54 protein-coding genes, 1 other RNA gene, 1 pseudogene and 1 other annotated feature (1 of these 57 only partly in view) are annotated in these 57,671 nt (G+C 50.3%); of the genes and pseudogenes, 26 read left to right on the forward strand and 30 right to left on the reverse strand.

What is annotated here, in order from left to right:
* Window positions 1–225 precede the first annotated feature (225 nt).
* The 3 genes from pykF to ABVN44_RS00620 all read left to right on the forward strand — a co-directional run bounded on the left by pykF (window position 226) and on the right by ABVN44_RS00620 (window position 2,507).
* Window positions 226–1,638 (forward strand): pyruvate kinase PykF, encoded by a 1,413-nt coding sequence (gene pykF, locus ABVN44_RS00610; protein WP_000751447.1) that lies wholly within the window; start codon window positions 226–228, stop codon window positions 1,636–1,638.
* 310 nt (window positions 1,639–1,948) lie between these two features.
* Window positions 1,949–2,185, forward strand: a complete 237-nt coding sequence (lpp, locus tag ABVN44_RS00615) for a murein lipoprotein Lpp (protein ID WP_001082307.1) — start codon at window positions 1,949–1,951, stop codon at window positions 2,183–2,185.
* An 82-nt stretch (window positions 2,186–2,267) separates the two neighbouring features.
* Window positions 2,268–2,507, forward strand: a complete 240-nt coding sequence (locus ABVN44_RS00620; RefSeq protein ID WP_039590634.1) for a major outer membrane lipoprotein — start codon at window positions 2,268–2,270, stop codon at window positions 2,505–2,507.
* 68 nt (window positions 2,508–2,575) lie between these two features.
* On the opposite strand, the gene ABVN44_RS00625 is transcribed toward ABVN44_RS00620, so the two are convergent.
* From ABVN44_RS00625 to sufA, 7 genes are all read right to left on the reverse strand, one after another.
* Window positions 2,576–3,577 (reverse strand): L,D-transpeptidase family protein, encoded by a 1,002-nt coding sequence (locus tag ABVN44_RS00625; RefSeq protein ID WP_000817060.1) that lies wholly within the window; start codon window positions 3,575–3,577, stop codon window positions 2,576–2,578.
* Window positions 3,578–3,731: 154 nt separating this feature from the next.
* Window positions 3,732–4,148 (reverse strand): cysteine desulfuration protein SufE, encoded by a 417-nt coding sequence (sufE, locus tag ABVN44_RS00630; protein WP_000729470.1) that lies wholly within the window; start codon window positions 4,146–4,148, stop codon window positions 3,732–3,734.
* Between the two features lie 12 nt (window positions 4,149–4,160).
* The gene (sufS, locus tag ABVN44_RS00635; RefSeq protein ID WP_000143859.1) at window positions 4,161–5,381 is read right to left on the reverse strand and encodes a cysteine desulfurase SufS; all 1,221 of its coding nucleotides are present in this window, start codon (window positions 5,379–5,381) and stop codon (window positions 4,161–4,163) included.
* Window positions 5,378–6,649: a Fe-S cluster assembly protein SufD gene (sufD, locus tag ABVN44_RS00640; RefSeq protein ID WP_023232086.1), complete on the reverse strand. Its 1,272-nt coding sequence runs from the start codon at window positions 6,647–6,649 to the stop codon at window positions 5,378–5,380. Before sufD ends, sufS begins: the two co-directional genes overlap by 4 nt.
* Window positions 6,624–7,370 (reverse strand): Fe-S cluster assembly ATPase SufC, encoded by a 747-nt coding sequence (gene sufC, locus ABVN44_RS00645; RefSeq protein WP_000948902.1) that lies wholly within the window; start codon window positions 7,368–7,370, stop codon window positions 6,624–6,626. The genes sufD and sufC overlap by 26 nt, the downstream gene beginning before the upstream one ends.
* A gap of 16 nt (window positions 7,371–7,386) precedes the next feature.
* Window positions 7,387–8,874 (reverse strand): Fe-S cluster assembly protein SufB, encoded by a 1,488-nt coding sequence (gene sufB / locus ABVN44_RS00650; RefSeq protein ID WP_000089383.1) that lies wholly within the window; start codon window positions 8,872–8,874, stop codon window positions 7,387–7,389.
* Window positions 8,875–8,882: 8 nt separating this feature from the next.
* Entirely contained in the window at window positions 8,883–9,251 is a 369-nt protein-coding gene (gene sufA, locus ABVN44_RS00655; protein ID WP_000418970.1) for a Fe-S cluster assembly scaffold SufA, read from the reverse strand.
* 426 nt (window positions 9,252–9,677) lie between these two features.
* Between sufA and ABVN44_RS00660 the strand changes: the two genes are divergently transcribed.
* Window positions 9,678–11,024, forward strand: coding sequence for an L-cystine transporter (locus ABVN44_RS00660; protein ID WP_048348856.1), 1,347 nt, complete (start codon window positions 9,678–9,680; stop codon window positions 11,022–11,024).
* 287 nt (window positions 11,025–11,311) lie between these two features.
* Here ABVN44_RS00660 and ABVN44_RS00665 read toward each other — a convergent pair whose 3' ends face one another.
* The 3 genes from ABVN44_RS00665 to ABVN44_RS00675 all read right to left on the reverse strand — a co-directional run bounded on the left by ABVN44_RS00665 (window position 11,312) and on the right by ABVN44_RS00675 (window position 15,062).
* Window positions 11,312–11,500, reverse strand: a complete 189-nt coding sequence (locus ABVN44_RS00665; RefSeq protein ID WP_001537749.1) for a YdiH family protein — start codon at window positions 11,498–11,500, stop codon at window positions 11,312–11,314.
* 98 nt (window positions 11,501–11,598) lie between these two features.
* Window positions 11,599–12,009 carry a 1,4-dihydroxy-2-naphthoyl-CoA hydrolase gene (gene menI, locus ABVN44_RS00670; protein WP_000637930.1) on the reverse strand — a complete coding sequence of 137 codons (411 nt, stop codon included), beginning with the start codon at window positions 12,007–12,009 and terminating at the stop codon, window positions 11,599–11,601.
* Window positions 12,006–15,062 (reverse strand): FAD-binding and (Fe-S)-binding domain-containing protein, encoded by a 3,057-nt coding sequence (locus ABVN44_RS00675; RefSeq protein ID WP_015405972.1) that lies wholly within the window; start codon window positions 15,060–15,062, stop codon window positions 12,006–12,008. Before ABVN44_RS00675 ends, menI begins: the two co-directional genes overlap by 4 nt.
* Before the next feature lie 264 nt (window positions 15,063–15,326).
* Here ABVN44_RS00675 and ydiK point away from each other — a divergent pair, with 264 nt between their 5' ends.
* From ydiK to ABVN44_RS00720, 9 genes are all read left to right on the forward strand, one after another.
* Entirely contained in the window at window positions 15,327–16,445 is a 1,119-nt protein-coding gene (ydiK, locus tag ABVN44_RS00680; RefSeq protein WP_000248615.1) for an AI-2E family transporter YdiK, read from the forward strand.
* A gap of 182 nt (window positions 16,446–16,627) precedes the next feature.
* Window positions 16,628–16,735, forward strand: an RNA gene (gene rprA, locus ABVN44_RS00685) — antisense sRNA RprA.
* Window positions 16,736–16,902: 167 nt separating this feature from the next.
* Window positions 16,903–17,262 carry a YdiL family protein gene (locus ABVN44_RS00690; protein WP_000980455.1) on the forward strand — a complete coding sequence of 120 codons (360 nt, stop codon included), beginning with the start codon at window positions 16,903–16,905 and terminating at the stop codon, window positions 17,260–17,262.
* A gap of 140 nt (window positions 17,263–17,402) precedes the next feature.
* Window positions 17,403–18,614 carry an MFS transporter gene (locus ABVN44_RS00695; RefSeq protein ID WP_000797666.1) on the forward strand — a complete coding sequence of 404 codons (1,212 nt, stop codon included), beginning with the start codon at window positions 17,403–17,405 and terminating at the stop codon, window positions 18,612–18,614.
* Window positions 18,615–18,977: 363 nt separating this feature from the next.
* On the forward strand, window positions 18,978–20,213 hold the full coding sequence (locus ABVN44_RS00700) for an MFS transporter (RefSeq protein ID WP_023232201.1): 1,236 nt from the start codon (window positions 18,978–18,980) through the stop codon (window positions 20,211–20,213).
* A 66-nt stretch (window positions 20,214–20,279) separates the two neighbouring features.
* Entirely contained in the window at window positions 20,280–21,146 is an 867-nt protein-coding gene (gene ydiB / locus ABVN44_RS00705; protein ID WP_000383488.1) for a quinate/shikimate dehydrogenase, read from the forward strand.
* A 44-nt stretch (window positions 21,147–21,190) separates the two neighbouring features.
* Window positions 21,191–21,949, forward strand: coding sequence for a type I 3-dehydroquinate dehydratase (aroD, locus tag ABVN44_RS00710; protein WP_048348857.1), 759 nt, complete (start codon window positions 21,191–21,193; stop codon window positions 21,947–21,949).
* Between the two features lie 153 nt (window positions 21,950–22,102).
* Window positions 22,103–23,698, forward strand: a complete 1,596-nt coding sequence (locus tag ABVN44_RS00715) for an acyl CoA:acetate/3-ketoacid CoA transferase (protein ID WP_000700599.1) — start codon at window positions 22,103–22,105, stop codon at window positions 23,696–23,698.
* A 13-nt stretch (window positions 23,699–23,711) separates the two neighbouring features.
* Complete coding sequence (locus ABVN44_RS00720) at window positions 23,712–24,863, forward strand: acyl-CoA dehydrogenase (protein ID WP_000347819.1); 1,152 nt, start codon at window positions 23,712–23,714, stop codon at window positions 24,861–24,863.
* Between the two features lie 75 nt (window positions 24,864–24,938).
* Here the strand turns inward: ABVN44_RS00720 and ABVN44_RS00725 are convergent, their stop codons facing one another.
* Complete coding sequence (locus ABVN44_RS00725; RefSeq protein WP_000284832.1) at window positions 24,939–25,829, reverse strand: AraC family transcriptional regulator; 891 nt, start codon at window positions 25,827–25,829, stop codon at window positions 24,939–24,941.
* Window positions 25,830–26,291: 462 nt separating this feature from the next.
* Between ABVN44_RS00725 and ABVN44_RS00730 the strand changes: the two genes are divergently transcribed.
* From ABVN44_RS00730 to fadK, 5 genes are all read left to right on the forward strand, one after another.
* Window positions 26,292–27,056: an electron transfer flavoprotein gene (locus tag ABVN44_RS00730; protein WP_023232438.1), complete on the forward strand. Its 765-nt coding sequence runs from the start codon at window positions 26,292–26,294 to the stop codon at window positions 27,054–27,056.
* A gap of 21 nt (window positions 27,057–27,077) precedes the next feature.
* Window positions 27,078–28,013 (forward strand): electron transfer flavoprotein subunit alpha, encoded by a 936-nt coding sequence (locus tag ABVN44_RS00735; RefSeq protein WP_001015880.1) that lies wholly within the window; start codon window positions 27,078–27,080, stop codon window positions 28,011–28,013.
* A gap of 56 nt (window positions 28,014–28,069) precedes the next feature.
* Entirely contained in the window at window positions 28,070–29,356 is a 1,287-nt protein-coding gene (locus ABVN44_RS00740; RefSeq protein ID WP_048348858.1) for an FAD-dependent oxidoreductase, read from the forward strand.
* Complete coding sequence (locus tag ABVN44_RS00745) at window positions 29,353–29,646, forward strand: ferredoxin family protein (RefSeq protein ID WP_000093359.1); 294 nt, start codon at window positions 29,353–29,355, stop codon at window positions 29,644–29,646. Before ABVN44_RS00740 ends, ABVN44_RS00745 begins: the two co-directional genes overlap by 4 nt.
* Before the next feature lie 89 nt (window positions 29,647–29,735).
* Window positions 29,736–31,376: a medium-chain fatty-acid--CoA ligase gene (gene fadK / locus ABVN44_RS00750; RefSeq protein WP_000117492.1), complete on the forward strand. Its 1,641-nt coding sequence runs from the start codon at window positions 29,736–29,738 to the stop codon at window positions 31,374–31,376.
* Between the two features lie 41 nt (window positions 31,377–31,417).
* Here the strand turns inward: fadK and ppsA are convergent, their stop codons facing one another.
* Window positions 31,418–33,796: a phosphoenolpyruvate synthase gene (gene ppsA / locus ABVN44_RS00755; protein WP_000069333.1), complete on the reverse strand. Its 2,379-nt coding sequence runs from the start codon at window positions 33,794–33,796 to the stop codon at window positions 31,418–31,420.
* Window positions 33,797–34,132: 336 nt separating this feature from the next.
* On the opposite strand from ppsA, the gene ppsR reads away from it, so the two are divergent.
* The 3 genes from ppsR to hemP all read left to right on the forward strand — a co-directional run bounded on the left by ppsR (window position 34,133) and on the right by hemP (window position 36,516).
* The gene (gene ppsR, locus ABVN44_RS00760) at window positions 34,133–34,966 is read left to right on the forward strand and encodes a posphoenolpyruvate synthetase regulatory kinase/phosphorylase PpsR (RefSeq protein WP_000370992.1); all 834 of its coding nucleotides are present in this window, start codon (window positions 34,133–34,135) and stop codon (window positions 34,964–34,966) included.
* A gap of 155 nt (window positions 34,967–35,121) precedes the next feature.
* Window positions 35,122–36,168 carry a 3-deoxy-7-phosphoheptulonate synthase AroH gene (aroH, locus tag ABVN44_RS00765; RefSeq protein ID WP_001082196.1) on the forward strand — a complete coding sequence of 349 codons (1,047 nt, stop codon included), beginning with the start codon at window positions 35,122–35,124 and terminating at the stop codon, window positions 36,166–36,168.
* Between the two features lie 156 nt (window positions 36,169–36,324).
* The gene (hemP, locus tag ABVN44_RS00770; RefSeq protein WP_000089118.1) at window positions 36,325–36,516 is read left to right on the forward strand and encodes a hemin uptake protein HemP; all 192 of its coding nucleotides are present in this window, start codon (window positions 36,325–36,327) and stop codon (window positions 36,514–36,516) included.
* A 35-nt stretch (window positions 36,517–36,551) separates the two neighbouring features.
* Here hemP and selO read toward each other — a convergent pair whose 3' ends face one another.
* From selO to thrS, 14 genes are all read right to left on the reverse strand, one after another.
* The gene (selO, locus tag ABVN44_RS00775; RefSeq protein ID WP_023231435.1) at window positions 36,552–37,994 is read right to left on the reverse strand and encodes a protein adenylyltransferase SelO; all 1,443 of its coding nucleotides are present in this window, start codon (window positions 37,992–37,994) and stop codon (window positions 36,552–36,554) included.
* A gap of 61 nt (window positions 37,995–38,055) precedes the next feature.
* A complete protein-coding gene (gene ydiV, locus ABVN44_RS00780) occupies window positions 38,056–38,769 on the reverse strand; it encodes an anti-FlhDC factor YdiV (protein WP_023231434.1) in 714 nt (237 codons plus the stop codon).
* A gap of 313 nt (window positions 38,770–39,082) precedes the next feature.
* The gene (locus ABVN44_RS00785) at window positions 39,083–39,547 is read right to left on the reverse strand and encodes a C40 family peptidase (RefSeq protein ID WP_001213256.1); all 465 of its coding nucleotides are present in this window, start codon (window positions 39,545–39,547) and stop codon (window positions 39,083–39,085) included.
* Between the two features lie 76 nt (window positions 39,548–39,623).
* The gene (btuD, locus tag ABVN44_RS00790) at window positions 39,624–40,373 is read right to left on the reverse strand and encodes a vitamin B12 ABC transporter ATP-binding protein BtuD (RefSeq protein WP_000080607.1); all 750 of its coding nucleotides are present in this window, start codon (window positions 40,371–40,373) and stop codon (window positions 39,624–39,626) included.
* Complete coding sequence (locus ABVN44_RS00795) at window positions 40,373–40,924, reverse strand: glutathione peroxidase (protein WP_001181565.1); 552 nt, start codon at window positions 40,922–40,924, stop codon at window positions 40,373–40,375. Before ABVN44_RS00795 ends, btuD begins: the two co-directional genes overlap by 1 nt.
* A 91-nt stretch (window positions 40,925–41,015) precedes the next feature.
* Window positions 41,016–41,996, reverse strand: coding sequence for a vitamin B12 ABC transporter permease BtuC (gene btuC, locus ABVN44_RS00800; protein ID WP_000954984.1), 981 nt, complete (start codon window positions 41,994–41,996; stop codon window positions 41,016–41,018).
* A gap of 202 nt (window positions 41,997–42,198) precedes the next feature.
* A complete protein-coding gene (ihfA, locus tag ABVN44_RS00805) occupies window positions 42,199–42,498 on the reverse strand; it encodes an integration host factor subunit alpha (protein WP_001229266.1) in 300 nt (99 codons plus the stop codon).
* Window positions 42,499–42,502: 4 nt separating this feature from the next.
* Window positions 42,503–44,890: a phenylalanine--tRNA ligase subunit beta gene (gene pheT / locus ABVN44_RS00810; protein ID WP_000672402.1), complete on the reverse strand. Its 2,388-nt coding sequence runs from the start codon at window positions 44,888–44,890 to the stop codon at window positions 42,503–42,505.
* A gap of 15 nt (window positions 44,891–44,905) precedes the next feature.
* Window positions 44,906–45,889, reverse strand: coding sequence for a phenylalanine--tRNA ligase subunit alpha (pheS, locus tag ABVN44_RS00815; RefSeq protein ID WP_000018570.1), 984 nt, complete (start codon window positions 45,887–45,889; stop codon window positions 44,906–44,908).
* Window positions 45,890–45,951: 62 nt separating this feature from the next.
* Window positions 45,952–46,075: a sequence feature (Phe leader region), on the reverse strand.
* Window positions 46,026–46,070 carry a pheST operon leader peptide PheM gene (gene pheM, locus ABVN44_RS00820; protein ID WP_001386830.1) on the reverse strand — a complete coding sequence of 15 codons (45 nt, stop codon included), beginning with the start codon at window positions 46,068–46,070 and terminating at the stop codon, window positions 46,026–46,028. (Overlaps the previous feature by 45 nt.)
* A gap of 115 nt (window positions 46,076–46,190) precedes the next feature.
* A complete protein-coding gene (gene rplT / locus ABVN44_RS00825; RefSeq protein WP_000124850.1) occupies window positions 46,191–46,547 on the reverse strand; it encodes a 50S ribosomal protein L20 in 357 nt (118 codons plus the stop codon).
* Window positions 46,548–46,597: 50 nt separating this feature from the next.
* Entirely contained in the window at window positions 46,598–46,795 is a 198-nt protein-coding gene (rpmI, locus tag ABVN44_RS00830) for a 50S ribosomal protein L35 (RefSeq protein ID WP_001124225.1), read from the reverse strand.
* A gap of 95 nt (window positions 46,796–46,890) precedes the next feature.
* A complete protein-coding gene (gene infC / locus ABVN44_RS00835) occupies window positions 46,891–47,433 on the reverse strand; it encodes a translation initiation factor IF-3 (RefSeq protein ID WP_001574431.1) in 543 nt (180 codons plus the stop codon).
* Window positions 47,434–47,436: 3 nt separating this feature from the next.
* Window positions 47,437–49,365, reverse strand: coding sequence for a threonine--tRNA ligase (thrS, locus tag ABVN44_RS00840; protein ID WP_001144226.1), 1,929 nt, complete (start codon window positions 49,363–49,365; stop codon window positions 47,437–47,439).
* Between the two features lie 897 nt (window positions 49,366–50,262).
* Here thrS and ABVN44_RS00845 point away from each other — a divergent pair.
* Window positions 50,263–51,486 (forward strand): O-antigen polymerase, encoded by a 1,224-nt coding sequence (locus tag ABVN44_RS00845; protein WP_023182074.1) that lies wholly within the window; start codon window positions 50,263–50,265, stop codon window positions 51,484–51,486.
* A 307-nt stretch (window positions 51,487–51,793) separates the two neighbouring features.
* Here ABVN44_RS00845 and ABVN44_RS00850 read toward each other — a convergent pair.
* The 3 genes and pseudogenes from ABVN44_RS00850 to ABVN44_RS00860 all read right to left on the reverse strand — a co-directional run bounded on the left by ABVN44_RS00850 (window position 51,794) and on the right by ABVN44_RS00860 (window position 53,337).
* Window positions 51,794–51,999: pseudogene (locus ABVN44_RS00850) on the reverse strand (hypothetical protein).
* Between the two features lie 172 nt (window positions 52,000–52,171).
* Window positions 52,172–53,026 (reverse strand): DNA/RNA non-specific endonuclease, encoded by an 855-nt coding sequence (locus ABVN44_RS00855; protein ID WP_129339445.1) that lies wholly within the window; start codon window positions 53,024–53,026, stop codon window positions 52,172–52,174.
* A complete protein-coding gene (locus ABVN44_RS00860; protein WP_023231433.1) occupies window positions 53,023–53,337 on the reverse strand; it encodes a hypothetical protein in 315 nt (104 codons plus the stop codon). Before ABVN44_RS00860 ends, ABVN44_RS00855 begins: the two co-directional genes overlap by 4 nt.
* 142 nt (window positions 53,338–53,479) lie before the next feature.
* Between ABVN44_RS00860 and ABVN44_RS00865 the strand changes: the two genes are divergently transcribed.
* The gene (locus tag ABVN44_RS00865) at window positions 53,480–54,439 is read left to right on the forward strand and encodes a lipid A deacylase LpxR family protein (RefSeq protein WP_023231432.1); all 960 of its coding nucleotides are present in this window, start codon (window positions 53,480–53,482) and stop codon (window positions 54,437–54,439) included.
* A 48-nt stretch (window positions 54,440–54,487) separates the two neighbouring features.
* On the opposite strand, the gene ABVN44_RS00870 is transcribed toward ABVN44_RS00865, so the two are convergent.
* On the reverse strand, window positions 54,488–55,246 hold the full coding sequence (locus ABVN44_RS00870) for a YdiY family protein (protein ID WP_000770979.1): 759 nt from the start codon (window positions 55,244–55,246) through the stop codon (window positions 54,488–54,490).
* A 288-nt stretch (window positions 55,247–55,534) separates the two neighbouring features.
* Between ABVN44_RS00870 and pfkB the strand changes: the two genes are divergently transcribed.
* The 3 genes from pfkB to ABVN44_RS00885 form a co-directional block, all read left to right on the forward strand.
* Window positions 55,535–56,467 (forward strand): 6-phosphofructokinase II, encoded by a 933-nt coding sequence (gene pfkB, locus ABVN44_RS00875; protein WP_000251697.1) that lies wholly within the window; start codon window positions 55,535–55,537, stop codon window positions 56,465–56,467.
* A gap of 96 nt (window positions 56,468–56,563) precedes the next feature.
* Complete coding sequence (gene ghoS / locus ABVN44_RS00880) at window positions 56,564–56,854, forward strand: type V toxin-antitoxin system endoribonuclease antitoxin GhoS (RefSeq protein ID WP_000146133.1); 291 nt, start codon at window positions 56,564–56,566, stop codon at window positions 56,852–56,854.
* A 106-nt stretch (window positions 56,855–56,960) separates the two neighbouring features.
* Window positions 56,961–57,671 carry the 5' portion of a fructosamine kinase family protein gene (locus ABVN44_RS00885; protein WP_000267686.1) on the forward strand. Its footprint extends 150 nt past the window's final position, so 711 of the gene's 861 nt are visible here — the first part of the coding sequence; its start codon is at window positions 56,961–56,963; the stop codon falls past the right edge of the window.

Genomic DNA, 57,671 nt, shown 5'->3' on the forward strand with positions numbered 1-57,671 from the left:
GTCTCTTGAATGGTTTCAGCGCATTGGACTGTAAAACTCAACGACTAAAATTATCCCCTTCCCGTTGGGCTGAAACGCGAGCACACATTCCTCTGCACGCTCTTTCGATGTCACCTATCCTTAGAGCGAGGCATCATCACTTTAGCAACACAGGCTTAGCTTCCGGGCCGTGCGCGCCCGAAGCCAGATTTCCATATCCTCCTCAACTTAAAGACTAAGACTGTCATGAAAAAGACGAAAATTGTTTGTACTATCGGTCCGAAAACCGAATCCGAAGAGATGTTAAGCAAAATGCTGGACGCGGGCATGAACGTGATGCGTCTGAACTTCTCTCATGGCGATTATGCAGAACACGGTCAGCGTATCCAGAACTTGCGCAACGTGATGAGCAAAACTGGTAAAAAAGCCGCTATTCTGCTTGATACTAAAGGACCAGAAATCCGCACCATTAAACTGGAAGGCGGTAACGACGTTTCGCTGAAAGCGGGCCAAACCTTCACTTTTACCACCGACAAATCCGTGGTCGGTAATAATGAAATCGTTGCCGTCACCTATGAAGGCTTCACCAGCGACCTGAGCGTTGGCAACACCGTCCTGGTTGACGATGGTCTGATCGGTATGGAAGTGACCGCCATCGAAGGCAATAAAGTCATTTGTAAGGTGCTGAACAACGGCGATCTGGGCGAGAACAAAGGCGTTAACCTGCCGGGCGTTTCTATTGCTCTGCCGGCGCTGGCTGAAAAAGACAAACAGGATCTGATCTTCGGTTGCGAACAGGGCGTTGACTTTGTTGCGGCATCCTTTATCCGTAAACGTTCTGACGTTGTCGAAATTCGCGAGCATCTGAAAGCCCACGGCGGCGAAAACATCCAGATTATCTCTAAGATCGAAAACCAGGAAGGCCTGAACAACTTCGATGAAATTCTCGAAGCTTCCGACGGCATCATGGTTGCGCGTGGCGACCTGGGCGTAGAAATCCCGGTTGAAGAAGTGATTTTTGCGCAGAAAATGATGATCGAAAAATGTATCCGCGCACGTAAAGTCGTGATCACCGCGACTCAGATGCTGGATTCTATGATCAAAAATCCGCGTCCGACCCGTGCAGAAGCAGGCGACGTTGCGAACGCCATCCTCGACGGTACGGATGCGGTTATGCTGTCCGGCGAATCCGCAAAAGGGAAATACCCGCTGGAAGCCGTTTCTATCATGGCGACCATCTGCGAACGTACCGACCGCGTCATGAACAGCCGTCTGGACTACAACAACGACAGCCGTAAACTGCGCATTACGGAAGCAGTATGCCGCGGCGCGGTAGAAACCGCCGAAAAACTGGAAGCGCCGCTGATCGTGGTAGCGACCCAGGGCGGTAAATCCGCTCGCGCCGTGCGCAAATACTTCCCGGACGCCACCATCCTGGCATTGACCACCAATGAAGTGACCGCCCGTCAGTTAGTACTGAGCAAAGGCGTGGTATCGCAGCTGGTGAAAGAAATCAATTCTACTGATGATTTCTACCGTCTGGGCAAAGATGTCGCCCTGCAAAGCGGCCTCGCCCAGAAAGGCGACGTCGTAGTGATGGTCTCCGGCGCGCTGGTTCCAAGCGGCACCACTAACACCGCCTCTGTTCACGTACTGTAATAATTGTTGTGTGAATTAATTTGTTTAAAAAAGCGCCCTTCCGGCGCTTTTTTTATTTAATCGATAGCCACTATTAATAAAAAAATCAAATCGGATTTTACTATCTAATTGCGGATTATCTAAGAAGAATCCGATGGAAGCCCCCTGTTTTCTTTCGGTTTTTTAGGGACTTTCATGCATTTCGATGCTTCTTTGAGCGAACGATCAAAAATAAGTGCATTCCCATCAAAAAAATATTCTCAACATAAAAAAGTTTGTGTAATACTTGTAACGCTACATGGAGATTAACTCAATCTAGAGGGTATTAATAATGAATCGTACTAAACTGGTACTGGGCGCGGTAATCCTGGGTTCTACTCTGCTGGCTGGTTGCTCCAGCAACGCTAAAATCGATCAGCTGTCTTCTGACGTTCAGACTCTGAACGCTAAAGTTGACCAGCTGAGCAACGACGTGAACGCAATGCGTTCCGACGTTCAGGCTGCTAAAGACGACGCAGCTCGCGCTAACCAGCGTCTGGACAACCAGGCTACTAAATACCGTAAGTAATAGTACCTGCGTAATAAAAATGGCGCACATCGTGCGCCATTTTTTTTACCTATATAACCACACAAAATACAAGGTTATTGTTATGAACCGCACTAACAAACTGATCTTAGGTGCAGTAGTTCTGGGTTCCACGTTACTGGCAGGTTGTTCCAGCAACGCTAAAATCGATCAGTTGTCTTCCGATGTACAGACGCTGAGCGCTAAAGTTGAGCAACTGAGTAATGACGTAAATGCAATGCGTTCCGACGTTCAGGCTGCTAAAGACGACGCAGCTCGCGCAAACCAGCGTCTGGACAACAAAGTAGTATCCCACGTCCGTTAGTAATTTGACGCACGATATAAAATGGCGCACATCGTGCGCCATTTTTTTGTCCGTCGTTTGCGCGAAGGCTACTGCGTGACGCGCGTTTGCCCCTCTTCCCCGACAAAACCGTTCTGAGCGGATTCGACTGCGGTCGTATTTACCGCTGGCGTCTGCCCGGCGCTCACGCTGACTGGATACCCGGCTCGCCGGTATAGCGCCTTATCGACCAGGCGACTATCCACCCCTTGTGCGTTTCTGAACGCGGTAAATTCCGCAGGCAACACATAGGGCATTGTCTGCACGTTTTGCTCTTCTTCCGGCGATAGCGGCCTGTGTACCTCTACATAACGAATGCCATTCGGCTCGACAGAGAATTTCACCGGCTGGTTAATCACTTTTACCGGCGTCCCCGTTCTGACCTGCGCAAATAACGCCTTGATGTCCGGCGCGTTCATGCGAATGCAACCGGAACTCACGCGCAGACCCACGCTATCCGGCGCGCTGGTGCCATGAATGAGATATTCCCCATTACCGTGCGCCAGACGCAGCGCATAGCGTCCCAGCGGGTTATTTGGCCCGGCAGGGATCACCGGTGGCAGCGTGATCCCCCGCTCAAGCGAACGTTGGCGTATGCCCGCCGTCGGCGTCCACGTCGGGTTGGGGATCTTTTGCCCTATCCGGGTGTCCATGACGGGAGTTTCCAGTCCCTGCAAACCGATGCCGATGGGATACACCTGAACGCGGTTTTCTCCCGGCGGGTAATAATACAACCGTAGCTCCGCGAGGTTGACGATAACGCCTTCCCTGGGCGCATCCGGCAATAGCATCTGCGAGGGAATGGTAATTAGCGTACCGGGCTTAGGCACCGGCGCAATCGTATTGTTCGCTTCAAGAATGAGCATCGCCGCCGTATCAAAACGCCGGGCGATAGCCTGCAGGTTTTTATCACCTTCCTGTACGGTATAGGTTTGATTCTGACCAATAAGACGGCTGCCTTCGGGCGGTAATGGATAATCAACCGCCCAGGCTGCCTGTAACGCGCTATACGCGCCGATAATAGTTAGCGTAATGAAAGACGCACGTTTCATACCAAACCTCCTGTATTCCTGGTGATGCCCTCTGCGACGACTGGTAGCGCTTCGCTTATCAGAACAACAAAATATACGCTCTGTCCACTCTGGATAAAGCGACGTCGCCGTCCGACAAAGGATTTGACATCAGGTAGAACGCTGTCTGTACAGTTTAGCTAAGAGTGGCGGCCTTAGCGCGAATTGCGCGAATCATTGCTTCCAGCCCCTGAGAACGAGAAGGCGTGAGGTGCTGCGTAAGCGCCATTTTTTCGAACCATGGCCGGACATCAAAATGTACAATATCCTGCGCCGTCATCTGGTGGTACAAAATAAATACCACCGCCATAAGGCCTTTAACGATCGCCGCGTCGCTGTCGCCCTGCAATTCGATAATGCCGTTGGCGTTTCGCCGCATCACGATCCACACCTGGCTCTGACAGCCATGAATCGTATTTTGCGGATTGCGATCCTGCGGATTTAACTCCGCCAGGCGCTGCCCCAACTCAATAATATATAAATATTTCTCTTCCCAATTAGCGCAACGCGTAAAGTTACGCAGCAATTTTTCTTTATCCGGTAACGCAGCCATAAAACCTCACTGTTATCCCAACAAGCGGTGGATACGCGTTAATCCTGCCACCAGTCGGTCCACTTCTTCATGGGTGTTATACATCGCCAGCGAAGCCCGGCACATTGCCGGCACGCCATACCAGGCCATGAGCGGCATTGCGCAGTGATGTCCCGTTCGTACCGCGATACCGTAATTATCAAGAAAGCTGCCGACGTCGTAAGCATGGTGTTTACCCAGATTAAACGCGATGACGCCCAACCGCTGCGCCGGACCATACAGCGTGATATCAGGCACCTGCGCCAGTTGCTCCAGCGCATAGCGCATCAGCATCTGCTCATAATCGCCAATCTTATCCAGTCCCAGCGACGTCACATAGTCAATCGCCGCGCCGAGACCGATGATGCCGCCAGTATTCGGCGTTCCCGCCTCAAAACGCCAGGGCGCTTTCGCCCATGTCGTTCCCTGTGTCAGGCTGACGGTCGAGATCATCGACCCGCCCCCTTCCCACGGCGGCATTTCTTGCAGCAACGCCTCTTTAACATACAGAATGCCGATGCCGGTCGGCCCGTAAAGTTTATGGCCGGAGAAAACGTAAAAATCGCAGTCCAGCGCCTGGACGTCAACAGCATGGTGCATCACGGCCTGGGCGCCATCCACCAGCACTTTCGCCCCATGCTGGCGCGCCAGCGCAATCATGTCCGGCAGTGGGTTTTCCGTCCCCAGCACATTGGAAACATGGGTAATGGCCAGCAGTCGGGTCCGGTCATCGAACAGCGCAGCTAAGGTCTCCAGCCGCAGCGTACCGTCAGGATGCAATGGGATCACGCGCAGTTCGGCGCCTTTGCGCTCGCACAGCATCTGCCAGGGAACGATGTTGGCGTGATGCTCCATCTCGCTGATAATAATGTTATCCCCGGCGCGAATATTTTCCGTTCCCCAACTGTTGGCGACAAGGTTAATGCCCTCCGTCGTACCGCGCACGAACACCAGTTCTTCTGCGGAGCGGGCGTTAATAAACCGCGACGCCTGCTTACGCACATTCTCCATGCTTTCGGTCGCCTGCGCGCTTAACGTATGGATACCCCGATGTACCGCAGCATAGCCGTGACGGTAGAAGGCAGATTCAGCATCAATCACCTGATTAGGTTTTTGAGCGCTGGCTGCGCTGTCCAGGTAAGCCAGCGGCAGGCCGTTAACTTCACGCTGCAGTATGGGAAAATCCGCCCGTACTTTTTCTACAGGAAATGTCATACCAGGCCTCCGGGCAGTCGCTGGCCGATTCGCGCCAGCACCTGCTGTTTAAGGGCGCTATCATGGATAGCTTCCGTTAACTCTGCGGCAAACGCGTAAAGAATCATGTGCCGCGCCTCCTGCTGTCTGATGCCGCGTGATTGCAGATAAAACATCTGCTCATCGTCAATACGCCCGATCGTCGCGCCGTGGCTGCACTTCACGTCATCGGCATAGATCTCTAATTGCGGTTTGGTATCGACTTCAGCCAGTTTCCCCAACAACAGGTTATTATTGGTCATCTGGCCGTCGGTTTTAATGGCGTGTTGCGCCACGTTAATCAGGCCATTAAAGACCGCGCGTCCTTTGTCGCTGACGATGGTCTTGTGCAACTGGCGGCTGTTACAGTAGCCTTTGTTATGTTCCAGCCATGTCCGCGTATCGCAAACTTCATTTTTCACCGGCATCGCCAGACTATTCAGTCGAAGCGTCGCGTTTTCACCATTCAGTTGTGAGCTGCTGTGGTGACGTAGTACTGCGGCGCCCAGCAGAAAACTGTGGCTAAACGCCGAGGCGTCTGTCGCCAGCAGAAGATCGTTATGCGCAAAGTGATAGCTGGACGCATTTTCAAACGCCAGTTTGATATGACGCAGTTGCGCATTGTCTGCAACGTTCATCGTCAGACGCGCGCCGGTAAAATGTTTTGCCGCTGTAAGGCTGACATAATGCTCAATAACCGTCGCTTCCGCGCCTTCCGCCAGCGCCAGATGGTGGCGATAATGCGCGGTGTTCAGCTCGTCGCCATCCACGCCCTGCGTGATATGCATTAACAGTAGCGGCCTGGTCGGACGCTGATTTCGCCGTACCTGTATATACGTGACACATTGTGCCAGGCTTTCCGTCAGATGCAGAAAAACCTCGGGATGTACCGGCGCGGCAAGCGTCTGGCGCTCATCCCTGACTCTTACGTCAAATCCGCTGTTTTGCGTGCTATCACTGAGCTCTGGCATAAACCGACCATCGACAAACACCAGCCGCACGGCATCGATTTGCAGCGCCAACGCATCACGCTGTGCGGCGCTGATAGTCGCACACTGCTGGATAAACTGGCTATGGGTTAAGCCCTCCAGCGGCGTGTATTTCCAGTCTTCATGTTTACGCGTCGGCAATCCCAGACGTAACATCTGTTGTAAATGTTGTCTTGCCTGCTCAGTTCGACTTTCTCCTTTTTCTTCAAAGAGATGTTGCCATTGCTGTAGCGCTTTACTGCTGTTCGGTAAGCCAGCCATAACCCTGCTCCTCCAGTTGTTTGACCAGAGTAAAATCGCCGGAACGGACAATTCGCCCCTGATAGAGGACATGGACGTAATCAGGCTTGATGTAGTCCAGTATGCGCTGATAGTGGGTCACGATAATAAAAGCGCGTTTATCGTCGCGTAACGCGTTGACGCCTTCCGCCACAATTTTCAACGCATCGATATCCAGTCCGGAGTCCGACTCATCAAGGATGCACAGTTCCGGCTCCAGCACCGCCATTTGCAAAATATCATTGCGCTTTTTCTCCCCGCCGGAAAAACCGACGTTTACCGAACGGGTCAGCAAATCTTCCGGCATTTTCAGCAATGCGATCTTCTCTTCCATCAGATCCTGAAAATCAAAGCGATCCAACGACGCCTGCCCGCGGTAGGCGCGCACGGCATTCAGCGCGGTTTGCAGGAAAAACTGGTTACTGACGCCGGGGATTTCTACCGGGTACTGGAAGGCCATAAAAATCCCTTCGCCCGCCCGTTCCTCCGGCGACAGTTCAAGCAGATCTTTACCTTTGAACGTAACCGAGCCGCCGGTGACCTCATAATCTTCACGTCCCGCCAGAGTGGCGGAGAGCGTGCTTTTCCCGGAACCGTTCGGCCCCATAATGGCATGAACTTCGCCGGGGCGAATCTCCAGATTCAGGCCACGCAAAATCGCTTTTTCTTCCACACTGACCTGTAAATCTTTAATGCTTAACATGGTTTTTCCTTCATCATTAACCGACGCTGTGCTCAAGGCTAATCGCCAGCAGTTTTTGCGCTTCAACGGCGAACTCCAGCGGTAGTTCCGAGAAAACGTCTTTGCAGAAACCGTTGACGATCATCGAAATAGCGTCTTCTTCGCTGATACCGCGTTGCAGACAATAGAAAAGCTGATCTTCACCGATGCGTGATGTTGTCGCCTCGTGCTCCAGCTGCGCGCTGTTATTGCGGCATTCAACATACGGGAACGTATGCGCGCCGCAGTCCGCGCCAATCAACATGGAGTCGCATTGGGTGAAATTTCGGGCGTTGGTTGCCGTCGGCATAATTTTTACCAGCCCACGGTAGCTGTTCTGGCTGTGGCCGGCAGAAATGCCTTTTGAGATAATGGTTGAGCGCGTGTTTTTACCGATATGGATCATTTTGGTGCCGGTGTCAGCCTGCTGATGTCCACTGGTCAGCGCAACGGAATAGAACTCGCCGATAGAATTATCACCGCGCAGGATACAGCTCGGGTATTTCCAGGTAATCGCCGAACCGGTTTCCGACTGGGTCCACGACATCTTGCTGTTTTCCCCTTCGCACAACGCCCGCTTGGTCACAAAGTTCAGAATGCCGCCCGTGTTGTTGTCGCCCGGGAACCAGTTTTGTACGGTGGAATATTTTACTTCAGCATCTTTATGGATGATGACTTCCACTACCGCGGCGTGGAGCTGATAACTGTCGCGTACGGGCGCGGAGCAGCCTTCGATATAACTCACATAGCTGCCTTCATCCGCCACCAGAATCGTGCGCTCAAACTGACCGGTTTTCTCGGCGTTAATGCGAAAATAGGTGGATAACTCCATCGGGCAACGCACGCCTTTGGGAACATAGATAAATGTCCCATCGGAAGCGACTGCCGCATTCAGCGCGGCAAAAAAGTTATCGTTCCCCGGCACGACGGTGCCAAGATATTTCCTGACCAGGTCAGGGTGATCGTGTATCGCTTCGCCAAAAGAACAGAAAATAATGCCCTGTTCCGCCAGTTTTTCACGGTATGTGGTCGCTACGGAGACCGAGTCAAAAATCGCATCGACGGCGACCTCTTTCCCTTCGCGAACCGGAACGCCAAGCTGCTCGAAGGCGTCTTCAACCTCTTTACTCAAAAAGGTATTCGCGCCCGTTTGCTGTACGGCTCCCGGCTGGGAAACGCAGCTATCGTCGCAGTTTCCGCATGATGGCGCAGAGTAATAGCTGTAGTCCTGATAGTTCAGTTTATCGTAGTGCGCCTTCAGCCAGTGCGGTTCATCCATGTCCAGCCAGGCTCTATAGGCATTGAGACGAAATTCCAGCATCCACTCAGGTTCGTTACGCTTTGCGGAAATCGCGCGCACCACCTCTTCGCTGATGCCTTTTGCCAGTTCATCAGTGGGTAGTTGCGTGAAAAATCCTTCTTTGTAATTAAGGCGTCCGCCTGTCCAGATGCCGACCTCTTCCGTTGCTTCAGTGTTACGAGACATAGTACCGCCTATACCCCAAAACTTTCGCCGCAGCCGCATTCATTCTGGGCTTTGGGGTTATGAAATTTAAATAACTGGTTCAGCCCTTCCTGTACGTAATCCACTTCTGTTCCGTCAATAAAAGGCATCGCCTGTAACGGTGCGAAAAGCTTTGCGCCTTCGGCTTCAAAAACCAGATCGTCTTTATCCGGCTCCCGAACGGTATCCAGAACATAGCCAAATCCGGCACATCCCGTCTGTTTTACGCTTAACCGCACGCCCAACATGCCCGGCTGCTTTTCTGCCAGCTCACGTATGTGCGCTGCCGCCGCTGGCGTTAGCGTCAGCCCTTGCCAGGGGAAGTCCTCCGGGTTAAACGTGTCTGAATGCAATTCCATAGAGTTACCTCGCGTTCTAAATCACCAGGATATAACAGCATGTTAGTGATAATGATTATCACTTCAACCCCTTAACCGCAGGGGCTTTCCAACAAATGGTCATATTGAGCGCCTTTTATTAAGCATAGACCCTGTCCGCCAGGTCATACGACAGACAAAAAACAACTTAACTTTTTGATAAGTAATGATTTATAAGATATTAACCGTTCTGACAGGTCAAAAACGAAAAGATGTATAGAAAATGACTATTTAATTAATAGGCTGTCGACATTGCCGGGCGGCGAGGTCAGAACCCCATTTTTTGTATGGATACCTGGCGTTGCGCTCTTTATAATCCGCTGCGGTTCTATAACTCAGTTTGAGCTATAGGTTTATGTAAACTCTTTCCGGCATTTCAGGTGCTGAATGAGGCAAGAGGCTTAAAATATGGTTGTTACGCTCGCGTATATCGCACTTTTTTTGGTTTTCTCGTGGGTCATCTTGAGAATTAATCAAAAAAGCGATTCCCTGTCGAAAAGCGTTTTTATCGCTATCTTTTTAGGGGCTGTTATTGGTTTATCCCTGCATTTTATTTCAGCAAATCACACTAAAACTATTATCGAATGGTACAGCATCGTCGGCAATGGTTACGTCCATCTGTTGAAACTGGTCGCTATACCGCTAATTTTTATTTCTATTCTTTCCGCCATCAATAAACTGGAAAATAGCGCCGGCATCGGAAAAATGTCGCTGACGATCGTCGGATGCATGTTATGCCTGGTGATGGTTGCCGGTTTTATCGGATTACTGACCGCTCATGTGCTGGGGCTTGACGCCAGCGCTTTTGTGCACATGCCGTCAATGTTAACTACAGAAGAAGTCAATAAGACTGCCGCGGTGTCGATTCCCCAGTTAGTGACATCGCTGATTCCGACTAATATTTTTCTTGATCTTACGGGGGCCAGAAGTGTTTCCGTTATCGGCATCGTTATCTTCACGCTAATAGCGGGGATCGCCCTGTTAAAGGTCAAAAAAGAGGCGCCGGAAGAAGGTCAGAAATTAAGCGCGGGCATTAACGCTATTCAGATCTGGGTCATGAAGATGGTACGTATCGTTATTGCATTAACGCCCTATGGCGTCATGGCATTAATGACTACCGTATTTTCATCATACCGCCTTGAACAATTCGCCAGCTTACTTGGTTTTATCTGCGCCTGTTATATCGCGATTTTCATGATGTTTATCGTGCATGCCATCTTGCTGATCCTCAGCGGTAATAATCCAGCGCGTTATTTCAGAATGGTGTGGCCCGTCTTAACCTTTGCGTTTGTTTCCCGCAGCAGCGCAGCCTCTATCCCGCTGGCCATTTCCGCCCAGGAAAAATTTGGCGTACAAAGCACCATTGCCAATATTTCCGCCTCGTTTGGCTCCAGTATGGGGCAAAATGGCTGCGCCGGGATTTATCCGGCTATTATGGTAGCGATGATTGCGCCCACCATCGGCATTGATCCGCTCTCGCTGCATTTTCTGGCCGCGATGTTGCCTGCCATTGCGCTAGGGTCTATTGGCGTAGCCGGCGTCGGCGGCGGTGGTACGTTCGCGGCGCTGATTGTCCTGTCGACGTTGAATTTTCCCGTTGCGCTGGTCGGTATTTTTATTGCCATCGAACCTATCGTTGATATGGCCCGCACGGCACTGAACGTTAACGGATCGATGATGTCAGGTGTGCTGGCTAACCGTATTTTGAATAATCATACGGCTGACGACATGCCAGCGGTTATTGACAGACCTTAGTTTTTTACGCGCCCGGAAAAGAAAAACCCTTAAGTCTGTTCAATACAGGCTTAAGGGTTCCGGCCCCATCCGGCGCTTATCTCCGGCACTCTTAATGGCTTAGCTCTTGAAGGGGCATAAGAATAATCTCATAAAGAGCGCGCGCCTTTTTAGCACAAATGGCGATCTGTATTTTTTTTAAACAAAATCAAGGGGGTTATCTATTACCTGGGGACAGGGTCTGGTGAGATTGCCTGGTAACATAGCCGGATGGCGGCTAACGCCTTATCCGGCCTACACAGACTTTATTAATGCACGCCCAACCGCCAGGCGAAATAGATCTCTTCTTTCAGTTCGGTTGCAGAGAGGGTGAGGAGATCGGCAAACTCTAACTCCAGCTGTTTTAAACGCTTCAAATACTGCGCGGGAGAAAGTTCGGTTTTATCACGGCGTAAAAATTCAATCGCCAGTTGGGTTGGGTCTAAATCAGTAGACATATCATCCTCGCTTATGTGTAAACGTGCACAGTATATCACCTTTTTCTGCGCACATTTTGACCAAAAGCAATATGCATCACACTTTTATGGTGACAACGTCACACAATCGCCGTAGTAAGGCGCGAAGAACAGCACAGACGTCCCTGTTCATCAAAGATCTCTATCTGCCAGACCTGATGGCGAGCCCCGGTATGCAACGCTTTACAGACGCCTCGTACGCGCCCCTGACGCGCCGACCGTACATGGTTGGCATTCACCTCCAGCCCCACCACCTTTTGCTCCCCCTGCGTACACAGATAGCCTGCGACCGAGCCGATACTTTCCGCCAGCACCACAGACGCTCCGCCATGCAGCAAGCCGAACGGCTGTTTGGTGCGATGATCGACGGGCATTGTCGCTTCCAGCGTATCGTCCCCAATACGCTCAAAGCGGATATCAAGCAGGCCAACCATATTCCCTTCCCCCATCGCATTAAGCGCATCGAGGGTCACTTCACGTTTCCAGATCAACCTATAATCTCCAGTAATGCCTGCAACGGGTGACGCACGCCCGTACCTTCAATGCGTTTAACCTGGCTTCGGCAGGAATAGCCGGTTGCCAGGCAGCGGTTTCGCGGTAGACGTTGCATCGCCTGATGCCAGGATAGCTCATAAATTCCCAGCGAATTTTTATGATTGGTGAGTTCATGTCCATAAGTGCCCGCCATACCGCAGCAGCCTACGCTGACATTTTCCAGCTTCGCGCCAAAATGGGCAAAGATGGCGGCCCACTGCGCAGGCGCGCCGGGTAAAGCCGTGACTTCCGTACAATGACCAAAAAAGTACCACGGTTCGCCGCTCACCTCGACGGACAGTCTTGCATTTATTTCCTGCGCCAGCCATTCATTCACCAGCAACACATGAAAATCGCCGCGCTGTTCGCCCAGAGCCAGTTTGTATTCGTCGCGATAACACAGGACCAGCGCCGGATCGACGCCCACCATTGGCATCCCCAACGCGGCGATCCGATTAAGGAATTCAGAGGTTTTTTTCGCCGTTTTCGCAAAGCGATTAAGAAAACCTTTAATATGCTGCGCCTTACCATTCGGCGAGAACGGTAACAATACCGGCCTCCTGCCCAGTTTTTCCGCCAGGCGGATAAAGTCCGCCACGACCCGGGCGTCGTAGTAGCTGGTAAACGGATCCTGAACCACCAGTACCGTTTTCGCTTTTTGCTCGGCGCTCATGCGCTCCAGTTGCTCAAGCGTCATATTAGCGGACGGATGGCCCACCAGTTGCTGTTGCAATGAAGGGGCAGAAAGCAGAGGTAAATCCACCATACCGATATGTTTTTTCGCCAGATTACGAACTACCGGTTGGTTAATAAAAAAGTTAAAGGTCTTTGGCGCACGCGCCATCAGCGGCGCGTAGGTCTCGACCGTCGCCACCAGATGATCGCGTACCGGACGCAGATAACGCGTATGGTAAAGCTGTAAGAAACGTGAACGAAACTCCGGAACATCGATTTTAATCGGACACTGGGTCGTACAGGCTTTACACGCCAGACAGCCGGACATGGCCTCTTTAACTTCATGGGAAAAGTCATACTCGCCTTTGCGTTTGTGCCAACTATTCCGGGTGCGGGCAATCAGCGTGCGTAAGCTGGCGCGTTTTTCTGGCAACTCCTTTTCCAGCTTCAACGGATCGACGCCGCGATCGGCCAATAGACGGAGCCATTCCCGCACCAGCGTCGCCCGCCCTTTCGGCGAGTGGATCCGGTTAAGGCTAATTTTCATCGACGGGCACATCGGGCTTTTCGCATCGAAATTAAAGCACAGGCCGTTACCATTACACTCCATAGCGCCGCGCCAGGTCTGCCGTACCGCCAGCGGGATTTGCCGATCCCAGGTGCCGCGTTTTACCGCATCCACCTTCATCATCGGCGCCTCTATCCCCTGCGGCGGACAGATTTTACCCGGGTTAAGTCGATTATGCGGATCAAAAGCCGCTTTTATTTTGCGCAGCTCGCCATACAGGACTTCGCCGAAAAAGGCCGGGCTGTATTCCGCACGGAAACCTTTTCCATGCTCGCCCCACAACAGCCCACCGTATCTGGCGGTCAGCGCGACGACCTCATCGGAGATCTGTTTCATCAACAGTTCCTGCTGCGGATCGCACATATCCAGCGCCGGACGCACATGCAGCACCCCGGCATCCACGTGGCCGAACATGCCGTAACTTAAGCCATGACCATCCAGCAGGGCGCGAAATTCGGCGATGTAATCGGCCAGATGTTCAGGCGGCACGCAGGTATCTTCCGCAAAAGGAATCGGTTTGGCAGCGCCTTTCGCATTACCCAGCAGCCCTACCGCTTTTTTACGCATCGCGTAAATACGCTCAATACCCGTCAAATCGGTACAAAGTTGCCAGCCGATCACGCCCGCTTCCGCTCGCGCCATCAGGCCATCCAGCCGGTGGCACAGCGCCTCGACCTGTCCGTCAATAAGCGCTTCATCGTCACCCGCGAATTCCACGATATTCAGGCCAAGCATCTCTTTATCCGGCACATCGGTAATCAATTCGCTAACGGAGTGCCAGACAATATCTTCCCGCGCGAGGTTAAGGACTTTGGAATCGACCGTCTCGACGGATAAGGCGCGCGCATCAACCATAAAAGGGGCGTTACGCAGCGCGGAATCAAAGGAGTCGTATTTTACATTTACCAGACGGCGGACTTTGGGTATCGGGGTAATATCCAGCCGGGCTTCAGTAATAAACGCCAGCGTCCCTTCCGACCCCGTTAAGATGCGGGTAAGATCGAAGCGGGTCATGTCATCGTTAAAGACGTGGCGTAAATCGTAGCCTGTCAGGAAGCGATTGAGCTTTGGAAAGCTATCGAGGATAAGTTGACGGTTTTCCAGGCAGGACTGATAGACGGTCTGATAGATGCGGCCTGGCATCGTCGTGTTTTCACCCAGCGTCCGGGCAAGCTCTACGGGCATCGATTGCGTGTCAAGGATATCGCCCCCCAACAATACGGCCCGTATGCCTAAGACGTGATCTGACGTTTTCCCATAGACCAGCGAACCCTGACCAGAGGCATCGGTATTAATCATACCGCCAAGCGTGGCGCGATTACTGGTGGAAAGTTCCGGCGCAAAAAAATAGCCATACGGCTTTAACGCCTGATTAAGCTGATCTTTTATCACCCCCGCCTCTACCCGCACCCATCCCTCTTCAGGATTAATTTCAATAATGCGGTTCATATAGCGGGACATATCAACAATAATGCCCTGGTTTAGCGCCTGGCCATTCGTGCCAGTACCGCCGCCTCGCGGGGTAAATATCAGCGACGTAAAGCGCGGCTCCGCCGCCAGACGGGCAAGAAGCGCGACATCCGCCGTAGAACGGGGAAACACAACAGCATCGGGAAGAAGCTGGTAGATACTGTTATCGGTCGACATTGTCAGACGGTCGGCATAGCTGGTTGCCGTATCGCCCGTAAACCCTTGCTGCTCCAGCGCCTGCAAAAAATTGAGCACCAGCTGAACGACGCCGGGTGCCTGAGAAATTTGTGGAATCATTATATTGACCTTTTCCTGCGGTCTATGTTGTGAACGGTGGCGCCCAACCCGGCGAGCGCGAGCGGTCTACGCACAGGAAGGGATGCTTAATCGTTTGCGTGTTGCGTTATTTGTTGTATCACATTTTTTTCCTGTGCGCCCAACAGAATTACATGCAGAATCGGCCTGTTAAAAACCGCTGAAATTGCTCATCATTATAGGGTGTGGTTTGCATGTTCACGTCGCGCCAACGTTCTGGCGCAAAGACAAAGGTGAAAAGTATTTATGGTAAATGTTCGTCAGCCCAGGGATATTGCGCAAGTGCTGCTATCGGTGCTGTTTTTAGCCATCATGATTGTGGCCTGTTTGTGGATAGTACAGCCTTTTATTTTGGGGTTTGCATGGGCAGGTACGATTGTTATCGCGACCTGGCCCGTTTTGCTGAAATTACAAAAAATATTGTGGGGCCGCCGCTCGCTTGCCGTACTGGTCATGACGCTGCTGTTAGTGCTGCTCTTCGTTATTCCCGTCGCCTTGCTGGTGAACAGCATTGTCGACGGTAGCGGCCCGCTCATCCATGCAGTGACCGGCGGCGATATGACGCTACCCGATCTGGCATGGTTAAATAATATTCCGTTGGTTGGCGCCAAACTGTATGCCGGATGGCATAGCCTGCTGGATATGGGCGGTAGCGCTATTATGGCAAAAGTGCGGCCTTATATCGGCACAACCACGACCTGGTTTGTCGGTCAGGCGGCGCATATCGGACGCTTTATGATGCACTGCGCCCTGATGCTGTTGTTTAGCGCCCTGCTTTACTGGCGCGGCGAACAAGTGGCGATGGGAATACGCCATTTTGCCTGTCGTCTCGCGGCTAAACGCGGCGATGCGGCGGTTCTGCTGGCTGCCCAGGCGATCCGCGCCGTGGCGCTTGGCGTGGTGGTCACCGCGCTGGTACAGGCGGTACTTGGCGGCGTCGGGCTGGCGATTTCCGGCGTGCCTTACGCTACCCTGTTGACGGTAGTGATGATCCTTTCGTGTCTGGTTCAGTTGGGGCCGTTGCCGGTATTGATTCCAGCCATTATCTGGCTTTACTGGACAGGCGACACCACCTGGGGCACCGTGCTGCTGGTTTGGAGCGCCGTCGTCGGCACTCTGGATAACGTGATTCGCCCGGTACTCATCCGCATGGGCGCCGATTTACCGCTGCTTCTGATCCTTTCCGGGGTAATCGGCGGCCTGATTGCATTCGGTATGATTGGTCTGTTTATTGGACCGGTGCTTCTGGCCGTGACCTGGCGTTTGTTCTCCGCATGGGTACATGAAGTTCCGGCGCCGACGAATGAACCAGAGGAGATCCTTGAAGAGCTGGATGACATCGAGGAAGCCAACAAGCAGTCATAATCCCGTCGGGCGGCATTGCCGCCCGATGCTTTAGCGACGTTTATAAATTCAACGCACACCCCATTTTGATTCGCCCGTCTGTTCCCCGCCGCATCTCATTTCTGTCGCAAATCCGTTACAGTTTTTAAACTATTGAGACGAATCTGATCGACGCAAAAAGTGCTCATGCCTACTATTAGCACACGGTTATAAATCAACACATTGATTTATAAGCATGGAAATCCCCTGAGTGAAACAACGAATTGCTGTGTGTAGTCTTTGCCCGTCTCCTACGATGGGCTTTTTTTTTAACTTTTTTCGCCGCATTGTTACATAAGCCAGCTCCCGTTTTCCTTCAACACCGCGATATCTGCAACGAACAAATAATATTGCACAAAATAGTGTGATTCTGTTCAAGTCGAAACGGTGTCGGTGGTGCTATTTATAGCATCACTTTTTTTATATAAAAGCCTAAAAAATGATGAACGCGTTAGAACTACAAGCACTACGGCGTATTTTTGATATGACGATTGAAGAATGCACAATCTATATCACCCAGGATAATAATTCGGCAACCTGGCAACGATGGGAAGCTGGCGACACTCCCATCTCTCCAGAAATCATTGCCAGGTTAAAGGAAATGAAAGCCAGGAGACAGCGACGAATTAACGCCATTGTTGACAAAATAAATAACCGCATCGGCAATAATACAATGCGTTACTTCCCTGATTTATCTTCTTTTCAGTCCATTTATACAGAGGGGGATTTTATCGAGTGGAAAATTTATCAATCTGTTGCTGCCGAACTTTTCGCACATGATCTGGAGCGGCTGTGTTAGACGTAAACTTTATCGCCGCATCGTATTGATACCGGATAGAAAACCACACAATCACGACATTGACTTGTCACCCTATCCAATATGCTTCCTGCCTGTGTATACCACTGTAACGTTCAGGCGGCATCTCTGAGTCAGATAATATGAAAAATCGTTATTTCCCTACCGCTGTAGGGTTGTATTTTAATTACTTTGTACATGGCATGGGGGTTATCCTGATGAGCCTGAACATGTCATCGCTTGAACAGCAATGGCATACCAGTGCCGCAGGCGTATCTATTGTGATCTCTTCGCTTGGTATTGGCCGGCTAAGCGTTTTGTTAATCGCCGGTATGCTTTCCGATCGCTTTGGTCGCCGTCCTTTTATCATTCTGGGGACCGCCTGTTACCTGATTTTTTTCATTGGCATTCTTTATGCTCAGACGATTTTTGTCGCTTATGCCTGTGGCTTTTTAGCGGGTATGGCCAACAGTTTTTTAGATGCAGGTACCTATCCCAGTTTGATGGAAGCCTTCCCTCGCTCCCCCAGTACGGCAAATATTCTGATCAAAGCATTTGTCTCTGGCGGGCAATTCTTGTTGCCCATTATTATCAGTTTATTAGTCTGGGCTAATATGTGGTTTGGCTGGTCCTTCCTGCTTGCCGGGGCGATCATGCTTATTAATGCTCTGTTTTTATTACGCTGCCCTTTTCCACCCTATCCTGGTCGGATATTGAAACCCAAAATCTCGCAAGCGCCTGTTGCAGGCGTACATCATTGCTCCCTCATCGATCTGATCAGCTACACCCTTTATGGCTATATCTCGATGGCAACCTTTTACCTTATCAGCCAGTGGCTGGCGCAGTATGGACAGTTCGTCGCAGGAATGTCGTATACCCAATCCATCAAACTGTTAAGTATTTATACCTGCGGCTCGCTACTGTGCGTTTTTATAACCGCCCCGCTGGTCAGAAAAACAATTCGCTCTACCACATTATTGATGTTTTATACCTTTATCTCTTTTATTGCGCTTCTGACGGTCTGCCTGCATCCTCAGGCCTATGTTGTTATGATCTTCGCATTCGTCATTGGATTCTCTTCCGCCGGTGGCGTAGTACAAATCGGCCTGACGCTGATGGCGGCCCGTTTTCCACAGGAGAAAGGTAAAGCGACCGGCATTTATTACAGCGCCGGCAGTATCGCGACGTTCACTATTCCGTTGATCACAGCGCGGATTTCAGAAATGAGCATTGCACATATTATGTGGTTTGATACCGGTATCGCCGCAGCGGGATTTCTCCTCGCACTGTTCATCGGTTACCGAAGTCGGGCTGAATCACAACATCACGCTGAAGCAGCGTCAACCGCGCAATAAATGTTAGCGTGCCAGTTGCAATATTATTGCCTTGCTATGCAAAATAAAACGTTAGCCATTATCACCGGGAAACAAAAAATGTAATTTTCGTGTTAATTATTATTCATTATCTTCACACTTATCAGAAAAATTGCGATGAGCATCACGAGTTATATGTGTTAAACAACAAATTCGCAGCAATTTTTATATTTCCTGGCTAACAAATGAAATGCTATCAATGCAATAAACCTGGCATTTTAAACGCCATGTTATGTACATATAACGACAGTACCGACTTATAGTGTTACTGAACAATCGCTGCATGTAGTAAAGCAGTAATAAGCAGGACATTGAATCAAACCATCAGCAAGGAGCTGTGAACAAATGTCTCAGAACAAGGCTCGCAACATGCCATATTTGCTGGCTGTTATCTGCATTTATTTTAGTTATTTTCTCCACGGCATGAGTGTTATTACACTAGCCCAGAACATGACCTCCCTTGCACAGAAATTCTCCACGGATAGTGCCGGTATCGCCTATTTAATCTCTGGCATTGGTCTTGGTCGTCTGGTCAGTATTTTATTCTTTGGCGTACTGTCCGATAAATTTGGCCGTCGGGCAATAATACTGCTTGGCGCCGTACTATATATGCTATTTTTCTTCGGTATTCCCGCCAGTCCTAGCCTGATGATCGCTTTCATATTAGCGGTGTGTGTCGGCGTGGCGAACTCCGCGCTGGATACTGGCGGATACCCTGCATTAATGGAGTGTTTTCCCAAAGCATCGGGCTCGGCAGTTATTCTGGTTAAAGCGATGGTCTCTTTTGGGCAAATGATTTATCCCCTTATCGTCAGCGCCTTGCTAGTCAACCATATCTGGTACGGCTACGCGGTGGTAATCCCCGGTATCCTTTTCGTCCTCATCACGTTGATGCTGTTGAAAAGCCGCTTTCCCAGCCAACTTGTCGATGCCAGTATTGCGAAGGAATTACCCCAGATGAACAGTACTCCCCTCGTCTGGCTGGAAGGCGTAGCTTCCGTTTTATTTGGCGTCGCCGCGTTCTCAACCTTCTATGTGATTGTGGTCTGGATGCCTAAATATGCGATGGCCTTCGCCGGAATGGCGGAATCCGACGCGCTGAAAACCATCTCTTATTACAGTATGGGATCGTTGGTTTGCGTGTTTATTTTTGCCGCATTGCTGAAAAAAATGGTTCGCCCCATCTGGGCCAATGTTTTCAATGCCGGGCTGGCGACACTCACCGCTGCGGCAATTTATCTGTATCCCTCTCCACTGATCTGTAATGCTGGCGCCTTCGTGATTGGTTTTTCCGCTGCTGGAGGTATTTTACAATTAGGTGTATCGGTAATGTCGGAATTTTTCCCTAAGAGTAAAGCTAAAGTCACCAGTATATATATGATGATGGGGGGCGTTGCTAACTTTCTTATCCCACTGATTACCGGTTATCTCTCTACTATTGGCCTGCAATATATCATTTTGTTAGATTTTGCCTTTGCACTACTGACATTTATCACCGCCATTATTGTATTTATTCGCTATTATCGCGTATTTAAGATCCCGCAAAACGATGTCCGATTTGGCGAGCATTATTTCCAGTAAAAATGTTAACGATGCGCAACAGGCATGCGCCCTGCTCTGCACTGTCCACTTATTAAGGAGTATAAAATGGATGTTACCGCAAAATATGAATTAATTGGTCTTATGGCGTATCCTATCCGTCATAGCTTATCGCCCGAAATGCAAAACAAAGCGTTAGAAAAAGCGGGGCTACCGTATACCTATATGGCTTTCGAAGTGGATAACACGACGTTTGCCAGCGCCATTGAAGGACTGAAAGCATTAAAAATGCGCGGTACGGGCGTCTCCATGCCAAACAAACAGCTCGCGTGTGAGTATGTCGATGAATTAACGCCAGCAGCAAAACTGGTTGGCGCTATCAACACCATTGTTAACGATGACGGCTATCTACGCGGCTACAACACGGATGGTACGGGCCATATTCGGGCAATTAAAGAAAGCGGTTTCGATATTCGGGGAAAAACCATGGTGCTGCTCGGCGCGGGAGGCGCGGCTACCGCCATTGGCGCCCAGGCAGCCATTGAAGGCATTAAGGAAATTAAACTGTTTAACCGTAAAGATGACTTTTTCGAAAAAGCGGTTGCCTTTGCGAAGCGGGTGAATGAAAACACCGATTGCGTCGTTACCGTCACCGATCTTGCCGATCAGCACGCTTTTACTGAAGCGCTTGCCAGCGCAGATATTCTGACGAACGGCACCAAAGTTGGCATGAAACCATTGGAGAACGAATCCCTGATCGGCGATGTTTCCCTGCTCCGCCCTGAATTGCTGGTCACCGAATGTGTTTATAATCCGCATATGACAAAGTTATTGCAGCAGGCGCAACAAGCTGGTTGCAAAACAATTGATGGTTACGGCATGTTGTTATGGCAAGGAGCCGAACAGTTTGAACTGTGGACAGGAAAAGCATTTCCATTGGACTATGTGAAGCAGGTGATGGGATTCACAGCCTGACCGGTAAAATTATAATTGCGACGAATGACAATGAAGGGTACCAAATGAAAACCGTAACTGTAAGAGATCTCGTGGTTGGCGAAGGCGCGCCAAAGATCATTGTGTCGCTAATGGGAAAAACCATTACCGATGTGAAATCGGAAGCACTCGCCTACCGTGAAGCGGATTTCGATATTCTGGAGTGGCGCGTTGACCATTTTGCCAACGTGACGACGGCAGAAAGCGTACTTGAGGCCGCCGGCGCCATCCGGGAGATTATTACCGATAAACCCTTGCTATTTACCTTCCGCAGCGCGAAAGAAGGCGGCGAACAGGCGCTAACCTCCGGACAGTATATCGCTCTGAATCGTGCAGCGGTTGACAGCGGTCTGGTCGATATGATCGATCTTGAGCTTTTTACCGGCGACGATGAGGTGAAAGCCACCGTCGGCTATGCTCATCAACACAATGTTGCGGTGATCATGTCTAACCATGATTTTCATAAAACGCCCGCAGCGGAAGAGATTGTTCAGCGTCTGCGTAAAATGCAGGAACTGGGCGCCGATATTCCGAAGATCGCCGTCATGCCGCAGACTAAAGCCGATGTCCTGACCTTACTTACCGCCACTGTAGAAATGCAGGAGCGCTATGCGGATCGTCCGATTATTACCATGTCGATGTCGAAAACCGGGGTAATATCTCGTCTTGCCGGCGAAGTGTTCGGTTCTGCAGCAACGTTTGGCGCGGTGAAAAAAGCATCTGCGCCGGGACAAATATCGGTAGCCGATCTGCGTACCGTATTAACTATATTGCACCAGGCGTAATACTTTATCGTGTGGCGGAATATTCTCTTTCTGCCACAATAAAATAAATAGTTATCTGATATGAATATGTTCCATATTCATTGAAAGCCGCTGTCTTTATTACCTTAACACGGTTATATCGATATTGCTTTCAGGGATAATAGTGGAGTAAATATGAAAATCAATAAGCCATCACGCATTAATGGCCGCGTTCCCGTGCTCTCTGCACAAGAAGCAGTAAATTATATTCCAGATGAGGCCACTTTATGTATTCTGGGCGCAGGCGGCGGTATTCTCGAAGCGACAACATTAATTACCGCACTGGCAGATAAATATCAAACAACCCAGTCACCACGAGATTTATCTATTATTAGCCCTACCGGATTAGGTGACCGCGCCGATCGCGGCATCAGCCCGCTGGCGCAGGAGGGATTGGTAAAATGGGCGCTATGCGGACATTGGGGGCAATCTCCCCGTATTTCTGAACTGGCTGAACAAAATAAAATCGCCGCCTATAACTACCCACAAGGCGTATTAACCCAGACGCTGCGCGCCAGCGCCGCACACCAGCCGGGTATTCTGAGCGATATCGGTATTGGTACCTTTGTCGACCCTCGCCAACAGGGCGGAAAATTAAACGACGTGACTAAAGAAGATCTCATTAAGCTGGTAGAGATCGATAATAAAGAATATCTCTATTATAAAGCGATAGCGCCTAATGTGGCTTTTATCCGCGCCACCACCTGCGACAGCGAAGGCTATGCATCATTTGAAGATGAGGTGATGTATCTTGATGCGCTGGTGATCGCCCAGGCCGTTCACAATAATGGCGGTATTGTAATGATGCAGGTGCAGAAAATGGTAAAAAAAGCCACGCTGCATCCAAAATCCGTGCGTATTCCCGGCTATCTGGTGGATATTGTGGTTGTCGACGCCGACCAGACGCAACTCTATGGCGGCGCGCCGGTGAACCGATTTATCTCCGGAGATTTTACTCTTGATGATAGTACCCAGCTTACCCTGCCTCTTAATCAGCGCAAGCTGGTAGCCCGACGCGCGCTGTTTGAAATGCGTAAAGGCGCGGTAGGCAATGTGGGCGTAGGCATTGCCGACGGTATTGGTCTGGTCGCTCGCGAGGAAGGCTGCGCCGATGACTTCGTGCTGACCGTAGAAACTGGCCCGGTGGGCGGTATTACCTCTCAGGGCGTGGCCTTCGGCGCTAATGTCAACACCCGCGCGATCCTTGATATGACCTCACAATTTGATTTTTATCACGGCGGTGGGCTCGATGTCTGCTATTTAAGTTTTGCCGAAGTGGATCAACACGGTAATGTCGGTGTACATAAATTCAACGGCAAAATTATGGGCACCGGCGGGTTTATCGATATTAGCGCAACGTCGCAAAAAATTATTTTCTGCGGAACTCTGACGGCCGGAAGTTTAAAAACTGAAATTACCGATGGCAAATTAAATATTCTGCAGGAAGGTCGCGTGAAAAAATTCGTCAGCGAACTGCCGGAAATTACGTTCAGTGGAAAAATTGCGCTTGAGCGCGGGTTAGACGTGCGTTACATCACTGAACGTGCGGTTTTCACTCTCAAACAAGATGGCCTGCATTTAATTGAAATTGCGCCTGGCGTCGATCTGCAACGGGATATTCTTGACAAGATGGATTTTTCACCGGTTATCTCACCAGATTTAAAACTGATGGACACAAGATTATTTACCGATAGCACTATGGGATTCACGCTTCCTGACGCAACACATTAAAAGGAGTACAAATATGGATTTTTCATTAACTGAAGAACAAGAACTATTACTGGCCAGTATTCGCGAGTTAATCACCAGCAATTTTCCGGAAGAGTATTTCCGTACCTGCGATCAAACGGGCACCTATCCCAAAGAATTTATGCAGGCGCTGGCGGAAAACGGTATTTCGATGCTGGGCGTCCCGGAAGAATTCGGCGGCATTCCGGCTGACTATGTAACGCAAATGCTGGCGCTGATGGAAATCTCAAAATGCGGCGCTCCGGCCTTTTTGATTACCAACGGCCAATGCATTCACAGTATGCGCCGTTTTGGTTCCGCAGAACAACTGCGTAAAACAGCAGAAAGTACTCTGGCCACCGGCGATCCAGCATATGCGCTAGCCTTAACAGAACCTGGCGCGGGCTCTGATAATAATAGCGCCACAACAACCTGGACGCGTAAAAACGGCAAGGTTTATCTTAACGGCCAAAAAACATTTATCACCGGTGCAAAAGAATATCCTTACATGCTGGTTCTGGCGCGCGATACGGAGCCAAAAGATCCTAAAAAAGCGTTCACGCTTTGGTGGGTGGACTCAAATAAACCGGGCATAAAGATTAATCCGCTGCACAAAATTGGCTGGCACATGTTGAGTACATGCGAAGTTTATCTCGATAATGTCGAGGTGGACGAAAGCGACCGGGTCGGTGAAGAAGGCATGGGTTTCCTCAATGTCATGTACAATTTTGAGATGGAGCGTTTGATTAATGCGGCGCGCAGTACAGGTTTCGCCGAATGCGCATTTGAAGATGCCGCCCGTTACGCCAACCAGCGTATCGCCTTTGGTAAACCCATCGGCCATAACCAGATGATCCAGGAAAAGCTGGCGTTAATGGCCATCAAAATCGAAAACATGCGCAATATGGTGTTGAAAGTCGCCTGGCAGGCCGATCGGGAAGAGTCACTGCGTACCAGCGCCGCGCTGGCTAAGCTGTACTGCGCACGCACAGCGATGGAAGTGATTGACGATGCGATTCAGATTATGGGTGGGCTTGGTTATACTGACGAAGCCCGTGTCTCCCGCTTCTGGCGCGATGTTCGCTGCGAACGTATCGGTGGCGGCACGGATGAAATTATGATCTATGTGGCAGGACGCCAAATTCTGAAAGACTATCAGAACAAGTAAGGATCGTACCGGAACGTCTTATTCGGCCTGACTGCTTTACGGCATCAGGCCGAATAAATCAGATAAATTTCGCCGTCAGGTATTTGGCAGCAAATACGCCTGCTCAACCAGACTATTTTTAAATTGCTTACGATAATCGTTGGGAGAACATCCTACATGCCGCATAAACAATTTGGCAAAATGGTCCACATTTTCATATCCTACCCGCCATGAAATTTCTGCCAGTGGCGACTCAGTGTTTGTCAGCGCAAACTTGGCCTCGGTCATACGTCGTTGAATAACATAGTTGATAGGGGATATATGATATTCTTTGGCAAATTCATGGCATATATAACTGACGCTGGCGCGAAATTTTTTCGATAGCTGGTCAAGCGTGATTTTTTCACGATAATTATTATTGAGATAAACAAGCACATCCTTAATTAATACATCTTTTTTAATGTAGCCTTGTTCAGAACGATAGGCATTTTTAAAATTTTCATAGTAAAGTGCGGTCAGAGTGTAAGCAAATGCATCGTATACAGAGGAAGCCAATACGTTTTTCCCCTGCGGAAGTAACACGCTTAATTCATTAAAGATACTTTTAATGACCTCTTTCCCCTGAACCACGGAAACCACCGGACAGGAATGACTCTGCAATAGTTGGTTTTCTTCCCAACCTGGAAAACAAAACCCATACAGCGCACAGGTATAGGTGGTAGCCGGCGAATTGCTGTCGGATGCTACAGCGTGTAGCCGCCCCCGCTCAACGACGACAATATCGTCCGCATGCGCGACGTAGAGTGAAGAGTCAATAATTAACCTGGCTATCCCTTTTTTGACGTAAATAAGCTCTGTTTCATTATCATGCATATGATGGCCAGACTCCCAGTTTGGATCATCGCTAATGACAAAACGTGAAAATCGAGGGGTCTTGTCCTGTTCAAAAATCGTCTCCGCGGCGGAGTCAAAACAGCGCTGATACATAATAACCTCTGTCAGGTTTAAAAAGATAACCAAGATAAAATAAAGCGAGCGTCAGTGTTGTACAACCGTGGAGATTACCAGCAAAACAAGATTATTCGTTCCGAATGCAAGATATTATGTTCTTTTGCAGACAGCTCAGATTACCTGTCGATAGCGTATTATCAGACAAAAATACATAGCCGACATATCTTTGATGTTTTCTTTTAACCTCACAGAAACAACATCGCACGTTTCATGTTAAAAAATGATGATATGCTTCGCACTTATTATTCTCACTACCGTATTTATATTTTTATGACGCCTTTTTCAGATGGTTGCTAACGATTCTCTGTTCGCAGATTTTTCGTGCAAGATTGTTGGCAAGGAAAACAGATTGACCCATCGAAAACCTCTTCAGACTGCCGCAGACTATTTTCAGTCAGATTTACGTTACTTATCCGCACGCGACTCACTGGAGATGCAATGAAAATAATAACCTGCTTTAAGTTGGTGCCTGAAGAACAGGACATTACCGTGACCCCGGAGCATTCGCTCAATTTTGATCGTGCCGAGGCCAAAATCAGCCAGTTTGATTTAAATGCAATTGAGGCCGCCGCGCAGTTAGCTGGCGATGGCGACGAGATCGCCGCGCTCACCGTCGGCGGCTCTCTGTTACAAAATTCAAAAGTCCGCAAAGATGTGTTATCCCGCGGGCCAGATGCGCTTTTTATGGTTCAGGATGCGCAACTGGAGCACGCCCTGCCCAAAGAAACCGCGCTGGCGCTAGCATCCGCGGCGGAGAAAATCGGCTTTGACCTGCTGCTCTTTGAAGAGGGCTCCGGCGATATTTATGCCCAACAAGTGGGCCTGCTGACTGGCGAACTCCTGAAACTCCCCGTCATCAACGCAGTAAGCCATATTCAACGCGACGGCGACAAAATCATCGTTGAACGCACACTGGAAGAAGACGTTGAAATTATCGAGCTCACGCTGCCCGCGGTGCTTTGCGTGACCTCAGATATTAACGTTCCACGCATCCCGTCAATGAAAGCCATTCTCGGCGCCGGGAAAAAAGCCGTTACGTCGTGGCTGGCGAGCGATATCCACTGGACCCCAACCACGCCAATGGCGGAACTGGTCGCCATCTCGGTACCGCCGCAGACAGAACGCAAGCATATCATTCTCGATAACGATTCGCCGGAAGCCATTACCGCACTGGCCGACCATTTGAAAAAATCCCTGAACTAAACCCAACGGAGAAAAATTATCATGAATCATTTAGCTAACGTATGGGTATTTAGCGATAACGTAGAGCGTTATGCCGAATTAATGACCGGCGCGCGGCAGTGGGGAGAAAAAGTTTACGCCATCGTGCAAGGAAACACGGAGATCGACTACGTGAAAGCGCTTGGCGCTGATGAGATAGTCATTCTTGAATCGCATACGGATTTGCAGCGCGTGGAAAACTATGCCGAAACGCTGGCCTCGTTATTAGGCGACCAAAATGGGCTGCTGCTCATGGCGGCGACCAAGCGCTGTAAAGCGCTGGGCGCCCGGCTGAGCATCCAGCTTGACGCCGTGATGGTGAACGACGCGACGTCTATTGACCTCCTCGACGGGACGCTACACGCAGAGCATCGCATGTACGGCGGACTTGCTTTCGGCAAAGAGAAATTAAACAGCCCGCAGGCGATTATTACGCTGGCACCCGGCGTGCTGGAACCCGCCGCCCCTCTCCCCGGTCATACTTGCCCGCAGACCACGCTGGCATATATTGCCCCACGCCACGAGGTATTGTGCCAGCAGCGGCGCGCGAAATCGTTAAGCAGCGTCGATTTGAGCAAAGCCAAACGGGTCATCGGCGTAGGACGAGGCCTGGCGGCGCAAAGCGATCTGGATATGGTGCATAAACTGGCGACCGTCCTCGGCGCAGAAGTGGGCTGTTCCCGCCCCATTGCGGAAGGTGAAAACTGGATGGAACGCGAGCGTTATATTGGCGTATCCGGCGTTCTGTTGAAATCCGATCTCTATCTGACGCTGGGCATTTCCGGCCAAATTCAACATATGGTGGGTGGAAACGGCGCAAAAATTATTGTCGCAATTAACAAAGATAAAAACGCGCCCATTTTCAATTATGCCGATTATGGTCTGGTGGGCGATATCTATAAGGTTGTTCCTGCCCTCATCGACCAGTTAAGCCGCTAATTCCTTTTTCAACGCACATCTCCCGTCGTCGATACGGCGGGAAAGGAGCATAAAGCATGTCGGATGATAAATTTGACGCTATTGTGGTGGGCGCAGGCGTAGCAGGAACGGTCGCCGCGTATGTGATGGCAAAAGCGGGACTGGATGTACTGGTTATTGAACGCGGAAACAGCGCGGGCAGCAAAAATATGACCGGTGGGCGGCTCTACGCTCACAGTATCGAAAGTATTATGCCGGGATTCGCAACGTCCGCCCCCATCGAACGTGTCGTTACCCGTGAAAAAATCTCCTTTTTAACCGAAGAAAGCGCCGTCACACTTGATTTTCACCGCGCGCCCCCTACTCCGCCCCTTACGTCATATACCGTACTGCGCAACAAACTGGACCCGTGGCTAATGGCGCAGGCGGAGCAGGCTGGCGCGCAGTTTATCCCAGGTGTACGGGTCGACGCTCTGGTACGTGAAGGCAATCGCGTCACTGGCGTTCAGGCCGGGGATGATATTCTTGATGCGAATATTGTGATTCTCGCGGACGGCGTGAATTCCATGCTGGGCCGTTCACTGGACATGGTGCCTGCCTCTTCTGCGCATCACTATGCCGTCGGCGTAAAAGAGTTGATTGGGCTCTCTCCGGCACTTATTGAAGAGCGCTTTAATCTGGCGTCCCATGAAGGCGCCGCCTGGTTATTCGCTGGCGCGCCCTCCAACGGGCTCATGGGCGGCGGATTTCTTTATACCAACCGCGATTCGGTTTCTCTGGGGCTGGTATGTGGCCTGGGCGACATTGCTCACGCGACCAAAAGCGTACCGCAAATGCTGGAAGATTTTAAACAGCATCCGGCGATACGCCCTTTGATTCAGGGGGGAACGCTGCTCGAATACTCCGCTCATATGGTGCCCGAAGGCGGCATAGCAATGATGCCGGAGCTGGTAAATGACGGCGTGATGATTGTCGGCGACGCCGCCGGTCTTTGTCTGAATCTCGGCTATACCGTCCGCGGCATGGATTTAGCCATCGCGTCCGCGCAAGCGGCCGCTCAAACCGCCATTGACGCTAAAGCGCGGCAAGATTTTTCCGCCGCGAGTCTTGCCGGTTACAAACGCGCGCTGGAGAAAAACGGCGTGTTACGCGATATGCGGCATTTCCGCAAACTCCCCGGATTAATGGAAAACCCACGGCTTTTTACCGAGTACCCGCGAATGGCGGCAAACATTGTGGGCGATCTGTTCACCGTTGATGGCGGTCCAGTCCCACCGTTGCGTAAAACTATCCTGTCACATGCGAAAAAAATTGGACTGGTGAATCTATTAAAAGACGGCATAAAAGGGGCTACGGCATTATGAGTTCGGACAATAAGGTGAATGTTGACGTCAAATTGGGCGTAAATAAATTTTACGTAGATGAAGGACACCCACATATCATTTTGCGCTCCTCGCCTGACATGCTGGAGTTTAATAAATTAATAAAAGCCTGCCCTGCCGGACTCTATAAGCTGGACGATGCGGGAAATATTCATTTTGACTCCGCGGGCTGCCTGGAATGCGGGACCTGCAGGGTTCTCTGCGGCAATACTCTTCTCGAAAAATGGGAATACCCGGCGGGAACGTTCGGCGTTGAGTTTCGCTACGGCTGACGCTCTGAAACACCGGATAACGACGCTACGGCGTCTTATTCGGTTTGCCCCCGGAGATTACGTCATTTGTATTAATAGAGAACAAGTCAATGAGTGTTACATTAACGTTTGACGCCGCAAGGCGGAAAACCTATCGCGAGTCCGGCTACTGGGGCGATGCTTCACTGGGCGACTACTGGCGGCAAACCGCACGCGCCGTACCCGATAAAATCGCCGTGGTCGATAATCATGGCGCGTCCTGGACCTACGCCGCGCTCGACTGCGCGGCAAGCCGCCTGGCAAACTGGTTACTGTCTCAGGGGATTCAACCGGGCGATCGCGTGGCCTTTCAGCTTCCGGGCTGGTGTGAGTTTACCCTCATTTATCTGGCCTGCCTGAAAACGGGCGCGGTATCTGTCCCGCTGCTTCCCGCCTGGCGAGAAGCAGAGCTGGTTTGGGTGCTGAACAAATGTCAGGCTAAAATATTCTTCGCCCCCACCGTATTCAAACAGAATCGTCCGGTCGATCTTATCCTTCCGCTACAAAATCAACTGCGCCATCTGACGCATATTGTCGGCGTGGATAAACTGGCGCCTGCCACCACAGCGCTTGCGCTTAGTCAAATCATCGACCGCAGCGAACCGTTGCAGTCAGACATTAACATTCACGGTGATGAACTGGCGGCAGTGCTGTTTACCTCCGGCACAGAAGGAATGCCGAAAGGGGTGATGTTGACCCACAATAATATTCTTGCCAGCGAACGGGCGTATTGCGCGCGGTTGAATTTAACCTGGCAAGATGTGTTCCTGATGCCTGCGCCACTGGGCCACGCCACCGGATTTTTACACGGCGTCACCGCGCCCTTTTTAATCGGGGCGCGTAGCGTATTGCTGGACATCTTTACCCCAGAAGCCTGCCTTACCTTATTAGCGCAGCAACGCTGTACCTGTATGTCAGGCGCGACGCCGTTTATTTACGATCTGCTTTGTGCCGTTGAGCAACAGCCTGCCGACCTCTCCTCACTGCGATTCTTCTTATGCGGCGGCACGACTATTCCCAAAAAGGTTGCCCGCGACTGCCAGCAGCGCGGTATCAAATTATTGAGTATTTACGGTTCTACAGAAAGTTCTCCACACTCGATGGTTAATCTGGGTGATTCGACTTCACGCATGATGAATACCGATGGTTATGCCGCCACCGGTGTAGAAATTAAAATCGTGGATGAAGATCGCAATACGCTTCCAGCAGGCCACGAAGGCGAAGAAGCCTCGCGCGGGCCGAACGTTTTTATGGGATACCTGGACGAGCCGGAACTTACCGCCCGCGCACTGGATAACGAGGGCTGGTATTACAGCGGCGACCTCTGCCGCATGGATGAAGACGGTTATATCAAAATTACCGGGCGCAAAAAGGATATAATTATACGTGGAGGTGAAAATATCAGCAGTCGCGAGGTGGAGGATATTTTATTGCAACACCCCCGCATACACGATGCTTGCGTCGTTGCTATGCCTGATGAACGCTTAGGCGAACGTTCATGCGCGTATGTAGTCTTAAAACCGCCGCACCTTTCGCTGACGCTGGAAGAGGTGATCGCTTTTTTCAGTCGAAAACGGGTAGCGAAGTATAAATATCCGGAACGGATCGTCATCGTAGAAAAACTGCCCAGAACCGCCTCTGGCAAAGTGCAGAAGTTTCTGTTGCGGCAGGATATTATTGAGCGGCTGCGCCAGGAGCACACCGCGGTATAAATTGCCGGATGGCGACGTTAACGCCGCCATCCGGTATCACATTACTTCTTCAGTTCCGCCAGACTCAGCCAGGTCTGAACCACGGTGTCCGGGTTCAGCGACAGGCTGTCGATCCCCTCTTCCATCAGCCAGGCGGCAAAGTCTTCATGGTCGGACGGACCCTGACCGCAAATTCCAACATATTTGCCCTGTTTTTTCGCCGCGCGGATCGCCATCGACAGCAGCGCTTTCACCGCGTCGTTACGCTCGTCAAACAGTTCAGACACCACGCCGGAATCGCGATCCAGCCCCAGCGCCAGCTGCGTCATGTCGTTAGAACCAATCGAGAAGCCATCAAAATACTCGAGGAACTGTTCAGCCAGCAAGGCATTGGACGGGATCTCGCACATCATGATGATCTTCAGCCCGTTCTCGCCGCGTTTAAGCCCCTGGCGCGCCAGCTCTTCGATGACCGCTTTCGCCTGGTCGACCGTCCGCACGAATGGGATCATGATTTCGACGTTGGTAAGGCCCATATCGTTGCGCACGCGTTTCACCGCTTCGCATTCCAGCGCAAAACAATCGCGGAAACTTTCTGCGACGTAACGACCCGCGCCGCGGAAGCCCAGCATCGGGTTTTCTTCATGCGGCTCATAACGTTCGCCGCCGACCAGGTTGGCGTATTCGTTGGACTTAAAGTCAGACAGGCGAACGATAACGCGTTTCGGGTAGAAGGCGGCGCCTAACGTCGCGATCCCTTCCGTCAGTCGACCAACGTAAAATTCACGCGGCGAGTCAAACCCTTTCATCATCTCACGAATGTCGTTTTGCAGCGCGGCATCCTGGTCGTCAAACTCCAGCAGCGCACGCGGGTGAACGCCAATCATACGGTTAATGATGAATTCCAGTCGCGCCAGACCTACACCTTCATTCGGCAGGCAGGCAAAGTCAAATGCCCTGTCCGGGTTGCCGACGTTCATCATGACCTTCAGCGGTAGCTCTGGCATGGTATCTACGCTGGAGCTTTTTACGCTGAAATCCAGCATGTCGGCATACACATAACCGGTATCACCTTCTGCACAGGAGACGGTTACTTTTTCGCCATCTTTCATGCGTTCGGTGGCGTCGCCGCAGCCGACTACCGCCGGAATGCCCAATTCGCGGGCGATAATCGCCGCGTGACAGGTGCGCCCGCCACGGTTAGTGACAATCGCCGCCGCTTTTTTCATGATCGGTTCCCAGTCCGGGTCGGTCATATCGGTGACAAGCACATCGCCAGGCTCAATACGGTTCATTTCGCCGATATCGTGAATAACTTTTACCGTACCTGCGCCGATACGATGACCAATGGCGCGACCTTCGGCAATGATTTTCCCCTGCGCATGTAGCGTATAACGCTCCATCACCTGGCCACGGGAGCGCACGGTTTCCGGACGTGCCTGCACAATAAAGAGCTTACCGGTATGACCGTCTTTCGCCCATTCGATATCCATCGGACGACCATAGTGCTGCTCAATCTGCACCGCTTGTTTCGCCAGTTCCTGCACTTCTTCGTTGGTGAGCGAGAAAATGTCGCGCTGTTCCTGCGGCACATCTTCAATCTTCACTTGCTTGCCGTGCTCCTGGGTGGCGGCGTAAACCATGCGGATTTTTTTCGACCCCATGGTGCGGCGTACGATGGCCGGACGGCCTGCCGCCAGGGTTGGCTTATGGACATAAAATTCATCCGGGTTAACCGCGCCCTGCACCACCATTTCACCCAGTCCCCATGCCGAGGTGATAAAGACCACCTGGTCAAAGCCGGATTCGGTATCGATAGAGAACATCACCCCTGACGAGGCGAGATCGGAGCGAACCATCCGCTGCACGCCAGCGGAAAGCGCTACGCCGCGATGATCATATCCCTGGTGAACGCGATAAGAGATGGCGCGATCGTTAAACAGAGAAGCAAATACGTGTTTCACTGCCACCAGTACCGCATCGAAGCCCTGAACGTTAAGAAACGTTTCCTGTTGACCCGCAAACGAAGCATCTGGCATGTCTTCCGCCGTGGCGGAGGAACGCACGGCAAAAGAGGCATTTTCATCATCCGACGAAAGCTGCGCATAGGCATCGCGGATGGCGTTTTCCAGCGCCGGCTGGAAAGGAGTGTCGATAATCCACTGGCGGATCTGCGCGCCCGCTTTCGCCAGCTGGGAGACATCATCAATATCTGTCTTATCCAGCAGCTCATAAATGCGCTGGTTTACGCCGCTTTGATCCAAAAACTGGTTAAACGCATCGGCAGTGGTTGCAAAACCATTCGGAACGGATACGCCCATGCCGGAAAGGTTAGTAATCATTTCACCCAGGGAGGCATTTTTGCCCCCAACTCTGTCTACATCATTCATGCCGAGTTGGTTATACCAAAGCACCAGCGGTGACGAGCCATTGTTGGACATCGAACAATCCTTTTGTGATAAATGAACGAGTTTAAGAAACACATAGTTGCGTATTTATCCTGGCATACTTAAACCCGCGAAAAAAACGGTGAATCGTTCAAGCAAATTTATTTTTTCATTTTTTCAGATTGTTTACGTAGTTGCGCAAACCCGCGCATAGCACGGCATTCCCTGAATAACCCCCGGTATAAACTGCGTTTCCAGGAAATGAAACACACTTTTCATTAATTATAAAAAGCGCCTGTCATTTTATAAAATAAGCGACAAGTTATACGTTTCCCGTTACTTTTAATTTATGCTTTCAGATAATTATGTTTACTCTTCAGGATGAACAGAATGGATAATGTTGTTGATCGCCATGTTTTCTATATTTCTGATGGTACCGCCATCACCGCCGAGGTCCTGGGTCACGCGGTCATGTCGCAGTTTCCGGTGACGATCAGCAGCATCACGCTGCCATTCGTGGAAAACGAAAGTCGCGCCCGCGCCGTCAAAGACCAAATTGACGCCATTTATCAGCAAACCGGCGTTCGCCCGCTGGTGTTTTACTCGATTGTTTTACCTGAAATTCGCGCCATCATCTTACAGAGCGAAGGTTTCTGCCAGGATATCGTCCAGGCGCTGGTGGCGCCGCTTCAGCAGGAGATGAAACTGGATCCGACGCCGATCGCTCATCGTACTCATGGGCTTAATCCGGGTAACCTGAACAAGTATGACGCCCGTATTGCCGCTATCGATTATACCCTGGCGCATGATGATGGCATTTCATTGCGCAACCTCGATCAGGCTCAGGTCATTTTGCTTGGCGTTTCGCGCTGTGGAAAAACGCCCACCAGCCTCTATCTGGCGATGCAATTCGGTATTCGTGCGGCTAACTACCCTTTCATCGCCGATGATATGGATAATTTGACGCTGCCCACATCGTTAAAACCGCTACAACATAAACTGTTCGGCCTGACAATTGACCCTGAACGCCTGGCGGCAATTCGCGAAGAACGCCGTGAAAACAGTCGCTATGCCTCGTTGCGTCAGTGCCGCATGGAAGTGGCGGAGGTCGAAGCGCTGTATCGTAAGAATCAGATCCCCTGCCTGAACAGCACCAATTATTCCGTTGAAGAGATAGCCACCAAGATTCTCGACATTATGGGGCTTAACCGCAGGATGTACTAGCAAACTAGTTTAATGGGTTGGTTTTTGTTATCATGCCGTTCTGCCTGCGAGGTGTGACACGCCTCGCACTTGAAATCAGCAGGGATTGGTTTATCGTGATGCCCATCACTTCCCGGTAGTCCTGCCGTTGAAGCAACAAATTTCTGAGACTTGTAATGAACAGAACCGACGAACTCCGTACTGCGCGTATCGACAGCCTGGTAACACCGACCGAACTCGCGCAGCGGTATCCTGTATCGTCCTCCGTCGCCAGTCACGTTACCGACTCCCGACGCCGGATAGAAAAGATTTTAAATGGTGAAGATCCACGGCTACTGGTCGTCATTGGCCCCTGTTCGATTCACGATCTGAATGCCGCCATGGAATACGCGACGCAGCTCCAGGCACAACGCCAAAAGCATCAGGCGCGTCTGGAGATCGTCATGCGCACCTATTTTGAAAAACCGCGCACCGTTGTGGGATGGAAAGGCCTGATTTCCGATCCCGACTTGAATGGAAGTTACCGCGTCAATTATGGGCTTGAACTGGCGCGTCGCTTGCTATTGCAGGTGAACGAACTGGGAGTACCGACCGCCACAGAATTTCTTGATATGGTCACCGGCCAGTTTATTGCCGATCTGATCAGTTGGGGAGCGATTGGCGCGCGTACCACCGAAAGCCAAATCCATCGGGAAATGGCTTCTGCGCTCTCTTGTCCGGTCGGCTTTAAAAATGGTACGGATGGCAATACTCGCATTGCCGTTGACGCTATTCGCGCCTCCCGCGCCAGCCATATGTTTCTCTCGCCGGATAAAGACGGACAGATGACCATCTACCAGACGAGTGGCAACCCGTATGGGCACATCATCATGCGCGGCGGTAAAAAACCGAACTACCACGCTGAAGATATTGCCGCCGCCTGCGACACGTTGCATGAATTTGATCTGCCGGAACATCTGGTCGTCGACTTCAGCCACGGCAACTGTCAAAAACAGCATCGCCGCCAGTTGGAGGTATGTGATGATATTTGCCAGCAGATTCGTAATGGCTCCACGGCAATTGCCGGGATTATGGCCGAGAGTTTTTTACGGGAAGGCACGCAAAAAATTATCAGCGGTCAACCATTAATCTATGGTCAGTCCATTACCGATCCTTGCCTGAACTGGGAAGATACGGAAGTTCTGTTGGAAAAACTGGCCGCAGCGGTAGACAGCCGCTTTTAATAGCTCGCCCATCCTGCCGGGATGGGCGTTTCTTCGATGCGTTACCCGCCCTTTTCTCTCCCCGCGCGTATATCACTCCGCAGAATTAGCACTTGCTGTTATCGCATTAATTATTGATAATAATAATCATTGTGAGTTTGATTATTAATAAATAACATGTCGCGTATGGATAACACCGAGCTGCCTCACCCTAAGGAAATGGACAATGAAACGCTTCTCCCTGCCGCTGAACGGCGCGTCAACAGTCAGGCGCTATTAGGTCCGGACGGCAAAGTCATTATCGATCACAACGGTCAGGAGTATCTGTTGCGCAAAACTCAGGCCGGGAAGCTACTGTTAACCAAATAGCGCTCCCGCCAGCAGACGATGCTGCTGGCGTCAGGCTAACTTGAACAACTGACCTCCAGCCGCTTTCCCCACTCCGGCGGTCGGCTGGCATAGTCATCATCTCGATCGGTAAAAGGTTGACGTAAAACTTCATGCAACCGATGCAGTTCCGCCATGTCTCCCTGTTCAGCCGCATCTATCGCGCGTTGCGCCAGCCAGTTGCGCAACACAACCGCAGGATTCACGCGTTGCATCTGCTGCTGGCGCAGCGCGTCATCCACCGCCTCTGTGCGCAATCGCGCCCGGTAGCGGTCGAACCAGGCATCGAACGCCGCGCGATCGATAAACGTATCCCGCAACGGCGAGGAAGCGCTCTGTTGCTCCGTATGGCTTAACATCCGAAATGTACGGGTATAGTCACTCCCTTCGTGCGCCATCAGACTAAATAATTCATTCAGTAAAGCGTTATCGTCTTTTTGCTCGGTAAAGAAGCCCAGCTTCTGGCGCATTCGCTGCCCATAGTGCGTTAACAACGCGTCCTGGTAGCGATCCAGCGCTCTGTTTAACGCGTCGATCTCAATAAAAGGGGTTAACGTCTGCGCCAGACGTTGTAAATTCCACAGCGCCACCGACGGTTGATTATCGAAGCGGTAACGTCCCTGATGATCGGAATGGTTACCAATGAAGCCGGGATCGTAGTCATCGAGAAAACCAAAGGGACCATAGTCGATGGTCAGCCCCAGAATCGACATGTTATCCGTATTCATAACGCCGTGCGAAAAACCGACGGTTTGCCACTCGGCGATGAGTCTTCCGGTACGCGCCGCCACCTCTTCAAACCACAAAGCATATTTTTCCGGGACATCCTGCCATTGCGGCCAGTAATGACGAATAGCGAAATCAGCCAGTTGCTGAACTTTTTCCGGCTCACGGCGGTAGTAGAAATGTTCGAAATGACCAAAACGCATATGACTTTGCGCCAGACGCATTAACATCGCGCCCGTTTCCTGCGTCTCTCGCTGAACCGGCGTATCGCTGGCTACGATAGATAACGCGCGCGTCGTGGGAATACCCAGATAATGCATGGCTTCGCTGGCAAGACTTTCTCGTATGGTTGAACGCAGGACGGCGCGCCCATCCCCCATTCGCGAATAGGGTGTTAATCCGGCGCCTTTCAGATGCCAGTCGAGGGTCGAGCCATCCGCCAGGAGCTGTTCGCCCAGCAAAATACCGCGTCCGTCGCCGAGTTGCCCCGCCCAGACGCCGAACTGATGCCCGCTATATACCTGCGCGACAGGCGACATACCGGGTAATAAGGTTTCGCCGCCCCAAACGCCAGCGCCATTGGTAGCGTCAAATAACGAAGCGGGAATGGCTAACTGCTGCACCAGTTCGTCGTTATACCAAATCAGTCGCGCATTTTTTAACGGTGTGGGTAAAAGCGCGGTATACGTTGCTGGCAATTCATCGCGCCAACGGGCAGTAAAAGACAGGGTCATAGGGCCTCCTGTCTTCAGTGTAGACGGTTAATCACCGGTTAAACACCGGCAAACAGAAAGGTTATCGCTGAACGAGTTTAATGAGCTGGCTTACCGGCACCGAAGGCCATAGTCCGCCCTGGAATGCGCTAAACCCCAATGGCGCTGCGCGCGCAAACATCGCCTCAGTATCAATACCGGCAATCATCAGCGACTCGCAGCTGGAGGAGATCTGGGCAACAATAGCGTGCATGAATGGTTCGAATGAGATCATTTCAGCTCGCTGCTGAATAAAATTTTTATCCAACATGACTCGTTTGAAAAGCCCATCGAAAATAGCTTTAGTCGACGCCTCGCCTGCCCCAAAATTTGCCAGCATTAATGGGAAATGCATTGCCAGATTAGCTAACGTTTCATTGTTTTTGCCCTGGTTTAACCCAGGATAATTCTCATTTATAGCTAATTCAAGAAACGGAAAGCGCGCTGCCCGGGAAAAAAGTTCGCTATCTAATAATAATAAGTCACTAATTGCAGGCGGTAAATTAAGCCATGCAATAAGTTTATGCTGAATAAAAAAGTGCTGACAGGTTTCTAACAACGCCAGTTTTTCAACAAACAGACAGTATTGTTCCTCCACCGAAAGGCGAGGCGATACCAACTCAGTCGGCATCCGCACGGCGCCGTCTTCAGCGGCAAACGTTGCAATAATCTCTAAACCAACAAGCCGAGCGTTTTCATCCATGACGGGAAGGAAAAAGAGTTCGGAATGGTAAAGCTCATCAAGTGAAGCAATCATTACGCCAGTCCCATGGTTAGGGCGCTATTCGCCATCCAGTCACTACGGACGGAAACAGACGTAACTTCAGATACTAATTGAAGCGTCATCATTTTTCTTGTTTACCGGTGAACCGGTTCCTTTTTTTAACTTACTCTGATTATAAACCAATATCCAATGTTGTACTTTTAACAGGGCGTGAGCACGCCCGTTTTTAATAAAAGTACGTTTGTAAATGCTACGGTTATATCATTATATATGATGACAACAGATGTCATAAGTTCAACCGGCGATATGTTAAAAATAGACTATAAAATTTATATCGTCTGCGAGGTTAAATTCGCCGTGCCTGCCAGAAGTTTTTTCGCCAGTACACATTATCCAGCGATGAACGCATCACGCCACGACTGGTAGAGGCATGAATAAACTCATTATTTGTATCGTAAATACCAACATGTAAACCACTTTCGCCCGAACCGGTTTTAAAGAAAACCAAATCTCCGGGCAGCAATTCATCTTTATCGATTCTGGTGCCGATTTTTGATTGTTCACGCGTATCACGAGGCAACTGCAAATCAAACTTGTCGCGCATAGTGACTACCACAAAGCCGGAACAGTCCACGCCTCTGCGACTCATGCCGCCGTAACGGTATGGCGTACCGCGCCAGGACTGCAACTGATCGTTCAGACCCGCAATGACGGTAATGGAGTCTGATAATCTGGCATTTGGCGCCGGTGCCCGATGAGTACTGCATCCTGCCAGGAACAATGCTGTGATAACAAGAAGCCAAAAACGCATGCCGCAACAATCCTCTGTTTTTATTTTGGTATTAATTTAGCGTCGAAATTACCTGCTTTTCAAGAAACGATTTTACTTAAGTGGCCGAAATGAGCATTGGATGCCCCTCGACGTCGAGTCGTCGAAAGCGCAGACCGTAGGCTTGCGCCAGATAAGAGGGGGTGAGCACCTCTTCCCGGCGGCCGCAGGCAATGAGTTTACCGCGCTTTAGTAACCAGGCTTTATGCGCATGGCGCAGCGTGTGGTTCAGATCGTGACTACTCATCACAATCGCGATTCCTGCCTGACACAAATGATGTAATACCCGATCCAGAGCGTTTTGTTGCGCAACATCGAGACTGTTCATCGGCTCATCAAGCAGCAATAATTGACCGACCGGATTAGCGTCGGGATGAATTTGTAGTACAACGGCAGCAAGGCGAACACGCTGCCACTCGCCACCGGAAAGCTGATTCACGCTTCGCCCCAGTTTGTCGCCCAATCCAAGCATATCGGCTACCTCGTTAAGCTGCCCGGTTCGCGTTTTATCAGGTTGATGCAATGTCAGGTAATGCCAGACCGGCATGGCGAACGGCGGATTTTGCTGTTGCGCAAGATAAGCGCGATGTTGGGCAAGCGTTGCCGTCGCCCATGCCTCCAGCGGCGCTCCGCCAAACCTGATGCTCCCCTCGCCGGAGGTTAACCCCGCCATACGCGCCAGTAGCGTGCTTTTCCCGGCACCGTTCGGCCCGACAAGATGAAGGATCTCTCCTGCGCTTACTTCGCCGGAAAGCGGCCCCAGGCGGGTGCTCTCGGCGACATCCTTTAATTGCATCAATTGAGACATTATTTTGCCAACGCGATTTTTATGCTTTCCATCACAATAGGATCTTCAGGCGTCATATCCGGCGAAAAACGCTGTACCACCTGACCATCCCGGCCTACCAAAAATTTTTCAAAATTCCACAGAATATCATCCGGATAGAGTGGCGTACGGCCTTTGCTTACCATCCGTTCGTAAAAGCCGCTCTTCTCCGGCGCGACTGCCGTTGGCGCAGCGGCTATCAGTTTTTGATACAGCGGATGGCGCGCGTCGCCATTCACATCAATTTTACTGAACATCGGGAACGTGACGCCCCAGGTGCTGGCACAATAGGTTTTAATCTCCTCTTCGCTGCCTGGCTCCTGCCCCATAAACTGGTTGCAGGGAAAACCCAACACGACAAACCCCTGATCTGCCCACGCCTTCTGGATATTTTCCAACTGTTCATATTGCGGCGTCAGGCCACATCTGGAGGCGACGTTTACAATGAGCAGCACTTTTCCGGCGTATTTTTCAAGTGTAGTGACCTCTCCATCAATCGTCGTAACGTGAGTATTAAGAAGCGAGTTTTGCATGGTGTCTCCCTGATGTCGGTAGAATAGCGGGTTTCATCGTTAGCCTTTAATCATAGACTGCGAATGATGAAAGCAGTTGTTTACCGATGCGCTAACGCGCGGATTTGAGTAGCAGCCAGATAAACACTGGTGCCCCCAATGTGGCGGTGACCACCCCGATAGGCAGTTCAGCCGACGCCAGCGCCAGTCGGGCGACCACATCTGCCAATAGCAGGGCGATAGCCCCGGCCAGCGCGCAGCCGGGAAGTAAAACCCGGTGATCGGTTAAACCACATAAGCGCAGGATGTGCGGAATAACCAGACCGATAAAACCAATCGCCCCCGCCATCGCCACGCTGACGCCCACCATCCAGCCGGTGGCGACGACCAACAAATTGCGCCAGAACCACAGCGGCAGGCCAAGCTGCCGCGCCGAGGTTTCCCCTAGTGCCAGCATATTCAGCGGTTGCGACTGGCAACATATCCAGATCAGTACCGGGATGAGCGCAATCATTAGCCAGCTCTGCTGCCAGTCAACGCCGCCAAATCCTCCCATCATCCAGTACATTAATTGCCGCAGATCGAAAGAGGTGGAAAAATAGATAGCCCACGTCATCAGCGCGCTACAGATAATGCCTAGCGCGACGCCCGCCAACAACAAGCGGCTGGTAGAAAGATGGCGACGCGCAAAACGCAGCAGGATTAACGTAATAATGAGCGCGCCGGCTATAGCGCACAGCCCCAGCGCCCATCCTGGCAGTTGCCCCTGCCCCAGTAAGACGGCGGCAATAAGCCCAACACCGGCCCCATTCGAAACGCCGAGCAGACCCGGTTCAGCAAGTGGGTTTTCAAACAGCGCCTGCATCACGGCGCCAGATAGCGCCAGCGCAGCGCCAACCAGCAATACCGCAAGCGTGCGGGGAAGGCGAATTTGCCAGACAAACAGTTCCCCCCGGGCGCTTAACCAGTCACCGGGGGCAATCCACTGTTCGCCTGCGCATAAGCTCAGAAGTGTAGCCAGTAGCACCAGCAGTGACAGGCTCAGAAGCCAGCGAACGTTTCGTCGCTGTTGTTGGCGGGCAAAAGTCAGCATGTTATCCATTCAGCTGAAAAGAGGTAGCGTGATTTTACGGTGGGTATCCTTTACTTGAAAGAAAAAAGGCCGCAATGCGGCCTTTTTAGTTATACGGGTCATCTTTCAGGCTGACAGATACGCTGTCATCCCGCTGATCTACTTTCGGGATGGCAGCGTATCTGCCGCAATACACCCTGATGGATGTTATGCCTGGATCTGATTACTCTTCTTTGGGCGAAGCGTTTTCGACCCGGCTCTTTAACTTCTGCCCGGGTCTGAAGGTCACCACGCGCCGTGCTGTAATAGGAATATCTTCACCCGTTTTCGGGTTACGCCCCGGACGTTGATTTTTATCACGCAGATCGAAGTTACCAAAACCAGAGAGTTTCACCTGCTCACCGTTTTCCAGAGCACGACGGATCTCTTCGAAAAACAGTTCAACCAGTTCTTTGGCATCCCGCTTGCTAAGCCCAAGCTTATCAAACAGATATTCTGACATTTCAGCTTTTGTAAGCGCCATAGGTTCAATCCCTCAATGATGCCTGGAATCGCTCTTTTAATGCCTCTACACATTTGGCGACGGTAGCGGCAATCTCCTCTTCTTCGAGTGTACGGTTGGTATCCTGAAGGATCAGGCTGATAGCGAGGCTCTTATAACCCTCCGCAACACCCTTACCGCGGTACACGTCAAATAAGTTTACGCCAACTACCTGATTTACGCCAACTTTCTTACATTCGGATAAAATATCCGCTGCGGGAACGTTTTCTGCAACAACAACCGCAATATCGCGACGGTTAGCCGGGAAGCGTGAAATCTCCCGCGCCTGCGGCACGATACGGTCTGCGAGCTTATTCCATTCCAGTTCAAACACCAGCGTACGACCATTCAGATCCAGTTTACGTTCCAGTTCAGGGTGAACAACCCCAATAAAACCAATACGTTCATCTTTCAGATAAATCGCCGCAGACTGTCCCGGATGCAGAGCCGGATTCATCTCCGCCTTAAACTGGATATCACCCAGTTTGCCGGTTAAATCCAGTACTGCTTCCAGATCGCCTTTCAAATCATAGAAATCAACGGTCTCTTTTGCCAGGTTCCAGTGCTCATCATAGCGGTTACCGCAAATCACGCCAGCCAGCATCAGATCCTGTCGAATACCCAGATTGGCTTGTGTATCCGGAACGAAACGTAAACCGGTTTCAAAAATACGCACGCGATTCTGCTGACGGTTTTGGTTATAGACCACCGTCGCCAACAATCCGCTCCACAGAGACAGACGCATCGCCGACATCTCAACGGAGATAGGGTTTGGCAGCAGCAGCGCTTCTGCGCCTGGATGGATGAGCTGTTGTACTTTAGGATCGACAAAGCTATAGGTAATCACTTCCTGATAGCCTTTGTCGTTCAGCATGGTTTTAACCCGCTTCAACGACAGATCGGCTTCACGGTGCGTCCCCATGATTAAACCGGCCTGGATTGGCTCGTCCGGAATATTGTTATAGCCGTAAACGCGGGCAACCTCTTCCACCAGATCTTCTTCAATTTCCATATCGAAACGCCAGGTCGGCGCTACGGCTTTCCACTCGTCCTGCCCTTCGGTCACTTCACAGCCCAGACGACGCAGAATATCACTGACCTGCTCATCCGCAATATGATGCCCGATCAGGCGATCCAGTTTACTGCGACGCAGAGTAATGGTGGCGCGTTTCGGCAACGTTGCTTCGTTGCTCACATCAATTATCGGACCCGCATCACCGCCACAGATATCAAGAAGCAGACGAGTAGCGCGCTCTATCGCTTTATATTGCAGCGCTGGGTCCACCCCGCGCTCGTAGCGGTGAGACGCATCGGTATGCAGACCGTGGCGGCGAGCGCGACCGGTGATAGACAGCGGATTAAAGTACGCACACTCCAGCAGCACATTTTGCGTTTCGCCGTTCACGCCGGAATGTTCGCCGCCAAAAATACCGGCTATCCCCAGCGCCTTATGGTGATCGGCGATCACCAGCGTGTCCGCATTTAACGTCGCTTCGCTACCGTCCAGCAGGACGACGGTTTCACCCTCTTTTGCCATCCGCACGACAATACCGCCATCAATGCGATCTTTATCGAAAGCATGCATTGGCTGACCCAGTTCGAGCAGCACATAGTTCGTGACGTCAACCACCGCATCGATGGAGCGAATACCGCAGCGACGCAGTTTCTCTTTCATCCACAGCGGCGTCGGCGCGTTAACATTGATGCCTTTTACCACCCGGCCCAGATAGCGTGGACACGCATCAGCGGCCTCTACTGTAATCGGCAGCGTATCGCTGATGGTTGCCGTAACCGGCGCCATTTCAGGCTCCTGGAGCGGCGCTTTGTTCAGTACCGCCACATCGCGCGCAACGCCGATGATACCTAAGCAATCCGCACGGTTCGGCGTGACGCTAATTTCGATGGTATTGTCGTCAAGCTTCAGGTATTCACGGATATCGGTACCCAGCGGCGCATCCGCCGGCAGTTCGATAATGCCGCTGTGATCGTCGGAAATCCCCAGTTCGGAGAAGGAGCACAGCATCCCTTCAGACGGTTCGCCGCGCAGTTTCGCCGCTTTAATTTTGAAATCGCCCGGCAGGATGGCGCCAATGGTGGCCACCGCTACTTTCAGCCCCTGACGACAGTTTGGCGCGCCGCAGACGATATCCAACAGGCGTTCTCCGCCAACGTTGACTTTCGTTACACGCAATTTGTCAGCGTTCGGATGCTGGGCGCACTCAACCACTTCCCCAACCACAACGCCATTGAAGCTTCCCGCGACCGGCTCAACGCCGTCTACTTCCAGGCCAGCCATCGTAATCTGGTTAGCCAACGCATCGCTATCAATTGCCGGGTTAACCCACTCGCGTAACCACAGTTCGCTGAATTTCATTGTTTTATCCTGCCTTTATTTAAACTGTTTAAGGAAACGCAGATCGTTTTCGAAGAATGAACGCAGGTCGGTGACGCCGTAACGCAACATGGTCAGACGTTCCATCCCCATACCAAAAGCGAAGCCAGAATAGATTTCCGGATCGATACCGACATTACGCAGCACATTCGGATGCACCATCCCGCAGCCCAGCACCTCCAGCCATTTACCGTTTTTACCCATCACATCCACTTCCGCAGAAGGTTCGGTAAACGGAAAATAAGAAGGACGGAAGCGAATCTGCAGATCCTCCTCAAAGAAATTACGCAGGAAGTCGTGCAGCGTACCTTTGAGGTTGGTGAAGCTGATGTTGGTATCAACAATCAGACCTTCCATCTGATGGAACATCGGAGTATGCGTCTGGTCGTAGTCATTACGGTATACACGGCCCGGCGCAATAATACGGATCGGCGGTTGCTGCGCTTTCATCGTCCGGATCTGGACGCCAGACGTCTGGGTCCGCAGCAGACGGGTCGCGTCAAACCAGAAGGTATCATGATCGGCGCGGGCCGGATGATGACCCGGAATGTTTAACGCATCGAAGTTATGGTAGTCATCTTCGATTTCCGGGCCAGTCGCCACGGTAAAACCAAGCTCGCCGAAGAAACTTTCAATACGGTCAATGGTACGCGTGACCGGATGCAGACCGCCGTTCTCAATACGGCGCCCCGGCAGGGAGATATCGATGGTTTCAGCGGCCAGACGGGCGTTAAGCGCTGCGCTTTCCAGCTCGGCTTTACGCGCGTTAAGAGCCTGTTGTACCTGCTCTTTCGCGGCGTTAATGACTGCCCCGGCTGCCGGACGCTCTTCCGGCGGCAGATCGCGTAGGGTCGTCATCTGAAGGGTTAAATGCCCTTTCTTGCCCAAATATTCGACGCGTACATTGTCTAACGCGGCAACATCTGACGCCTGGTTAATGGCGGCCGCTGCATTGGCAACCAGCTCTGCGAGATGTGACATGGTTTTCCTCATTGTGTCGGTGAAGACACCGGTTCATTGGACGTAATCTCTCGATTTCAGATACAAAAAAAGCCTCCATCAGGAGGCTTTTTTGCGCTGTTTTTCGTTTCGTTTTTCACGCGCTAGCCTCCTGGGATCAGGTGCTAAAGTAAAAAAAGAAACGGAAAATAGCAGCGTTCATGCTTGCGTTACCTTATGTGGTAAAACCGAATATCCTTTATTGAAAAGGGTTACAGGTCAATTGTCAACTCACTGAACAGTAAATAAAAGAGAGGGAGCCAGGCTCCCTCTTTTCACTGGCTTATGCCAGAGCTGCTTTCGCTTTTTCAACCAGCGCGGTGAACGCGACTTTGTCGAATACGGCGATATCAGCCAGGATCTTACGGTCGATTTCAACAGAGGCTTTTTTCAGGCCGTTGATGAATTTGCTGTAAGAAATACCGTTCTGACGTGCTGCTGCGTTGATACGCGCAATCCACAGTTGACGGAACTGACGCTTACGTTGACGACGGTCACGGTAAGCATACTGACCAGCTTTGATAACTGCCTGGAAGGCAACGCGGTATACGCGAGAACGCGCACCGTAGTAGCCTTTGGCTTGTTTCAAAATTTTCTTGTGACGTGCGCGTGCAATTACACCACGTTTTACGCGAGCCATATGTGCTCTCCTGTATCTATTCTAATTAAAAAGTTAAAAACGTTAACGGCTTATGCGTACGGCAGGCACGCGATAACCAGGCCCAGATCGCCTTTAGAAACCATGGCTTTCGGACGCAGGTGACGTTTACGTTTAGTCGCTTTTTTGGTCAGAATGTGACGCAGGTTAGCGTGCTTGTGCTTAAAACCACCTTTACCGGTTTTTTTGAAGCGCTTAGCAGCACCGCGTACGGTCTTAATTTTTGGCATTTTAATAACTTCCACTTCGCATTGTTAATAAACGAAACATAGGCGAACAAAACCTGTGAAGCCCGAAGGCTTCACAGAATTGTTACTTGAAGGCCTTACTGTTTCTTCTTAGGAGCAAGCACCATGATCATCTGACGGCCTTCGATCTTCGTTGGGAAGGATTCGACCACTGCCAGTTCTTGCAAATCGTCTTTCACGCGATTAAGCACTTCCATACCGATTTGCTGGTGGGCCATCTCACGGCCGCGGAAACGCAGCGTGATTTTGGCCTTATCGCCCTCTTCGAGAAAGCGAATCAGGCTGCGGAGTTTTACCTGATAGTCGCCTTCATCTGTCCCAGGACGGAATTTAATTTCCTTCACCTGGATAACTTTTTGCTTTTTCTTCTGTTCCTTAGAAGACTTACTCTTTTCATAGAGGAATTTGCCGTAATCCATTATACGACAAACCGGCGGCTCGGCGTTAGGGCTGATTTCGACTAAGTCTACTCCGGCTTCTTCAGCTTTTTCCAGAGCTTCTCTCAGACTCACAATACCAAGCTGCTCGCCTTCCAGACCTGTTAAGCGAACTTCTTGCGCGCGAATTTCGCTATTAATACGATTCGGACGCGCCGTTTGAACTCGTTTTCCGCCTTTAATACTTTATTCCTCCAGTTGTTGAAGACTGCGGCTGCGAATCTCTTGTTGCAGCTTCTCAATCACGTCATTTACGTCCAGACTGCCCAGGTCTTTACCGCGGCGGGTGCGAACGGCAACTTTGCCTGCTTCCACCTCTTTATCACCACAGACCAACATATAAGGGACACGACGTAAAGTGTGCTCGCGGATTTTAAAGCCAATCTTCTCATTTCTCAAGTCTGCTTTTACACGAATGCCCGCATTTTGTAGTTTCTGCGTCAATTCGTTAACGTATTCAGACTGCGAATCGGTAATATTCATCACGACTACCTGAACAGGCGCGAGCCATGTCGGGAAGAAACCAGCGAACTCTTCGGTCAGGATACCGATGAAGCGTTCCATCGACCCAAGAATCGCACGGTGAATCATTACCGGCACCTTACGCTCGTTGTCTTCGCCTACATAGGAGGCGCTCAGACGAGACGGTAAGGAGAAGTCCAGCTGTACTGTACCGCACTGCCATGCACGATCGAGGCAGTCATATAAGGTAAATTCAATTTTCGGACCGTAGAATGCGCCTTCACCCAGTTGATACTCAAACGGGATATTATTTTCTTCCAGCGCAACCGCCAGATCCGCCTCAGCACGATCCCACATCTCATCGCTGCCGATACGCTTGTCAGGACGAGTGGAAAGCTTGACGACGATCTTCTCGAAGCCAAAGGTGCTGTACATATCGTAGACCATACGAATACAAGCGTTAACTTCATCGCGGATCTGCTCTTCGGTGCAGAAGATATGCGCATCATCCTGCGTAAAGCCGCGTACGCGCATCAGACCATGCAGCGCGCCTGATGGCTCGTTACGGTGGCAGCTACCGAATTCCGCCATACGCAGCGGCAAATCACGATAGGATTTCAGACCCTGGTTAAAGATCTGAACGTGGCCCGGGCAGTTCATCGGCTTGATGCAATATTCGCGGTTTTCTGAAGATGTGGTGAACATCGCATCTTTATAGTTGTCCCAGTGCCCGGTTTTTTCCCACAGCACACGGTCCATCATGAACGGGCCTTTAACTTCTTGATACTGGTACTCTTTGAGTTTAGAACGAACAAAGACCTCCAGCTCGCGGAAGATAGTCCAGCCGTCGTTATGCCAGAACACCATGCCCGGCGCTTCTTCCTGCATATGATACAGGTCGAGCTGCTTACCAATTTTACGGTGGTCGCGTTTTGCGGCCTCTTCCAGGCGCTGCAGATAAGCGTTCAGGGCTTTTTTATCTGCCCATGCCGTACCGTAAATACGTTGCAACATCTTATTATTGCTGTCACCGCGCCAGTATGCGCCGGCAGTTTTCATCAGTTTAAAGTGATGGCAGAAACGCATATTCGGCACGTGCGGACCACGACACATGTCGACATATTCTTCATGATGGTACAAGCCTGGCTTGTCATCATGAGCAATGTTTTCATCAAGAATGGAAACTTTGTAGCTTTCACCACGCTTCACGAAGGTTTCACGCGCTTCGTGCCAGCTGACTTTCTTCTTGATAACGTCGTAATTTTTCTCGGCGAGCTCATGCATCCGCTTTTCGAGCGCTTCGACATCTTCCTGAGTTAGCGTGCGGTCAAGATCAACGTCATAGTAAAAACCGTTGTCGACAACCGGGCCGATCGCCATTTTCGTGTGCGGCCAAAGTTGCTTGATAGCGTGACCTAACAGATGCGCGCAAGAGTGACGAATGATCTCCAGACCCTCTTCATCTTTTGCGGTGATGATGGAAAGCGTCGCATCATTTTCAATCAGATCGGAAGCATCAACCAGCTCGCCATTCACACGGCCCGCAATGGTGGCTTTCGCCAGGCCAGGACCAATGTCCAGAGCAACATCCATCGGGCTTACAGGGTGGTCATAATGGCGTTGGCTGCCATCAGGAAGAGTAATAACAGGCATGTAATATCCTTATTTGCAGTGGTGACCCATACGCAAGATCACATACAAAGAGAAAATGAATTTATTGACAGTGAGTTGTGTATCCATCTAGCCAACCATTGCTAAATTGGCGCACAACCTTCGACACAGACGAAAATCGCTATTTTCGTCCGGCATGACGATGGTAACACTAAAAAAAGGGAGATTGCATCTTTCTGTTCTACAGAACCTGAATCCCAACACACTACCCAGCACGCGTATCGTTAATGATGTACATGGTCACTCTGAGTCTCGACTTACTGCCACCGTATGAGTCATTCACATCAGATAGCTTTCGACGACCGCTATCTATATTCTTCAGATGGGGACCTGGCAGCATGCGATAACGCACAATACGAAACCCACTTTCCAAAGCACATACCAGCAAAGAGCCATTACATGCTGCTATGAAGCTTCTATAACTAGCAACGTCTCCCTTATGATGCCGTACTTGTAATTCGTCTGTGTTGCTTGAAGTATGTCGCGGCACGATGTGAGATGAGTTACTCGTCGAGTGATAGCCCTTTCTCTGTATAGCCTTTTACAGGACTCGGGAACCTCATGATGAACCTTCGAATACTGCTGTATATAAACACAGTAACAATCATGCGTAATTATCAAAAGCATTTACATTGCTTGATGTTTGTGCTGCAAACGCTTGATAGCTTCATGCTATCGGAGGCGCAGTAGATAGGAGTGTTAATGAGTGTTAATATGTCAATAACACGGTTTTGATATCGGGAAGATAGTGATGAGTAATGATTATAGACTACCAGATTCAGAATATCTTGCCAGAAGATTTTCCGTACCACACCTTGTTTGCCTGATGGCAATATTATTAATATTTTCAATACTAAGCATTTTTTCTAAAGGCTCTATATGCTTATAATTTCATACATTGTATTATGCTTATTATTTATAGTTTATCTCTATACTCTTTCCGTAAGAATTGAGGGGAAAATAATAAATGTAATGGTCCCATACCTGATAATAACAGTGCCTACACTGTACGTGTTTGAAGGTATATTTGTATACCTCTCAGAGGTGCGGAAGTATACAGTGGAATATTTGTTTTTCTATACTTGCTATATAACATACATAGCATCATTTGTTATTTCTTATCTTTACACACAAAGAAAACCCATATACAACAAATCAAACACAAAAAATAAACCAAGGTATGTGTTTACTTCATTGTTATTCACCTTCCTTGCTTTTATCATTTACCTTCCAGTGTTGATGGAGTTCAGAGAGTACATACTTAGCCCAAGAAGAATATACGAATTAACCAGAACAGGGTATGGTATATACTTCTATCCTTCATTAATGTTTTCTCTTGTCGCTTCTATTTGCGCGTTCTTTACATACAAAAAATCAAAGTTATTTTGTATTTCCATAGTTTTATTTAACTGTATACTTATTTTCTTGCATGGTAACAAAGGACCAATATTTAGTATATTTATAGCATTCATCCTTTACCTTTCATATATTGAAAATAAAAAAATTAAATTTATGTTCCTGGTGAAATCGTTTGCTGTTATAGCAGTCATTGTAACGGCATTCTTTGCATATACGTTTACTGATGGGAATCCGATAGAAAATATGGCGAATTACTCGGATTATACCCGTAATGCTGTTCTTGTTGCTTCCTCAAACTTTGACTTTATGTATGGAAAATTACTAATGGAGAGCGAGGTTTACTCGAGGATTCCGAGGGCTATTTGGCCTGATAAGCCTGAAGATTTTGGCGCATTGTATCTGGCAAAAGTATTTTTCCCTGATGCATTCTACAGAAATCAGGGCGCTCCTGCTTTCGGGTATGGTGAACTATACGCAGATTTCGGGCTTTTTACACCAGTTTGGTTAGTTATATCTGGAGTATTTAAAGGCGTCCTGGCTAAGTATTTCTCCAATAAAACTCAGGAAACAAAGTCAGCGCATTATTTCATAATGTTCCTATTTTGCATTGGAATAAGTGTGATTCCTGTTAGCATGGGATGGTTGTTCCCTGAGCATTTGATGATTGCCTTTATGGTATACATTGCATCTTCCTTTGTTTTTTCAGCGCATATAAGATTCGTTTTACTAAGAAGCGATAAATAATTTATACGGCGGCAATGCCGCCGTTTTATTTAGTTTTGGAGCGTAAATCTTGTTGGGTTTGCTGAACAGCATTACCAACGTAAATTACTTTTGATGCATTCATGATAGTGCTTGAGTTTCCTAATAATGATTTATGAATAGCCCCTCAATTATGTATTTCTCGCCGCCGGTTATTATTAGTCCTGCCGCTACTCCGCCCTAATCCACATCTACTCATATGCGGATCATCCCGATGATTATCACCGTAATATAATCTACCATTGATACCAATAAACGCTGTGTTATGAATGACAGTTCCCTGCTTAAGTTAGATTAGGTACACACATCTTACGGCACGAAAGGGATCAATGTGAAACGGTATGAAACATATATATGCGTTATTACTAGTAATAACGCGGAACTGGTGAAACAGGTTTAAACGAACGTGAATGGATGTGAATGAAGGATAGTACTTATACGCAAGATCACATACAAAGAGAAAATGAATTTATTGACAGTGAGTTGTGTATCCATCTAGCCAACCATTGCTAAATTGGCGCACAACCTTCGACACAGACGAAAATCGCTATTTTCGTCCGGCATGACGATGGTAACACTAAAAAAAGGGAGATTGCATCACTCTGTAGCAAATCAAGGCCCTTGACAGAGTTTTTCCATTATCTTTCCACGCGCCGTATAGCGCTTCTCATCGACAACCTAACTTCTGCGCCAGACTCCCCTTTGTTGTTTTCACCTCGCTGGCTACCGCTTCAGGCAAGGCAGACCACAGCGTCAGCACTGGCTTCATTTTATGTTCGATAGCGTCCACGGTAACCTGATAGTCGCAAAAATTCGCCGAACGGGGCGTATTCTGATCCATAATAAACGCAGCGTAATTTCCTTCACTTTTTGACGGCGCCGTTCCGGTGAATAAAACCTTCCAGTACCCGCTGGGAATCTCTACCGTCGCATCTTCTGGCAATGTGGCGATATGCCGCTCAAAAAGGGGGCCGGTCACTACGTGCACTACAGATACATCAGCCTGTTTGGCAAGTTCGCGCACCCGGTTTTCCAGTGCAGCCCATGCTCCCTGGTTCAGGGCGGATTTCTGCGGCGTAATATTCGATAAATAATTTAACGACGGCCAGTCCGAAACGCCGCCCAATCCTGCCAACGGCGCCTGGTGTCCCCTGTCGACTTTTAATAGCGTATGGGCATTTTTATAGGCCGAAGGGGCCAACGTATCCGAGGGCGGTAAATCGGGGTCCTGCGCCCAGTTCCGCGGGCGACCGCTTGCCTGGCTGGTCTTTGTCACGCTATAGGCAACCCAGTTGGCAAATTTCGTGGCGCTATTATTATTGAGCGTATAGACATGGCGATAGATTGTTTGTTGACTTCCTCCTTGAGGACAGCCAACGCTACAGTTATCAGGTTGCTGAACGAGTACGTTACGATGGGGTAACTCGGGTGCCGATGTTGTATCCTGGGGAGGATACGATGTAGTACATGCGCTTAATAATACTACGGGCAGTAATTTTAGCAGATTAATGGTTTTATTCATTTTTTCTTCCTTAATAATAACTGCCCTAATAATTCAGGTAGCAATAATTTGGTTATATTACCCTGCCAGCCGTTAGATGCGCTCATCATTAAAGACAACACTATCACGGTAAAAATTAATAACAGATAAACATCGAAGCCATCAAAGAAAATGAGCTCAAAAGAATACAACGTGATATCCATATTGATACCAAAAAACATCGTATTATATGCATAATCGTGAAGCCAATAATTTCTCGCACTCAGATAGCGAATGAAAAATGGATATTCAATAATATCTGGCGCATGTTTTTTAACACCATTTTTCAACATTAAGGCAACGTATCCTCTCAATGACTCGCTGCTGGCAGGAGTTTAGTTATATTTAAAGGTTTAATAGGCACTGCGCATCATGCTGCTGTGCTTATTACTTTGTAAAAATAAGAGTATTCACTTTCATATTCAGGGGTAAAAAGTGAACAAATACAGCTATTGCGCAACGATGATTGCCGCCATACTCAGTACGACCACAATGGCCAATGCCAGTAGCCTTGCTATTTCAGTGGCGAATGATGATGCAGGTATATTTCAACCATCCTTAAATGCCCTTTATGGGCACCCGGCTGCAGACCGGGGTGATTATACTGCCGGGCTCTTTTTAGGCTACAGCCACGATCTCACTGACGACAGTCAACTCTCTTTTCATATCGCGCAAGATATTTATTCTCCATCAGGCGCCAATAAGAGAAAGCCTGAAGCCGTCAAAGGCGACCGCGCGTTCAGCGCCTTTCTTCATACCGGACTGGAGTGGAATTCATTAGCCACCAATTGGTTACGTTATCGTTTAGGTACCGATATTGGCGTTATTGGTCCTGACGCAGGCGGTCAGGAGGTTCAGAATCGGGCGCATCGAATAATAGGCGCAGAAAAATACCCTGCCTGGCAGGATCAAATTGAAAACCGTTATGGTTACACGGCAAAAGGAATGGTCTCCCTTACGCCAGCTATTGATATTCTGGGTGTCAATGTGGGCTTCTATCCAGAAGTCTCTGCTGTCGGCGGCAATCTCTTCCAGTATTTGGGGTACGGCGCAACCGTTGCGCTGGGAAATGATAAGACCTTCAACTCTGATAATGGGTTTGGGTTACTGTCCCGCCGAGGGTTAATACACACTCAAAAAGAGGGATTGATCTATAAAGTATTTGCTGGCGTTGAGCGCAGGGAAGTTGATAAAAACTACACGTTACAGGGGAAAACGCTGCAAACAAAAATGGAAACGGTGGATATTAATAAAACCGTGGATGAATATCGCGTCGGTGCCACCATCGGCTATTCTCCCGTCGCATTTTCTCTTTCTTTAAACAAAGTCACGTCGGAATTTCGCACCGGAGACGACTATTCTTATATCAACGGCGACATCACCTTCTTCTTCTGAGGCGTCACCACGGAATAACCGGGTTACGTAACGTAACCCGGCGCAATATTACATCTTATAGCCCAGCGTTACCGTAGTGCGGCGATCGGTATGTTCAGGCGCTGATTCAGGCGGCTGCGAGTTCCACGTTAAATTATACCCCACCTTTAGACCAAAATGTTCGTTAATGGCGACATTGAGGGCTGTTTCCGAATTTAGTGTGGTGTCTTCTGCGCCAAATACTGACACCCCCTGTGTAAACTTAGCATTGTCAGTTAACTGCCAGGCATAGCTGCCGGAAGCATAACCCAACGGCTGCGTTTCAGTAGTATCGTCCGTATGTTCGTCATAGCGAACCCCAGGACCGAATTCAAAACGGAAGCTGTGCACTGGACCATTAAGGAACTGCCGCCCGTAACCGGCGGTCAGTACGTCGCGCTGACGATAACCGTTGAAACGGTCTGTCAGCCAACTGGCCTGGCCAAAGGTATAATCATAATCCGTCATATTAAAACGGTTACGCGCGCCTATCGCATATTTTTCTGAAGAGCGCTCATCATTAGAGGAGGTATTGCTGGCATTGCCCCATAATGACCAGGCGGTACGTTGTCCATACCAGGTCATCGCCGTGTCAGCCGTTAAGGAAGAACTTTTAGTATTGCCTGACTGAGCAAGGTAGCCCGCATTCAGATTACCTTCAAAAGGTTTTTTCGCGGTGGAGGGATCATCCATGACAGTAAAAACGGAATCATCGGCGGCGGCATACAGAGACGCGAACACGCCACCCGCCAGCATAACTACAGCGGGTACTGCCTTCAAAAGCTTCATTTATATAGAGTCCGTACAACTAAAAAAGAGACCACGACGGTCCCGGAAACTTTCATAGGGATCAATGACAAACGCCCCTGGAAAGGTAGCGAATTATAAGAAGCCCCGAATAACATAGCAATCAATTACTATTTCATTTTTTGAATAAGAACCCTCCCGAAGCATTCATTTATTTATATAACTTTACATCGTACTTCTTTAAATAAAGATCCGGAAAATCATATTGTTAATTCCTTCACTTTCCGGGGATTAAGTGCCAGACTGAAATCAGCCTAACAGGAGGTAACGATGGTACGTATCTATACGTTGACGCTTGCGCCCTCTCTCGATAGCGCAACAATCACGCCGCAAATTTATCCCGAAGGTAAACTGCGGTGCTCCGCGCCGGTATTCGAACCCGGCGGCGGGGGTATTAATGTCGCTCGCGCCATTGCGCATCTTGGCGGCGCCGCGACCGCAATTTTCCCGGCTGGCGGCGCTACCGGCGAACATCTGGTCGCACTACTGGCTGACGAAAATGTCCCCGTGTCTACCGTCGATGCGAAGGACTGGACGCGTCAGAACCTGCACGTCCACGTCGAGTCCAGCGGCGAACAATATCGTTTTGTTATGCCCGGTGCCACGCTGGACGATGACGAATTTCGCCAGCTTGAAGAACAGGTACTGGAAATTGAATCCGGGGCAATTCTGGTTATCAGCGGCAGCCTTCCGCCCGGCGTTAAGGTCGAGAAACTCACGCAACTGATTTCCGCCGCGCAGAAGCAAGGCATTCGCTGCATTATTGATAGCTCTGGCGACGCGCTCACCGCTGCGTTGGCGCTTGGCGATATCGAACTGGTGAAACCTAACCTGAAAGAATTGAGCGCGTTAGTCAATCGCGATCTGACGCAGCCTGATGATGTGCGTAAAGCGGCCCAGGAATTAGTGCAAAGCGGCAAGGCTCGCCGGGTAGTGGTCTCTCTGGGGCCGCAAGGGGCGCTGGGCATAGACAGTGAGAATTGCATCCAGGTTGTTCCTCCCCCGGTGAAAAGTCAAAGTACTGTCGGCGCAGGCGACAGTATGGTGGGCGCGATGACGTTAAAACTGGCGCAAGACGCGTCGCTGGAAGAGATGGTGCGCTTCGGTGTGGCGGCAGGCAGCGCCGCTACGCTCAATCAAGGTACGCGTTTGTGTTCTCGTGACGATACCCAAAAAATATACGCCTATCTTTCCGCGCAATAATCGTTTCCCCCTCGCCGAGGGGGATACCGGAAAATCGGTTAACGGGCGGCGCATCCGCCGCTGTTAAAAACACAGTTGCTCCCAACGAGGTGAACGATGGCCAGTGGCGATATTACCCGTTATGTTATTACCGTAACCTTCCATGAAGATTCCCTGACCGAGATTAACGAACTCAATAACCATCTGACGCGTAGCGGTTTTTTGCTGACATTAACGGACGATGAAGGGAATGTGCATGAGCTCGGCACCAATACGTTTGGCTTTGTTAGCGCTCAGAGCGCTGATGAAATCAAAGCGCTTGTCGCCGGACTTGCGAAAAGCGCGTTAGATAAGGATGTCGACATTACCGTGGCGACCTGGGAGGCGTGGAGTAAAAACGCACAATAAGTGCCATTCCCGCCGCGGCGCGTCCGCGATGTGCGTTAGTTCGTATTTTTCAACCGCATTTTTGCGCTAACCTTATGATCTGGCAGACAACGTGGGGAGAGACATTATGTGGCAAGCTATCAGTCGTCTTTTAAGCGAGCAAGTCGGTGAAGGCGAAATCGAACTGCGTAATGAACTGCCAGGCGGAGAAGTTCATGCCGCATGGCATTTACGTTATGCAGGCCATGATTTTTTCGTGAAGTGCGATGAACGAGAAATGCTCCGCGGTTTTACCGCAGAAGCCGATCAGCTGGAGCTGCTCTCCCGCAGTAAAACCGTTGTTGTGCCTAAGGTATGGGCGGTAGGTTCGGATCGGGATTACAGCTTTTTAGTCATGGACTACCTCTCGCCCCGCCCGCTGGATGCCCATAATGCGTTTATTCTTGGGCAACAGCTGGCGCGCCTGCACCAATGGAGCGACCAACCTCAATTCGGCCTCGATTTTGATAACGCGCTCTCTACCACACCGCAGCCGAATACCTGGCAACGCCGTTGGTCGACTTTTTTCGCCGAACAGCGCATTGGCTGGCAGCTTGAACTCGCCGCGGAAAAAGGCATTACCTTTGGTAATATTGACGCCATTGTTGAACATGTTCAGCAACGTCTGGCGTCGCATCAACCGCAGCCTTCTCTTTTGCATGGCGATCTATGGTCGGCGAACTGCGCGCTTGGCCCTGACGGCCCCTATATCTTCGATCCAGCCTGCTATTGGGGCGACAGAGAATGCGATCTGGCGATGCTGCCGCTGCATACCGATCAGCCACCGCAGATTTATGAC

This window comes from Salmonella sp. SJTUF15570 (assembly GCF_043357055.1).
GTDB classification, from domain to species: Bacteria; Pseudomonadota; Gammaproteobacteria; order Enterobacterales; family Enterobacteriaceae; genus Salmonella; species Salmonella enterica.

What these genes read in the sequence shown, in the direction of transcription:
- pheT (WP_000672402.1), bottom strand. Translation starts at nt 44,890, where the DNA reads ATGAAATTCAGCGAACTGTGGTTACGCGAGTGGGTTAACCCGGCAATT.
- ydiK (WP_000248615.1), top strand. Translation starts at nt 15,327, where the DNA reads ATGGTAAATGTTCGTCAGCCCAGGGATATTGCGCAAGTGCTGCTATCG.
- pheS (WP_000018570.1), bottom strand. Translation starts at nt 45,889, where the DNA reads ATGTCACATCTCGCAGAGCTGGTTGCCAATGCAGCGGCCGCCATTAAC.
- btuD (WP_000080607.1), bottom strand. Translation starts at nt 40,373, where the DNA reads ATGTCTCAATTGATGCAATTAAAGGATGTCGCCGAGAGCACCCGCCTG.
- ABVN44_RS00735 (WP_001015880.1), top strand. Translation starts at nt 27,078, where the DNA reads ATGAATCATTTAGCTAACGTATGGGTATTTAGCGATAACGTAGAGCGT.
- ABVN44_RS00730 (WP_023232438.1), top strand. Translation starts at nt 26,292, where the DNA reads ATGAAAATAATAACCTGCTTTAAGTTGGTGCCTGAAGAACAGGACATT.
- ABVN44_RS00720 (WP_000347819.1), top strand. Translation starts at nt 23,712, where the DNA reads ATGGATTTTTCATTAACTGAAGAACAAGAACTATTACTGGCCAGTATT.
- rplT (WP_000124850.1), bottom strand. Translation starts at nt 46,547, where the DNA reads ATGGCTCGCGTAAAACGTGGTGTAATTGCACGCGCACGTCACAAGAAA.
- ABVN44_RS00855 (WP_129339445.1), bottom strand. Translation starts at nt 53,026, where the DNA reads ATGAATAAAACCATTAATCTGCTAAAATTACTGCCCGTAGTATTATTA.
- sufA (WP_000418970.1), bottom strand. Translation starts at nt 9,251, where the DNA reads ATGGAATTGCATTCAGACACGTTTAACCCGGAGGACTTCCCCTGGCAA.
- ABVN44_RS00660 (WP_048348856.1), top strand. Translation starts at nt 9,678, where the DNA reads ATGGTTGTTACGCTCGCGTATATCGCACTTTTTTTGGTTTTCTCGTGG.
- ABVN44_RS00715 (WP_000700599.1), top strand. Translation starts at nt 22,103, where the DNA reads ATGAAAATCAATAAGCCATCACGCATTAATGGCCGCGTTCCCGTGCTC.
- ABVN44_RS00745 (WP_000093359.1), top strand. Translation starts at nt 29,353, where the DNA reads ATGAGTTCGGACAATAAGGTGAATGTTGACGTCAAATTGGGCGTAAAT.
- btuC (WP_000954984.1), bottom strand. Translation starts at nt 41,996, where the DNA reads ATGCTGACTTTTGCCCGCCAACAACAGCGACGAAACGTTCGCTGGCTT.
- ABVN44_RS00625 (WP_000817060.1), bottom strand. Translation starts at nt 3,577, where the DNA reads ATGAAACGTGCGTCTTTCATTACGCTAACTATTATCGGCGCGTATAGC.
- ABVN44_RS00695 (WP_000797666.1), top strand. Translation starts at nt 17,403, where the DNA reads ATGAAAAATCGTTATTTCCCTACCGCTGTAGGGTTGTATTTTAATTAC.
- ABVN44_RS00700 (WP_023232201.1), top strand. Translation starts at nt 18,978, where the DNA reads ATGTCTCAGAACAAGGCTCGCAACATGCCATATTTGCTGGCTGTTATC.
- ABVN44_RS00740 (WP_048348858.1), top strand. Translation starts at nt 28,070, where the DNA reads ATGTCGGATGATAAATTTGACGCTATTGTGGTGGGCGCAGGCGTAGCA.
- rpmI (WP_001124225.1), bottom strand. Translation starts at nt 46,795, where the DNA reads ATGCCAAAAATTAAGACCGTACGCGGTGCTGCTAAGCGCTTCAAAAAA.
- sufE (WP_000729470.1), bottom strand. Translation starts at nt 4,148, where the DNA reads ATGGCTGCGTTACCGGATAAAGAAAAATTGCTGCGTAACTTTACGCGT.
- ABVN44_RS00620 (WP_039590634.1), top strand. Translation starts at nt 2,268, where the DNA reads ATGAACCGCACTAACAAACTGATCTTAGGTGCAGTAGTTCTGGGTTCC.
- thrS (WP_001144226.1), bottom strand. Translation starts at nt 49,365, where the DNA reads ATGCCTGTTATTACTCTTCCTGATGGCAGCCAACGCCATTATGACCAC.
- aroH (WP_001082196.1), top strand. Translation starts at nt 35,122, where the DNA reads ATGAACAGAACCGACGAACTCCGTACTGCGCGTATCGACAGCCTGGTA.
- sufD (WP_023232086.1), bottom strand. Translation starts at nt 6,649, where the DNA reads ATGGCTGGCTTACCGAACAGCAGTAAAGCGCTACAGCAATGGCAACAT.
- ABVN44_RS00870 (WP_000770979.1), bottom strand. Translation starts at nt 55,246, where the DNA reads ATGAAGCTTTTGAAGGCAGTACCCGCTGTAGTTATGCTGGCGGGTGGC.
- ABVN44_RS00725 (WP_000284832.1), bottom strand. Translation starts at nt 25,829, where the DNA reads ATGTATCAGCGCTGTTTTGACTCCGCCGCGGAGACGATTTTTGAACAG.
- ydiV (WP_023231434.1), bottom strand. Translation starts at nt 38,769, where the DNA reads ATGATTGCTTCACTTGATGAGCTTTACCATTCCGAACTCTTTTTCCTT.
- aroD (WP_048348857.1), top strand. Translation starts at nt 21,191, where the DNA reads ATGAAAACCGTAACTGTAAGAGATCTCGTGGTTGGCGAAGGCGCGCCA.
- ABVN44_RS00795 (WP_001181565.1), bottom strand. Translation starts at nt 40,924, where the DNA reads ATGCAAAACTCGCTTCTTAATACTCACGTTACGACGATTGATGGAGAG.
- sufS (WP_000143859.1), bottom strand. Translation starts at nt 5,381, where the DNA reads ATGACATTTCCTGTAGAAAAAGTACGGGCGGATTTTCCCATACTGCAG.
- fadK (WP_000117492.1), top strand. Translation starts at nt 29,736, where the DNA reads ATGAGTGTTACATTAACGTTTGACGCCGCAAGGCGGAAAACCTATCGC.
- hemP (WP_000089118.1), top strand. Translation starts at nt 36,325, where the DNA reads ATGTCGCGTATGGATAACACCGAGCTGCCTCACCCTAAGGAAATGGAC.
- ABVN44_RS00845 (WP_023182074.1), top strand. Translation starts at nt 50,263, where the DNA reads ATGCTTATAATTTCATACATTGTATTATGCTTATTATTTATAGTTTAT.
- ppsA (WP_000069333.1), bottom strand. Translation starts at nt 33,796, where the DNA reads ATGTCCAACAATGGCTCGTCACCGCTGGTGCTTTGGTATAACCAACTC.
- sufB (WP_000089383.1), bottom strand. Translation starts at nt 8,874, where the DNA reads ATGTCTCGTAACACTGAAGCAACGGAAGAGGTCGGCATCTGGACAGGC.
- sufC (WP_000948902.1), bottom strand. Translation starts at nt 7,370, where the DNA reads ATGTTAAGCATTAAAGATTTACAGGTCAGTGTGGAAGAAAAAGCGATT.
- pfkB (WP_000251697.1), top strand. Translation starts at nt 55,535, where the DNA reads ATGGTACGTATCTATACGTTGACGCTTGCGCCCTCTCTCGATAGCGCA.
- selO (WP_023231435.1), bottom strand. Translation starts at nt 37,994, where the DNA reads ATGACCCTGTCTTTTACTGCCCGTTGGCGCGATGAATTGCCAGCAACG.
- ABVN44_RS00690 (WP_000980455.1), top strand. Translation starts at nt 16,903, where the DNA reads ATGATGAACGCGTTAGAACTACAAGCACTACGGCGTATTTTTGATATG.
- lpp (WP_001082307.1), top strand. Translation starts at nt 1,949, where the DNA reads ATGAATCGTACTAAACTGGTACTGGGCGCGGTAATCCTGGGTTCTACT.
- ABVN44_RS00665 (WP_001537749.1), bottom strand. Translation starts at nt 11,500, where the DNA reads ATGTCTACTGATTTAGACCCAACCCAACTGGCGATTGAATTTTTACGC.
- ABVN44_RS00785 (WP_001213256.1), bottom strand. Translation starts at nt 39,547, where the DNA reads ATGCGTTTTTGGCTTCTTGTTATCACAGCATTGTTCCTGGCAGGATGC.
- ABVN44_RS00860 (WP_023231433.1), bottom strand. Translation starts at nt 53,337, where the DNA reads ATGTTGAAAAATGGTGTTAAAAAACATGCGCCAGATATTATTGAATAT.
- ppsR (WP_000370992.1), top strand. Translation starts at nt 34,133, where the DNA reads ATGGATAATGTTGTTGATCGCCATGTTTTCTATATTTCTGATGGTACC.
- ydiB (WP_000383488.1), top strand. Translation starts at nt 20,280, where the DNA reads ATGGATGTTACCGCAAAATATGAATTAATTGGTCTTATGGCGTATCCT.
- ihfA (WP_001229266.1), bottom strand. Translation starts at nt 42,498, where the DNA reads ATGGCGCTTACAAAAGCTGAAATGTCAGAATATCTGTTTGATAAGCTT.
- ghoS (WP_000146133.1), top strand. Translation starts at nt 56,564, where the DNA reads ATGGCCAGTGGCGATATTACCCGTTATGTTATTACCGTAACCTTCCAT.
- pykF (WP_000751447.1), top strand. Translation starts at nt 226, where the DNA reads ATGAAAAAGACGAAAATTGTTTGTACTATCGGTCCGAAAACCGAATCC.
- ABVN44_RS00675 (WP_015405972.1), bottom strand. Translation starts at nt 15,062, where the DNA reads ATGATTCCACAAATTTCTCAGGCACCCGGCGTCGTTCAGCTGGTGCTC.